Origin of the sequence: Petrotoga sp. 9PW.55.5.1 (assembly GCF_003265365.1) — a bacterium.
In the GTDB taxonomy this organism is placed as follows: Bacteria; Thermotogota; Thermotogae; order Petrotogales; family Petrotogaceae; genus Petrotoga.
The window spans coordinates 57,672-115,342 of sequence record NZ_AUPM01000010.1; the positions used below are offsets into that span (position 1 = coordinate 57,672).

Below are 57,671 nucleotides of genomic sequence, written 5' to 3' on the forward strand. Positions count from 1 at the left end.
ATTTTTATACACTCCTAAAATAAGAAATGAGTATAATTATATCTTTGCTTCAACATGTTGAGTATGTTTTCTGCAATGAGGACAGTATTTCTTCAATTCAATTTTTTCTTTGTAATTCCTGTTTTTCTTCTTGTAATAATTTCTATTATTACATTCAGTGCATTTTAAAGAGAAAATTATGGTCTGCGTTTTAGTTGCCATTTTTACCACCTCTTTGAAATATGAATAAAATAAATGGTGGTGAGGGAAGGATTCGAACCTTCGAAGGCAGTCTGCCAGCGGATTTACAGTCCGCCCCCTTTGGCCACTCGGGCACCTCACCAATAAGCTAAGATAAGAAAAATACTTGGAGCCGATGAAGGGACTTGAACCCCCAACCTGCTGATTACAAGTCAGCCGCTCTGCCAATTGAGCTACATCGGCAACATCATTACAATAACCGAAGTTGATTATATCAAACCATCTTAACCTTGTCAATGGCTTTTTAGTTAAAAATATATTAAATCGTTTATCGAATTTCAAAATATCCTCCAAAAAACAAATAACAAAGAATTTATCTTTATATATTTTGTTTTTAACAAAGTTCATGATACAATAATAGTGAGATAAAGGTTTTAGAAAACAATATCAAGAAAAATATAATTAATCGACGGAACGCTTAATAAAAATGTTTGAGTTTTGTGTGTTTCTTAGTTAGAAGGAGGAGAAGGACATGTTTGATAATTTTACAGAAAGAGCAGCAAAAGTATTTATAGAAGCTCAGAATGAGGCAAAACAGATGGGTCATCCTTATGTGGGTACAGAGCACATCCTGTTAGGCCTTCTGAAAGTTGGTGGAAAGCAATTAGAAGTAATATTTGAAGAATTCCATCTTTACTATAATTCCATAAAAATGGAAATTACGAATGTTGTAGGAACAAATTCTACTCAAGGAATAATTGGATCACCTCAACCAACTCCGAGAGCTAAACGTATATTAGAATTAGCATATGATGAAGCTGAATTGATGGGGTTTGGAAAGATTGATGCAGAGCATTTACTTCTGGGGATATGTAGAGAAGCAGAAGGTATAGCTTCCCATATATTAAAGAGATCTGGAATAAATTTAACCTTGATGAGAAGAGAACTAACAGATATGATGATTAAAGGAAAGTCTTCGAGCAGAGGTGAAATTGCCAAAACGGAAGAGCAAGAAGAGAGAAAAAGACAAAAACAGAATGCGCTTAAGCAGCTAGAAGACTATGGAACTGATTTAACAACTCTAGCTGAAAATAATAAGTTAGATCCTATAATAGGCAGAGAAATAGAGATTAACAGAGTTATGGAAATATTAGCGAGAAGAAAGAAAAATAACCCCGTTCTTATAGGAGAGGCCGGAGTTGGGAAAAGTGCCGTAGTTGAAGGTTTAGCTCAACGAATAGCTCAAGGGAAAGTTCCAGAAATTCTTAAAAACAAAACAATCTTTTCTCTCGATATAACTTCAATAGTGGCAGGCACAAAATATCGTGGAGAATTCGAAAAAAGAATGAAAAAACTAATGCAAATACTACAAAAGACCGAAGACATAATACTATTCATAGACGAATTACATATGATTGTCGAAGCTGGCGCAGCCGAAGGGTCTTCAATGGATGCTGCGAATGTATTAAAGCCAGCATTAGCAAATGGAGAAATAACTGTGATCGGTTCTACAACGTCTAGTGAATATAGGAAATTTATAGAAAAAGATCCCGCCCTTGAAAGAAGATTCCAGAAAATATACGTAACTGAGCCAACAATTGAAGAAGCAATTAATATCTTATCAGGTATTAAATTCAAATATGAAGAACATCATAAGGTATTATACAAAAATGAGGCCATCAACGCTGCAGTACACCTTTCCGCTAGATATATCACAGACAGACATTTACCAGATAAGGCTATAGATGTAATAGATGAAGCAGGAGCGAAAGTTAGGTTGCAAGCTTTAACATTACCGGACAAATTGAAATTAGAATCTCAAAAATTAGAAGATTTTGAGTTAAAAAACAAGAAGAATGATTATGAAAAAAGTTCCGAGGAAATTGAAAAACAAATACAAAAAATGAAAGAAAAATATGATAAATCTTATTCAGAGTGGAGAAATAAGGCTGAAAATCAAATAATTGAAATAAATGAAGAAAATATAGCTGAAATTATATCAAACTGGACAGGAGTACCACTTAAACAGCTTAGAGCTGAAGAAATGGAGAAATTATTAAATTTAGAAGCTGTTTTGCACGAGAGAGTTGTTGGACAGGATGAAGCGATCAAATCTATATCTAAAGCTATAAGACGTGCAAGGAGTGGTTTAAAAGACCCAAGAAGGCCGACAGGCGTTTTTATGTTCTTAGGTCCAACTGGTGTAGGAAAAACAGAGTTAGCTAAAACATTAGCATCTTATCTATTTGGCGATGAAACTCATCTAGTAAGAATAGATATGAGTGAATATATGGAAAAATTCAGTGTATCAAGATTGGTAGGGGCTCCCCCAGGATACGTTGGATATGATGAAGGTGGCCAACTAACCGAAGTGGTAAGAAGAAGACCCTACTCTGTAATACTATTAGACGAGATTGAAAAGGCTCATACCGACGTTTACAATATACTCTTACAGATAATGGATGAAGGACGGCTAACTGATTCACAAGGAAGGACAGTTGATTTTAGAAATACAATAATTATTATGACTTCGAATTTAGGTTCTGAGCAAATCAACAAAACTAAAAGAAGCCTAGGGTTTGTAGAAGAAGATACACTGGAAAATGAATACAAAGAAATAAAAAATGAAGTAATGTCGGCAGTAAAAAAGAATTTTAAACCTGAATTTATAAATAGATTAGATGATGTTATAGTTTTCCATCCGTTGACAAAGCACCAACTAAAAAATATTATCAACATTCAATTGAGTGATTTGAAGAGTAGGTTAGAGGAGAAGAATTTAAAACTATCTGTTAAAGAAAGCGCGATTGATTTCTTATTAGATAAAGGTTACGATCCGATTTTTGGTGCAAGGCCTTTAAAGAGAGCTATTCAAAGATATGTGGAAGACCCCCTTTCTGAAGAGATTCTCAAAGGTAAATTTGAAGAAGGTAGTCGCATCTTAGTAACTTACCGAAAAACAGATGAAAAACTTGTATTTAGAAAAGGGCCAAAAGCTAAGAAAAAAATAGAAAAGAAAGTGGTCAACAGTTGAAAAAGTCTGAAAAATACTATGTTTGCAACAATTGTGGTTATGAATCAGATAAATGGTTTGCTAAATGTCCCATGTGTAATGAATTGGAATCCGCGGTAGAGTATACCGCGGATCTTAATTTAAAAGGGGAACATATAGAAACACCGAATATTATTTTTCTTGATCAAAAAGTTGATCCGCCTAAAAAGATACCTACAAATTTCAAAGAAGTTGATCAGGTTCTTAATGGTGGGTTGGTAAAAGGAGCTGTATATTTATTAAGTGGGGAACCAGGTATTGGAAAAAGTACGCTTTTGTCACAAATGGCGAAATTTATTGAAGATACAAATGGTTCTATAATATACGTTTCTGGAGAAGAATCAACTGAACAAGTAATTCAAAGGTTTTATAGGTTAGGAATTAATAATAAAAATATTGGTTTAGTATTTGAAAGTAATGTTGAATCTATTATTAAATCGTTTGAGAAAAATCATGTAAAACCTTTTGTTGTATTTATTGATTCCATTCAGACTTTAAAAAGTGAAAATGTAGATTCTTCCCCAGGAAGTATAATTCAAGTAAGAGAAAGTGCACGAAAAATGGTTGAATTTGCGAAAACAAGAAATGTAACGATAATATTGGTTGGTCATGTAACAAAAGAAGGTTCTATTGCTGGGCCAAAAATTTTAGAGCACATGGTTGACTGTGTTTTACAAATGGATATAGAAGGAAGTTCTGGTTTAAGGTTGCTTAAAGTAACGAAAAATCGTTTTGGACCTACAGATGAAGTAGTTTTATTTGAAATTTCACAAAAAGGTTTAAAACCAATAGAGAATATTACCAGTTTCTTACTTTCTGATTATTCAAATGAACCAGGGAATACACTTTCAATAGTTAAGGTAGGTCAAAAACTATTACCAATTGAAATTCAAGCTTTAGTTAGTAATCCAGTATACGGTTCTCCAAGAAGAGTTACTTCTGGGATACCATTAGATAGACTTTTAATGATTATTGCGGTTCTTTCTAAAAAATTAAAGTTGCCTTTAGAAAGCAAAGATATCTTTGTTAATACTGCCGGTGGTTTAAGGATAACAGACAGTTCTATGGACGTTGCAATTGCTTTATCGTTAATTTCTTCTTATTTAGATTTGCCCCTTTCATTTTTTCTAATTGCTTTCGGAGAAATTGGTTTAGATGGAAGAATCAGAGGAATATCCCTTTTGGAAAAAAGAATCGAACTTGCGAAAAAAATAGGTGCAGAGAATATTATTTCTCCAAAAAAATTTTCTGACAAGAAAATTAAAATAAATGTTGTAGAAAACATAAAAGATTTGATAAAATTATTTAAAAAAGGGGAAAATTAAAATGGACGAAAAATTGGGAAAGATTTTTAAACTGATGGCTCCGGGAAAACCAATAAGGAAAGGGATAGATAGGATAATGGAGGCAAATTTAGGGTCTTTGTTATTCTTTTGTTCTCGTCCGGAAGAGTATCTTAAAGATGGACTTATACAACCCGGATTCAAACTTGAATCTGATTTTTTGCCTGAGAAAATATATGAATTATCAAAAATGGATGGTGCAATTGTTCTAAACGAGAGTGGAACAAAAATTTTAGCCGCGAATGCTCAATTAAACCCTGATAAAAACATCTCAAGTTCCGAAACTGGGATGAGACATAAAACTGCGGAAAAGGTTTCTATACAAACAGGAGATTTAACAGTTGCAGTTTCTAAGAGGCGTAATATTGTTTCAGTTTATTATAATAAAATGAAATATGAATTATTACCTGAGAATGTTCTATTTGCTAGGCTTAATCATGAGATTACTATTGCTCAAAGATATCGTCAAAGCTTTATGAATCTTTTGGATAATCTTAATATAGAAGAAATGAAAGAGGAGGTTACCCTATTAGATATTGTAGAGATTATTTCTAAGGGGCAACTAACTTTAAAAATTACACAAAAAGCTGAGAAATATCTTTTAGAATTAGGTGAAATAGCTGGAAGCGCTAAGCTTGAATATGAAGAAATTCTACGCACCATTCCTCGCCTTTTAGGGGCAGTGATTATGGATTATGCCTCAAAGGATCTTGAATGCCAAAAACCTGACGAAGCAATTGATATATTTGAAAATTTAGATGTTGATGATTTGGTTGATCCTTTTAAAATAGCAAAAACATTGGGTTATGAAAATGTATCTTCTGAAGATGATTTAGAAGAAACATTCTTAACTTCGCGTGGTTACAGAATACTTTATTCAACTAAATTACCTGCAAGTGCAGTTAGGAATGTTGTAGAAAGCTTTAAGAATCTATCGGAGTTGATGAAAGCAACTTTTGAGGAATTAACAAACGTTTCGGGAATCGGAAAGCGCCGAGCGGAAATTATTATAGGTGCATTAAATAAGAAAAAGAAAGAAAAAGAAGAAATTTCATTAGATTTATCAAACAACATTGAAAGCAACAATATCCAAGAAGAGGTGAACTGATATAAAAATTTTAGCTAAAAACAAAAAAGCTAAACATGATTATGAAATTATTGAAACTATAGAGGCTGGAATTTCTTTAAAAGGAACTGAAGTAAAATCTGCAAAAGATAGTAAGATTAATTTCAAAGATAGTTTTTGTAAGATAGAAAAAGGTGAAATAATCTTGTACAATATTCATATAAGTCCTTATTCCGGAGCATCAATATTTAATCATGATCCTGAAAGGCCAAGAAGATTATTACTAAGAAAAAAAGAAATAAGAAGACTTCAATCAAAGGTTCAACAAGAGGGATTTACTATAATACCGTTGGAGTTCTATGTTAACGAAAAAGGGTTGGTTAAGGTAGAAATAGCTCTTGCAAAGGGTTTAAAAAAATATGATAAAAGAGAGAAGATTGCAGAAAAAGACTATGAAAGGAGAATTAGAAAACAACAAAAATATGAAAACATATGAAAAAGTAACAGAAGCTATATCAATTGAAGGTTTAACAAAGAAATTTGGTAAGACTGTCGCTGTTGATAATGTTGATTTGAAAATAAATACTGGAGAAATTTTTGGATTAATTGGTCCTAATGGAGCTGGAAAATCTACTATTATGAAAACTATTTCTACTCTTTTATCCCCAACATCAGGGAAGGTAGAAGTGTTTGGAGTGGAACTTTCTAGAAACAAACAACATGTAAGGAATATGATTTCTTTAGTTTCTGACTATTCGGTTTTAGAAAATGATTTGACTCCTGTTGAAAATTTAAAGCTTTTTGCTATTGCAGCAAAGGTTGAAAATGCTGAGACTAAAATAAAAACATTTATAAAAGATTTTGGTTTAGATAAATACAAGAATAAGCTTACAAAAAATCTTTCTTCTGGGAACAAGCAAAAGTTAAACATTGCTAGAGCACTTCTTAAATCACCAAAGATACTTTTATTAGATGAACCTACAAATGCCATAGATGTAGAATCTTCAAGGTTTATAAGAAGGTACATATTGAATGAAAATATTACTAATGGAACAACTATTGTCATTACTTCTCATTATTTATGGGAAGTGGAGCAATTAGCTAACAGTGTAGGTTTGATTGTAGATGGCAAATTGGTCATCAAAGATAACATAGAAAATGTTTATAAAAGGTTTGATTCGATAATTAATATTTACGAGTTAACGTTTAATGAAGAACAACACGATAAAGTTATGAATTCTCTTAAAACCAATAAAGATGTCATCGCCATTAAACCAGTATCAAAAGAAAAAGTTATAATTGATTCAAAAAATAGTACTTTTACTTTGAATGGGATCGATGTTTCAGTAAGGAAATTGCGACCTACTTTGGAGGATATTTATTCATATATACTAACTCAACCTGAAAAATAATTAATTCTTTTATTGCAAGGGTGATTCTTTTTGTTGTTAAGACTTGAGAACGTTTCACATAATTTTGGCGAATTTGATTTATTTTACGATGTGGAATTATCTATTAATGAACAAGACAAGATTGCACTTATAGGGAAAAATGGTTCTGGAAAAACCACGCTTCTTAATATAATATACGGCTCTATAGAACCTATTGAAGGTAAAGTGATAAGAAAAAATAATTTGGAAATATCTTTACTAAAACAATACAGAATAAATTTAAATGATAAAGTTCCTTCTATATATGATTTCCTAAAAGAAAGTGTGAAGAAAAGTTTTTCTGATTATCTTGTTGATAAAACGGTGAGAAGTGTCTTAGTTGGGCTAGGCTTTGAAGAAAATCAATGGGATAGGAAGATCTCAACTTTAAGTGGTGGAGAATTGACCCGATTATCTCTTGGCAAAACTCTTTCAGAAAAAAGTGATTTATTACTTCTTGATGAACCTACTAACCATCTAGATCTTTTTTCTATAGAATGGCTCATCAACTATTTAAAAGGATATAAAGGAGCAATGGTTATAGTTTCTCATGATAGAAAATTTTTAAGCGAATTATGCGATAAATATTGGGAGATTAACAATTCTAAGATTTGGGATTTTAAAGGTAGTTACGAGGAGTATATGCAAACTAGGAAAATTTATATAAATTCTATAACTGCTAGAAAAGAAAATTTAGAAAAAGAAATAGATAGATTGGAAATAATGGTGGAACGTTATAGAAAGTGGGCAACTGAAAAGATGATGAGACAGGCAATCATTAGAGAAAGAAAAATTAAGCAACTAAAAGAAGAACTAGAAGGAATAAAAAGTATAGAAGATGAGACCCCTAATAAAATAAAAATTCCTGATCCTATAAAAACGGGTTTTAAAGTTATAAAGGTTAACTCTCTTTCCTTTTCTTATAACGGAGAACCTCTTCTGAAAAATATCTCTTTTGAATTATTTGAAGAGGAAAAAATAGCCATTTTAGGAAAGAATGGGTGTGGCAAAAGTACATTATTAAGATTATTAACTAAAGAACTAGAAAATTACAAAGGGAAGATTGAATGGGGGCATAATATTAAAGTAGGATATTTAGATCAGGTTATATCAAATCTCTCTCAAGAGTCCGATGTTTTAAGTGAAACTTGGAAACTTGTTAAAGATTGGAAAGATTTTGAAGTTAGGAAGTATTTAGGAAGGTTTGGATTTTATGGATCTGAAGTTTTTAAAAAAATAACCGATCTTTCAGGTGGAGAACTAACAAGATTAGCTCTCGCAAAAATATTGCTTGAAAAACCGAACGTTTTAATATTGGACGAACCAACGAATCATCTGGATATTCTTACGATACAAACGATAGAAGACGCTTTAAAAGATTATAAGGGAGCTATGATTTTTGTATCCCACGATGAATCTTTTATAGAAAATATTGCCGATAAATTTTTGTTAATTGATCGAGGTAGGTCAATTATTTTGGATGATTTAAAAACTGTTTTAAATACTATAAAAAATTCTTCTTTTAAAATAAAAAAAGGTAAAAGTGAAAATGTTGATTATGAAAAAAGCAAAAAGATTAAAAACCGGATCAAAACAGTAAATGAAAAAATTAGTACTATCAGAATGAGATCTGAGTCTTTATTTGAAAAATTAGATATTATTGAAGCTAAACTTTTTGATTTTGGCGACGATTATATAAAGGTATCTAAATTAATGAAAGAAAAAAATGAATTGGAAAAAGAACTTTTAAACCTACAAAAGTTGGAAAGTCAATACATTGATGAACTGAAACTATTGGAAAAAGAAAGTAACAGTTTATAATTTGTATAATGAAATAATAAATGGAGGCAATTATGAAAGGCATATATTCAGATCAAACTAAAAACTTTCTTTTCCCTGAAGAGCCAAGCGTTGGGGATTTAGTAACTGTAAGACTAAGGATTCCAAAATATATAGGCAAAAGTTTGGGAAACGTTAAATTCGCTCCTGCAAAGAATTCAAAAAGTTATCAACATAAAAAAATGGTTTTCTTCAAAGAGACAGAGTACTTTTACTACTACCAAAGCACTTTCGAAATGCCTGATAGGTTGGTTAAATACCATTTTGAAATTAAATTACTTGAAAAAAACAAAGACATTTTGTACGATAGTATGGGTATTGTTGAAAACAGACCTGTAAACGATTTTAGGCTTATTGCCTCTTTTAAAACTCCTAAGTGGTCCCACGGTTCTATTTATTATCAAATATTTGTTGACAGGTTCAACAATGCAGACAAATCAAATGATCCGGTGAATCATGAATATCAATACGATGGAGAAGAAGTTGTAAAAAAAGAATGGGATGAATTACCAGATCCAAAAAATGGGCACAGAGAATTCTATGGAGGAGATTTAAATGGTGTTTTGGAAAAAATAGATTATTTGAAAGATTTAGGTGTGGAAACGATTTACTTCAATCCGATATTTGTATCACCAAGCCCACATAAATATGATACTCAGGATTATGAACACGTGGATCCTCATTATGGAGTCATAGAAGAAGATTCCGAAGATTTAAATGATAAATACAAGGTAAGAACAACATCAAAGATAAATCTTGAGAAAAGTGACCAACTGCTAAAAAAATTAATTGAGGAAGCTCACAAAAAAAATATGAGAGTCGTGCTTGATGGGGTTTTTAATCATTGCGGTTCTTTTCATAAATGGATTGATGAAATGAATTTGTATGATAATGAAGGTGTAGCTCATAATATAAACTCTCCATATAAAAGATATTTTTATTGGGGTTCAGAGAAAAAGTATGAAGGCTGGTGGGGCTTTTCTACTCTTCCCAAATTAAACTATGGAAATATTACTTTATGGAAATATATAAGCGATATTGGGAAAAAATGGGTCAGTGAACCTTTTAATATTGATGGATGGAGACTTGATGTAGCAGATGATCTGGGAAAATCTTTTGAAATGAATTCATCATTCTGGAGATTTTTTTACAAAATTGTAAAAAAGGCTAACCCAGAATCTGTCATATTTGCAGAAATATACAAATCTCCTTTAGCTTGGTTAGAAAAAATATGTTGGGATTCCATAATGAACTATATTACCTGTATGGACCCTGTCAGTTATTTCTTAACGGGGACTGAGAAACATAACGAAGATTACAAACCAGATTATCTTAAGAATTCAAATTATTTTGTAAATTCAGTAAGATGGGCATTATCTCAACTACCTATGAATAGTAAATTTATTGCTCTCAATCAATTAAGTAATCACGACCATTCACGATGGATGACGAGAACTACTCAACAAATTGGTAGGCTTGGTCAAAAATCACATGATGAGGCTTCAAAAGGAAAGGATATAGATGTCTTTAAAATGGGGATGGTTATGATGTTTACTTTACCAGGATCTCCAGGTTTGTTCTATGGAGATGAAATAGGATTAGAAGGATGGACGGACCCTGATAATCGTAGGCCCTTCCCATGGGGGAAAGAATCTCAAGAAAACAAAGAGATATTTAATTTCACAAAAGAATTAATTAAATTATATAAAAAACATCCTGTTATGAGAAAAGGTTCATTTGATTTTCTCGATTGGAAAGATGGATATATTTCTTATGGATTATGGGATGAAGATGAAAGTTTAATTATCTTGATCAATAGGGAAGATGAAGATATTGAAATTAAATTACCTTTATGGATCTTAGATAAAGAAAATGGAAGATTAGAAGTTTTATTTTCTACAAAAAAAATTGATCTGAGAAATGACAAATTTGAAAAAGGAGAAAAAATTTTAACAATTCCTTCCAAAATTGCTTCGATAATAAAAATAGAGTAAATTCATAACACTAGTTTTTTAGCATTGAAAAGAGGAAGAGTGTTTTCCAGTTGTTCTAATTGAAGATTTTCCAAGATATTATATTTAACGATCCCTTTTGAAGGAAAAGATATATAAAGATTATTATTTTTATATTCTAAACCTAATATAGGTAATTCTAAATCGATCGTTTTATATACATTGAAGTTTTTACTTTTTATTATATTTAATTTTGAACCGTAGGAATAAAATATGTATTCTTCAGTTATTATGATGTTATCAGGAACGTATTGGTATCCATAATAATCAAATGGATCAAAATTATAATCTAGTCTTAAAATCCCTTTATCAGTTAAAAGAAAAAAATCATTATCAATATAGTATATATTATTAATATGATCCTTTGAATAAAACTTATAGTTCATCTCTTTTGTTAATAGATTAACCTGTATTATTTTGTCGGGTTGGGTAACATATACATAATTTTTTAAACTCGTTATATCTGTAAAACCTCCTTCAAGTATTTTTGTTCCTTTTTCAAATGAATAAATACCATCTATACCTATTACAAAAACACTCTCGCTTGTCTCTTTTATATTTTCAATCATAGCAGGAAAAACTTTTTTTGTTGCCTCATTCACAGTGTGAAAAATTACTCTTTTATCCTGTATTTCATAAAATCCTTCTTTTCCTTTGACGAGTTGACCAATATATTCTTTTTCCCATATTTTGTCTTTGTTATTATCTATAAAGATTATCTTTCCACCTTCATCAATCAATACTCCTTCTTCCAAAATAACAAAATTGTTTATATTATTTACCAAATTTATGTGTTGAACCTGCTTCTTATCTTTTAAATCATAAATATATAAGCCATTTTGATTGTTTGAAATGTATAATAATTCTTCATCAATGGTTATATTTGAAAGAGATAGATTCTTATTTAGTATATTTTCTATTTCTAATGAATTTAAATTAATTTTTGATACTCCATTTTCTGTAGAAAATAATAGATAGGTATCTTCAAGATAAATAGAAAAAGACCTTATATCCAATATATTCGAGGGATTAAGATTTTTATTGAAAGGCTTTATTACCTCTTCCATGTCAAATACCAAAATCCCGTATAAATCATCATTTATTATCAAGTAATTATTATTAAAAGTCATCATCTTAGGAGATAACAATTTTTCATAATGGTTGATTTCCTTGAGTGCTTGATCTTCCTCTATAATAAATATTTTTAAACCTAATCCTGGTCCGAAGGCTATCAAGTATTTATTGTATATATCAACTCCAGCAACAATTCCAGGGAGTCGGATGTGTTCCTTTAATCTAATATAAATGTTGTCTCTTAACTCAAAACTAACTAAGCCATTTTCTCCATCGCCGACAAAAATCATTTCACCATTTGTTACTAAAGATAAAGAATCACCAAAAGTATTGTAGCTATTCAACAAAGAAGGCTTAGTGGGTTCAGAAAAATCAAAAATCTTTAAACCCTCTCTATCCACTACATAAAAATAATCTCCATATAACTGCCCGTCATTAACATATTTACCATAGTTTATGGCTGTGATTATCTCTCTAGTTAATTTGTCAAAAACATAAAATCCTTCATATCCGGCCAATAATACACCATATCTTTCTTCTTGATCCAAATGATTGACCACATCTTTGACTTCAACTTTTTTTTCTTCTATTGCGAAGAATTCAATGTCTTCTTCATATAAATTTGATTTGCGAATATTAAAGAAATTAGCAAGAACGAATATTAAAAAAACGATTACTAATAATAATATTATCAAAAATCCTAAAACGTGAAAATTTTTTCTTTCTATATTCATATGCCTTCTCCATATTTATTTTATCTTTAAATTTCTTTCGATGAAATTATAGCATATTATTATTTTACACTATAACGGATAATTAAGGTGTTTTTATCTTTAGAACATAAATTTAACTTTTATTTTTGTTTAATTAATTTATTAGCATAATAAAGTGTTATAATTATTTATTGGTTAAAACAAATAGAAAAGTGTGGAGTGAAAAGTATGATTAACAAATTTTTAAATATGGTGTACAATGAAGATGATGAGAATATTTTAAGATCAACTTTTCAAGAATTATCTTTGCATTTAAAAGAAAAATTTGGAAAAGACAATATTGTTTTTATTTACCAATCAAGCAGAGAAGTACTAAAATCTCTTGCTTCTACTACTACTATTGGAACTAAGGATGGAGTAAAAATATATTTACGAGGGAATGAAAAATTAAAATCAAAAATTTTCTCTCAAGAGATAGTGCCTTTTAATTTAAATAATAACCAAACAATTTATTTATATCCCTTTTCCTCCGCAAATTCTATAATGGGGGCAGTGGGTTTTTTAGATTGTGAAATTGAAAAAGAATATTTCGATCAAGAGTTTCATAGTTATTTGATATTAATCGATCTAATATTAGAAAAATTAAAAAGTAAAGAGCTGGAAAGCAAAGTTATTTTAATGGAACAGTTGACAGATATTATTGAGGAAATAACAGAAGAAAATATTATTATTAACAACGTAATAGAAATACTAAAAGAATCATTACATGCTGAATGTATAGCTTTTTGGGAATATCATGGTGATTATTTAGAATTAAAGTATTATAGAGGAATTGATGATGACTTAATAAAAAATGCTAAAATTGATTTACAAAATACTCTTGAAGGAAAGGCTATACTGGGGAAGAATAGTTTCATGGTGGTTGGAAGAGAAAATTTTGAAAATTATGATAATCCATTTAATATTGATTTGAAATCCTCCATTTATTCTCTTATACAACAAAACGAAGAACTTTATGGTGTTTTAAGCGTATATAATAGAGAAGAAGGTTATGAAAATAGAACCTACAAAAATTTTGATGAAACTGACTTTCATGTATTTTCAGATACAGCTAAAAGGTTAGCGTTTTCTCTCCATAGAATTAAATTGTACAAAAAGTTAGAAGATGAGGTTACAAAATTAACTGATCTAAAGAAAAATTACGAGCAGTTAATTGAAACACAAAAAGAGCATTTAGATATGATGAATGCTATAGATAAGATATCTCAGGCTGTTAGGACTGTTTATGATAAAAATCTCGCTATTAAGATCATGCTTTTAGGCATGACTTCAGGAAGGGGTTTAAAATTTAATAGGGCGTTGTATTTAGAAAAAGATAAAATAAGAGGATTTTTAGTTCCGAAAATTTGGGTAGGGCCCGATACTGAAGAAGAAGCTAATGAAATATGGAAGGAAGCAAATATGGTAGCTTTAAAATATGGAAGTATTGTACAATATCTTAAAGAAGAAGCTGGTAAACTTCCTACGAATAATAAACTTATTCAAAGTTTACAAAATAAGGTTTTGGCATACAAAGGCCATCCAATTTTAGAAAGAGTGGTTGAAAAGAAGCAAGTAGTTCATATTGTTCCGCAAATGTTAGAAATAAAATGGGAAGATTTAGAAGATATTTATGATATAGTTAAAACTGAGGAGTTTCTTATTTTTCCTGTTGCTGGGATGACTGAAACAAAGGGAGTTGTGATAATAGATAATAAGATTAATAAAAAGACAATTACAAATATAGAAATCGAGATAGTAAGATTGTTCAAAGATAATATGGGACTAGCTTTGGAAATGATAGAAAACTACCAGGAATTGAAACAAAAAACTCAGCATTTAGAAGAGCAAAAAGATTTGATGGATTATTATAGAAGATTCAAAAATAATATATTACAAAATTTGGCTGTGGCTATATTAGTTGTAAATAGAAACGGTAAAATAATCGAGTGGAACAGACAAGCAGAAAAACTCTTTTCTAGGCCAAGAGAAAACATGCTTGGCACCTCTATTCACGAAATAAAAGATATTGTAGGAGAAGAAATTATAGATAAAATTTTAGATATTTATGAAAGCAGGCATCACTTAAAAATAAAGAATTACAAGGTAGAAAATTCCGAAAAGGCAAAAGTTTTTGATGTTCAATTATCTCCATTGCGAAATGAAGATTTAGGAGTAATTGAAGGAGTAATAATTGTTTTTGACGATGTAACAGAGTTATATAACCTTCAAAAAGAGATGGAAAAAAGAGAGAGACTCGCTGAAATGGGGGAAATGACTGCGAAGATTGCCCATGAAGTTAGAAATCCCATTACAATAATCGGAGGATTTTTAAATAGAATATCGAAAATAAGTGAAAGCAAAGATATTGATAATTATACTAAGATTATTGAAGAAGAGCTTTCTCGTTTGGAAAAGATCGTCAATGAGATTTTGCAGTATTCTAGGGGTTCAAAATTATCAGAAATCGAAGAGGTAAACATTATTGAACTCATTCGAGAGACACTGTTATTATATGAAGATTTTATACAGCAAAAGGGGGTTATGGTTAATACTGATTGGTTAAAAGATGAAATTTTAATCAGGTTAGATAAGGATAAGATAAAACAAGTTTTGATGAATTTGATAAAAAACGCCGTCGAATCGGTTAATAATAACGGGAAAATATTTATCAAAGTTGGAATTACTGAAGAGAACAATATCTTTTTTGAAATTACAAACGATGGCCCTCAAATACCTAAAGAAATTCAAGAAAATCTATTTTTGCCATTCTTTACTACAAAAAACAAAGGCACTGGTCTAGGTTTGGCAATTTGTAAAAAAATAATAGAAGAAGAACATAAAGGTAAGATTTATTTGGTAAAATCTGATGAAGAAGGCACTACCTTCAGATTTGAAATTCCCAATAATTGAGTTATTTCAAATAAGAATAATAATCTGTCATGGGAGGGTTTAAATTGGCCAAAATACTTATAGTTGATGATGAAGAAAACATAAGAATGTTAATGAAAGAAGAACTTGAAGAAGCTGGTTTTGAAGTACTAACTGTAGCCAATGCTAAAAGTGCATTAGAAAAGTTGAGTAGTGAACCAGACATTGATATTGTTTGCACAGATATAGAAATGCCTGATGTGAATGGATTGGCACTAGCTAGTGAAATTAGGAAGAAATATCCTAATAAAAAGATAATCTTTTTAACAGCTTATTCACATTATAAAAGTGAAATGGCTTCTTGGGCTGGAGATGCCTATGTTGTTAAGTCTATGGACTTAACTGAGATCAAAGACACAATAGAAAATCTTTTAAAAATACAATAATATACCCTCGGAGGTGCTAGTTTTGGATTACAAAGATACTATAAATCTACCTAAAACCTCTTTTAAGATGAAAGCTAACTTAAAAGAAAAAGAACCTGAAATCTTAAAAAAATGGGAAGATTTAAAGATTGCTGAATATATTAGTGAAAACAGAATAGGTGCTCCAAAATATATTTTACACGATGGTCCTCCATATGCAAATGGGGATATACATATGGGAACTGCCTTAAATAAAATTTTGAAGGATATAGTTTTGAAGTATCAGACATTAAAAGGGTACGATGCTCCCTATGTTCCTGGTTGGGACACTCATGGCCTTCCTATTGAACATAGTGTAACCACTAAGTTTAGGGATAAAACAAAAAATATGAACAAAATAGAGATAAGAAAACTTTGTGAAGAGTATGCCTTAAATTTCGTTGACAAGCAAAGAGAAAGTTTTAAAAGGTTAGGAGTTATAGGTTTTTGGGATGACCCGTATTTAACTCTAAATCCAAATTATGAAGCTAAAGTTCTTGAAGTTTTAAAATCTTTAGTTGATTCTGATAACATATATAGGGGTAGAAAACCTATTTATTGGTGTACAGAATGCCAAACCGCTTTGGCCGAAGCGGAAGTTGAATACCATGATCACAAGTCAGATTCGATATATGTAAAATTTCCTTTGGTTGGGCATGACAGTACTTATGTAATAATCTGGACCACTACTCCTTGGACGTTACCTGCTAACGTTGCTATAGCTTTTCACCCGTCCTTTGAATATGTTAAAGTCGAAGTTAATAATGAATATTGGATATTGGCAAAAGAATTGGTAGAAAAAACCATGAATGAAGCTAAAATTGATAATTATAAAATTGTAAAAACCTTTAAAGGGCAAGACTTAGAAGGAATGAAGGCAAAACATCCTTTTATAGAAAGAGAAAGTGAGTTAGTGCTCGCAGACTACGTAACTTTAGAAGAAGGAACTGGTTGTGTTCATACGGCTCCTGGTCACGGTGCAGAAGATTATATAACTGGGAAAAAATACGATCTTCCAGTTCTTTCACCTGTTGATAGTAGAGGTTACTTTACCGATGAAGCAGGTAAATATGCTGGTCTAAAGATATGGCAAGCTAATGAAGTAATTATAAACGATTTGAAAGAAAGTGGTCATCTTATCTCTTCAGGAAAAATTACTCATACGTATCCTCATTGCTGGAGATGTAAAAATCCTGTCATTTTTAGAGCCACATATCAATGGTTTATAGATTTAGAAAAAAACAATTATAGAGAAAGAGTTCTTGAAGAAATAAAAAAGGTAAATTGGATTCCAAAATGGGGAGAAAATAGGATATCATCAATGGTTAAAGAAAGACCAGACTGGGTTATTTCTAGGCAACGGGCATGGGGTATACCTATTCCCGCAGTAAGATGTGATGATTGTGGAGAGGTGTTTTTAAACTCAAAAATCGTGGACCATGTTATTGATATTGTAAGAAAAGAAGGAACTAACGCATGGTTTGAAAAAGAGACCAAGGATCTTCTTCCTGAAGAGTTTAAGTGTCCTAATTGTGGAGGAACGAATCTAACGAAAGAAGAAGATATATTGGATGTTTGGATAGATTCAGGATCATCTTTTGAAGCTGTTGTAAATGCTAGAGAAAAGTTGAACAAATTTCCTGTTGATTTGTATTTGGAAGGTAGTGATCAACACAGAGGATGGTTCCAGAGTTCTATATTTTTGTCCGTCGCAAAACACAATAAAGCTCCTTATAATGCTGTTTTAACCCATGGGTTTATAAAAGATGAAGAAGGCAAAAAGATGTCGAAATCTTTAGGAAATGTGGTTAACCCACAACAAGTTATTGACAAATATGGGGCCGATATCTTAAGATTGTGGGTTGCTTCCGCAGATTATAGAATGGATATAAGAATTTCACACAATATTCTCCAACAGCAGGTTGAAACTTATAGAAAATTAAGAAATACCTTCAGATTTTTGCTTGGGAATATAAATGATTTCAATCCAGATGAAGATCGGGTAAGTTATGAAGATATGCTTGAAATCGATAAATGGGCGATGATGAAGTTACATAGTTTGATTAAGGCTGTTACACAAGCTTATAACAATTATGAATTTTACAAAGTTCATTATTTACTAAATAACTTTTGTACTATTGATATGAGTTCAATTTATCTAGATATAATAAAAGATAGACTCTATGTGGAAGGTAAAAAGTCATTTTTGAGAAGATCTGCCCAAACGGTACTATATGAAACATTGTTAAACTTAAATATTATGATTTCTCCAATTTTGTCTTTTACCTCAGAGGAAGTTTATGAACACTTAAATTATTCTAATAAATATAAAACTATATTTGCGGAATATTGGCCTAAATACGAAGAAAAATATATTGATAAGAGCTTGGAAGAAAAGTGGGAAAAGATGCTTGAATTTAGAGAAGAAGTTTTAAAAGCTCTTGAGGAAAAGAGAAAAGAAAAATTATTTGGAAATTCTCTAGAGGCAAAGGTTATTGTGGAATTTTCTGAAGATTCTATTAAGAACTATATTAACTTGTACGATGATGATTTCATAGCAGACCTATTAATAGTGTCTCAGTTCGAAATTGGAAAAGTAGAAGATGGTTTTGAAGGAAAATATGGTAGAATTAAAGTAGTAAGAGCTGAAGGTGAGAAATGCGAAAGATGTTGGAAAGTAGATCCAAATACTGGAAAAAGTGAAGAATTTCCAAATGTTTGTCCCAGATGTGAAGACGTTTTAAGAAATGAAAAAGAGGTGTAAAATGAAACTTTTTTTTGGGAAAAAAGAAGAAAAAGTAATAAAATTATTCACAAAACACCTTGAAAAAGTTGAGGAAGGTATTTCTTTGCTCAACAATCTTGTAGAATCATACTTAGAAACAGATATGAAAAAATCGGAAGAAATTTTGGAAAGAATATCAAAAACTGAGAGTGAAGCAGATGATCTTAGAAGGAAAACTGAAAGCGAAATGTATGGTGGTGCCTTTTTACCTAATTTTCGCGGGGAACTTCTAGAATTGGTTGAATCTGTTGACAAAGTAATGAATAAAATACAGTCAGTAGCAGAAATAATAGTTTTTCAAAAACCTAAAATACCGGATGAATTTAAAGAAAGTTTTTTAAAGCAAATCCAAATGGTAAGGAAAACTTATAAATATTTAAAAAAATCGATCGAATCAGTTTTTGAAAACATAGAAGAAAGCGGAGGGTTTATTCAAAAAGTAGAAGAAATGGAACATAAAGAAGATATTATCGAAAAAGAGATTTTGAAATCATTATTTACTATGAAAAATCTTAATCTAGCTGATAAATTACAATTGAAAGAACTTTTTATGCAAATAGGAGATATTGCTGATCGAGCTGAAGACGCATCAGATAAGGTAGAAATAATCATTTTAAAAAGAAGTATCAAATAAAAAATGCAGGGATTTTACCCTGCATTTTTTTGATATTTTTATTATAAAAGATTCATTATTGCAAAAGAAATAGCTCCAGAAATTACTACTGAAATTATTATATCTAGGAAGTTTATTCCGCCCCCTTGACCTGCTTCTTCTGCTACGGTTTTTACATTCTGAACTTCCGTGGATAGTTTATCAACACTAGTCTGTATCTGTTCTAATCCAGTAGTTAAATCAGAAATACTTTGAGAATTGTTATTTATTACTGTACTTAAATCTCTTGTTGTATTTTCTAATGCGGCGAAATCGGTTAAATCAACCTTAGAATTGAGCTTTGAATTTAAATTAGCTGTTGCTGCACTTAATCTTTCTATTTCTTGGTTTGCCCTAATAATATTATCTTGCAAATCGATGCTTGAAGATTCAAGATTGGCTATATTTCCTTGCAAGTTTGAAACTGTCACTGATAGATTTTGATAATTGGTGCTCAAACTTCTCAAACTACTTTCCAAATTAGTTACTCTTGAGTTTAAAGTGTTAATATCGCTTTGAGAGACTGCAGGAACAGTAATACTATTGATCTTCCTTTCAAGTTCGTCTATTTTTGTGGTTGTATAACCAAGTAATTCATAGGAATTCTGTAACTCTCTAACAGAATTGTCTAATCTTGTAACAGAAGTTTGCACACTTGAAAGGTTCGTTGCCAAAGTATTCAACCTATTTTGAACCTCTCTCAACTCTTCTGTTGAAACTCCCGCTTGAGGAACAGATAAATTGCTTACTGTTCTTTGTAAATTAGCTACATCCCGTGCTAATGGTCCTAACATACTTTGTTCAACATAATCAATCGTTCTGGAAAGGGCTACTGTGAGTTGATACCTATTCATATTTTCCAGTCCTTTAAAAGTACCATCGGGGTACCCTTCAATTATGCCTATGCTAGAAAGTCGTTCAACAGCCTCAAATGCCCAATGATTTATAGGAACATCTTTAAAAGACTGGGAAAAAACCGGCAAAGATAAAACTAATAAAACTAAAAAAACACCAACCTTTTTCACTAAAATACACCTCCAACTTTTATAATTTTTTAAACTAAAATCGTTTTTTACTTACTTTCGATTTTATTTTATCACAAAAAATGGTAAAATTAAATGAAAAAAATGATGGAGGTGTTATTTTTGTTTCAAAAAAGAACACACACATGTGGCCAAATAAATAAGAACGATGTAGATAAATTTGTTATTTTAAATGGTTGGATAGATAGAGTTAGAGATTTAGGTGGGGTCATTTTTGTTCTAATTAGGGATAGATATGGTAAAACCCAAGTGGTTTTTGATTCAAATGAGAATAAAGAACTTTATCAAAAAGCACTCAAAATTAAAAATGAATATGTCGTTTCAATAGAGGGTAAAGTTAGATTAAGGCCAGAGAAAGATATAAATCCAAATATGTCAACGGGTGAAATTGAGGTTTTGGCACGGGATTTAAAAATTATTTCCGAATCAGAAACCCCTCCCATTTATGTAAATAAGGAAGAAGATATATCCGATAATTTAAGATTAAAGTATAGGTATTTAGATTTAAGAAAAGAAAGAATGCAAAGAAATCTAATAGTGAGACATCATGTAATGAAGGCTACAAGAGATTATCTAAGCTCTCAAGGATTTTTAGAAATAGAAACACCTTATCTTACAAAATCTACGCCAGAAGGTGCCAGAGATTTCCTAGTACCTTCTAGGCTAAAACCTGGTAATTTTTACGCTTTACCTCAATCTCCTCAATTATTTAAACAGCTACTTATGGTATCAGGTTTTGATAAATACTTTCAAATAGCTCGTTGTTTTAGAGACGAAGATTTTAGAGCAGATAGACAACCAGAATTCACCCAGATAGATTTAGAAGCCTCTTTTGTTGAAAAAGAAGATATATTTGAAATTACTGAGAATTTGATTAAAGACGTTTTTGAAAAATCGATTGATTATGGAAAGTTAGATATTCCCTTTAAAAAATATACTTATGAAGAAGTAATGGAGAAGTATGGTTCTGACAAACCGGATCTTCGCTACGAAATGGAATTCATTGACTTGACGGAATATTTTCAAAAAACCGAAGTAAATTTCATAAAAGAGGCTATTGAATCTGGTAATATTTTAAAAGGTTTTATTGTACCTGAAAAGGCGAATGTTTTTTCAAGGAAAAAGTTTGATGAATTAACAAAAACTGCTAAAGAACTTGGTAGTAATGGGTTGATTTATATTGCTAATGGAGAAGAAATTAGATCAAATATCAAAAAAGTTGCTGGAAAAGAGATTAATATACTGAAAGAACATGGTATAATAAAAAAAGGAGATGTACTATTCCTTCTTTTAGGTGAGAGAAATAAGATAAATAAAATACTTGGCCAACTAAGAGTTAAATTGATAAAAGAAGAGCATGAAATAAAAGAAGGAGTAAGTATTTTGTGGGTGACAGATTTTCCGATGTTTTCATGGGATGAGGAAGAGCAAAAGGTAGTAGCAGAACACCACCCTTTTACTATGCCTAATATTGAGGATCTTGAAAAATATGGTGAAATTGATCCTTTAAAAATAAGATCAGAATCATACGACTTGGTAATAAATGGCTTTGAAATGGCTAGTGGAAGTATTAGAATTCACAAAAAAGAAATTCAGGAGAAAATTTTTAAAATTTTGGGTTTTAGTAGTGAAGAGGCTAATGATAAATTTGGTTTTTTGCTAGAAGCTTTCAAATACGGAGCTCCTCCCCATGGAGGAATAGCAATAGGGATGGATAGATTAGTAAGTATATTAGTTGGAGAAGAATCAATAAAAGAGGTAATCGCTTTCCCTAAAACGGCGTCTGGGACAGACCCAATGACTGGGGCTCCTTCGTCAGTTGATGAAAAACAATTAGAGGAACTAAAACTTCTATTAAAAAATAAACAATAATTAATAAATGGGGTAAAGAATGAGTGAAGAAGATAAAATCATAAGAATAGCCATTGATGGTCCTGCTGGCTCAGGAAAATCAACGATAGCTCAAAATTTAGCAGAGATATTGCAGATAAATTATTTGAACAGTGGGGCCTTATATAGAATAATTGGTTATTACTTGGATCTGAAAGGAATAAACCCTAAAGATTTAAAAAGTGTTGAAAGAAGGCTCGAAGAAATTAACATCAATATAAGAAATAATCAATATTTTTTAAACAGAGAAGATGTTACAGATCTTATAAAAGATTCACGAATTGGTGATTTGGCTTCAATGTATTCTCAAATTAGTTTGGTAAGAAATAAAGTGAACAAAATAATTAAAAATATTTCTAAAGACACCAGTATCGTAGTAGATGGTAGAGATATTGGAACCGTTGTTTTACCAGATAGTGATATAAAAATTTTTCTTACAGCATCCATAGAAGAAAGAGCAAAAAGAAGATGGGAAGAAGAAAAAGAAAGGAATAAAAATAGCTCATACCAACAAATATTAGCAGAAATTAAAAGGCGAGATTCTAATGACTCTAATCGCTCGTTAGCCCCATTAAAACCTGCAAAAGATGCTTTTATTATTGATACAACTTCTCTTTCCATAGATCAAGTCCTCAATAAAATTTTAAATTTACTTAAGGAGAAAAAGATTTATGGAGATTAAAGTTGCTGAAAGAAAAGGATTTTGTAGTGGCGTTTTAAACGCATACAAAGTCGTAAATAAAATCCTTAAAAATAACGGTAAGGTTTACATATACGGTGATTTGGTACACAACCAAGAAGTGATCAATGAATTAAATGAAAAAGGAGCCATAACGATAAGAGGAATCAAAGAAATACCAAAAAATTCTAGTAATGAAACCATAATAATTAGGGCCCACGGTATTCCCCAAAAAGAAAAAGAATTGTTAGAAAAGAGTTTTTTGAAAGTTATAGACATGACTTGTCCAATAGTTAATAACTTAGTAAAATATGCCAGAGAAAAACAAAAAGAAGGGTATTTTGTAGTTGCATTTGGAAAACCTGAACATCCTGAGATGATTGGATTAAAGGGAAATGTGGATGAAAATAAATTATTAATTACTTTACAACCTCAAAAAATAAAGCAAAAAAAGATTTTGATTGTTTCTCAAACAACGATGGAAGAAAAAAAATTCAAAGAATTTTTTGTAGAAATTATTAATAAAAACGAATTTTTTGAAGTATTAATAAAGAAAACTATCTGTTATGAAACGATTTTAAGAGAAAGGGAAACAAATGAATTATCAAGACAATGCTCTGTGATGTTTGTTATAGGAGGAGAGAGAAGTTCGAATACTAAAAAGTTATATCATATTTCAAAACAAAATTGTGACAAAACTTTTTTCATTAGTTCTTTTGAAAAACTAAAAGAAGTAGATATACATCCATCTGATAAAATAGGGATTGTTACAGGTTCTTCGACTCCAGAATCAGAATTATACAATATTATAGATTACTTAACTCAAAAGGAGGAACTTTTATGATGGAGGAACAAACTTTTGAAAAACTTTTAAATGAACATGAAATAAACGAGGTTAAAAGAGGGAAAATCTTTGAAGGGAATGTTTTTGAAATAAATAGTGATGGTTTGTGGGTAGCATTGAAAGAGGCTACGGGAGATGTTTTTGTTGATCAAAAAGAGCTTTTAAAACCAATTAATGAATATAATATTGGTGACATAGTTTTCGTTGAAATTACAAAGACAAACGACGAAGAAGGTTTGAATTTTGCTTCTGAAAAGAAAGCTTATTGGAAAAAAGTAATCGAAAAAATAAAAGAAGGAGAAAATTATAAAGCTGTCTTTAGAAGTAGGTTAAAAAAAGGTTATAATGTTTTAATAGAAGATGTTGTTAGTGCATTTTTACCAGGATCTTTGTCTCTTTTAAGGCCTAAAGATGAACTTCCAAAAAATGAACAGATGGTTAAAGTAATCTCCAAAAATCGAAGAAATATAGTGGTTTCCAGGAAAGATTACGTAGAGGAAAAAATAGCTGAAACATTTGAGAAGTATGAGGAAGGTATGATAATTGAAGGTATCGTAGAAGATATCAAACCTTTTGGAGCTTTTATTCGATTAAATGAAGAAGTTACAGGTCTTATTCCTGTGAGTGAAGTAGGTTGGGAAGATAATGTTCACATAGAAGATTACTTAAAAAAAGGTCAAAAAGTAAAAACTGTAATAATAAATTTGGACAAAGATAATAAAAGAATTTCTTTATCTTTAAAAAAATTGAGAGAAAACCCTTGGGAAACCATTGAAGAGAAATTTCCTGTAGGAAGTATAGTTTATGGAACGGTTAAAAAAATAATGCCCTTTGGTTTTATTGTAAAATTAACTGATGGGTTAGAAGGTTTGGTGCACGAATCTGAAATATTTTGGGGAAGAAAAGGAAATATAAAGAATATTGTAAATTTAGAAGATAAGGTACAAGTTAAAATCATAGATATCGACAAAGAGAAGAAAAAGATAAACCTGAGTTATAAACAAGTTTTAGGAGATCCTTGGGAAAATATAGAAGAAAAATATAACGAAGGAAATATTGTCAGTGGAGTTGTTGAAAAAATATTGAATAATGGAGCTATTATTAAGATCGATGAAGGAGTAACTGGGTTTTTACATGTTTCAGAATTTTCTTGGGATTTTTTGGAAAATATTTCTGATGTATTAAAAGAAAAAGATAAAATTAAAGTAAAAATAATCAGCATAGATAAGAAAAATAGAAAAATGCGACTTTCAGTAAGAAAAATAAAAGAGAATCCATGGATTAAAGCAGTAAAAGAAATAAAATGTGGAGACGTAGTTAAAGGGAAGATTATAAGGTTTGTTGATAAAGGCGCCATTGTTCAAATAAATGGGTATAATATAGAAGCATATCTCCCTTCAAGCAAAGCTTCAGCTGATTCAAAAAGTGTGGAAGAAAGATTTGATGTTGGTCAAGAGATCGAGGCAAAGGTTTTAGAATTAGGTTTGGAAAATGAAATGAAAAGGGGAAATATGATAATAAGTGCGGCACATTTAGAAAAAGAGAAAGAAAGAGAAGAAGCTATGAAAATCATAAACGAGATGAATGAGGATTAAATAGAGGTGAAACATATTGGAAAGACCTATAGTATTAATAGTTGGCAAACCTAATGTTGGCAAGTCAACATTATTTAATAGAATCATTGGAGAAAGGAAGTCAATTGTTCATGATATGCCGGGGGTAACAAGAGATAATATATATGGAATTAGTGAATGGGACAATGTAAAATTTACGTTGATTGACACTTGTGGTATATTTGAAAGACCTGAAGATACAATCGAAGAAAGACAGAAAAAAATAATTTTTGAGAGTTTAGAAAATGTTGCTTTGGTATTGTTTGTAATCGATGGTAGAAATGGTCTTACATCAGAAGATTATTATATTGCTGATTATTTAAGGAAAGCTAATTCAAAAATTTTATTAGTGATAAACAAGGCGGAGAATTTTGAAAGGTTTGAGTTTGAAGTAAAACCTGATATTTATTCTCTTGGATTTGGTGAAGGAATCCCGGTTTCAGCTGAACATAACAGGAATATGCATTCTTTAAAAGATGAAATAGTTAAAGCACTAAAAAATGATTTTCTAAAAAACAAAGAGTTTTACGAAGAAAGTCAGGAAAGCGAAGATGAAGTAAAAGTAGTAATAATCGGGCGTCCTAATGTTGGAAAATCCTCAATTTTTAACGATATAGTTGGTTTAGATAGAACGATTGTATCAGAAATACCAGGAACCACTAGGGATGCAGTTGATCATCAAGTAAAAATAGATGAGAAAAATTTTAGATTTATCGATACTGCTGGGATGAGAAAGAAAAGTACCGTACAATATGGTAGTATAGAAATGTTTTCTATAACAAGAACTATCAAAGCGATAGAAAAATCAGATGTTGTAATATTGGTGGTTGATGCAACAGAAGGTATAACTCATCAGGATAAGAGTATTATTGGTGTTGCAGAAAATAAAGGGAAGGGAATAATTGTTGTCTTCAATAAGTGGGATCTATTAAGGCACAATCAAAAAAGAAAGGAAGAATTTTTTAAATATTTTGATAAAGAATTGTATTTCGTAAAATATAGTCCTTTGATATTTACTTCTGCCGTAAAAAAATGGGGAATTGAAGAACTTTTAGCGGCAATAGACGAGGTAGAAAAATCAAGAAACAAAAGAATTCCGACTAGTGCTCTTAATGCGGCTCTGGAAAAATATACTTTGGTAACTCCTCCACCTATCAAGAGAGGTAAAAGGATAAAATTTTACTATGCAACCCAGGTTGGTACTAAACCACCCGTATTTGTCTTTTACACTAATTTACCTAATGATATCCCTAAATTTTATCAACAGGGATTAAGAAATATGATAAGGAATTATATAGATCCTTTTATTGGTTCTCCGATATTTTTGAAGTTTGAGGAAAGAAGTAATCAAAAGTCGAAAAAGCAAAAAATTATATAAAAATTAATTTTAGACTAGTTCTTGCTTAAGGGGGAAAACCAATGATTATTACTGTTTTGGTAATTTGTTATTTATTTGGTTCTATTCCATTTAGTTTTTTGATACCTTGGAGTAAAGGCATAGATATTAGAAAAAAAGGAAGTGGAAATGTTGGAGGCACAAATGTTTTAAGGACTCTTGGACCCAAATGGGGTGCTTTATCGATAGCTTTAGATTTTCTAAAAGCTTTTGTTCCTGTTTTAATAACTAGATCATTATTTGGCGTTGATTTATGGGTTCCACTCCTTGCTGTTTTATTAGTAGTTTTAGGCCACGATTATTCTATTTTTTTAAAATTTAAAGGGGGGAAAGGAGTAGCTTCAACATTAGGGGGATTCTTTGCTTTAACGCCGATATTGGGTTTAATATTTCTATTAATATGGTTTCCGATTGAACTAACTACAAAATACGTTTCTTTAGCGTCCCTTTCTGGATTATTTTTTGTAGCTATTTTCAGCTATTTTGTAGATCCTAAAATTGGTTTTATTTATTCTATCTTGTTTTTGATGAGTTTATTTAAACATAGATCAAACGTAAAAAGATTATTATCAAAAACCGAAAACAAAACAGATATTGTTGCTATGTTAAAAAGGTGGAAAGAAATTAAATGAGAAATTTTTTTTTGCTCGTTCTTATATTTCTTCTAATAATTAATACGGGGTTATTTTCTCAAGAACTATCCCAAAGTGAATTGGATTCAAGAAGATTTTTTGGTGAGAGTCTAAGATTGTTATTTGATGGAGAAAAATACGAAGCTAGAGCCATGTTGAATCAAGCTATGACTGGAGAAATCTATATTACAGATATTCCAATATTTTGGTATTATGCGGCAAAGCTGGATCTTCAACTGGGGATGATAGATAGAGCGATAATAGCTTTGGATAATGCTCTACTTTTTTCTACTGTCAATGAAGAAGCTAATACTTTATTGAATTTTATTGATAATATGAAAACTTTTTCTATATCAAGACCTTCCACTATTAATTTTGTTCAGTTGGAAAAGGTATCTGGGGTAGACAATTCATTTGAGAGGTTTTTTTCACCGGTAGATTTTGAGATAATTAACTCCAATCTATACATATTAGATTCTAAAAATCATTTAGTTTTCAAAACGGATACACAGTACGAAAAATGGCTTAAATTAGACGAAAATAAATCTTTTTATTCTATTGCTTCTGATAAAAATTTAAACAGATTGTATTTATCAGCAAATGATGGAATTTATTATTTTGATAGTTATTCATCTAATGTGAAAAAAGAAATAAAAGTCAATGACACCTTTACAGCTACAAATTTAGATAGGAATATAGAAAACGAATTGAACGTTTTAATAGAAGGATTTCCTTTTGTAATTTATGGCGTAGATAATGCAGGTAGATTAGTTGGATACGATCCATATAATAATCAAATAGATCTTATTGGATACAACGGTGAAATTCTTCAACGAAAAACTTTTGATCATGACTATACGTTTATGGATGGCGCACTTTGGTTGAATAGCCTATATCTTTTAGAGTATGAAAGTTCATCTATTATTAATTTTAATATATTAAAAAATGAAATTGTAGAGATAATTAAGCTTCCTAAGAAAACTTATTTCTCATTAGAAGTTTTGCCTAATGGAAGGATTTTAATTTCTTCTGTTGAAGATGGAATAGAAATTCTAGATGAAGAAAATAATTTACATCTTCTTAGTGAAGTTATCGGCTCTTTTGATAATGACAATTTTAGAGGAAGAATAAAGGTAGAAAATGGCATGTTTATTATTTCTGATTTAAAAAATAATGAGATCTACCTTCAAAGACTTGAAGCAGATTCACATAATAATCTTTATATCTTGAATCTTTATGGTTTAAACTATGATAAAAACAAAAGAAAAGTGACTTTGAAAGTTAAAATTAGTGATGTTATTGGTCAGAAAATGGAATTTTTAACAAAAAATATTTATGTAATGGATTCTGGTGGAAGAGTTCCGTTTAACTACTATAGGCAATACTCTGTAACAGAAAATTATGAATATGATATAAACGATCTTTTTCAAATTCATGTTCCTCAAATAAACACTGATTCTAATATAATTACACATGGGGAATTGAATGTTGAATTAAGTCCTGAAAAAACTATTCCTTTTATTTTATCAAGCAGCTCTCTTTTCCACTTAGTAGAAGGAAAAGAAGTTAATGAAGATTTAAGTTATTTAGCTTTCATGAGTGGTGGTTCTATTATAGATATAAGTCAAGAAAAATATTTAAAAGATTATCTTGATAACGCTTACAAACCTATTGATTATCTAGAATATGATTTATTTCCTCCAATAATACCCGCCATAAACCCAGTGAGTGTTGTTCTATTATTGCAAGAAAATACTTTGGTAGATACACTTTTTTATTACACGGAAGGTGATTCAAACGAATAAAGATATTGCTTATTATTACAACCAAAAAGCGAACGAAATGCTTGTATCAGGTAATTATATTGATGCTACTGAATATTACAAAAAAGCATTATCTCATATGCCTGAAGAAGTCATTTTTTATCATAATATTGGAGTTGGCTACATGTTGAGAGAAGATTATTTAAAAGCACTTACATTTTTTGAAATAGCTGTAGAGAAAGGGTTAGAATTAGATGAAATAAAACTTTATATAGCTCTTTCACTTTATAAAACTCACCAGTATGCAAAAATTTTAGAATTATTAGAACCAGAAGAGAATAAAAATAAAATAGATTTTCTAATTATAAAATCAAAAGCAGCCTTAAAAGTTGGTAATGTTCAAGTTGCAAGGGAAGCGGTAAACCAACTAAAAATAAATGGTTTTGATTCACAGGAATTAGAATTAATAGAAAAAATGATCAAAATTTAATAATTTATATTAAAAATAAAGTGGGGAGGATTAAAATGAAAAAAAGCAGATTTTATAGTATTGTGTTTTTGTTTTTATTACTACCTCTTATTTCTTTGTCATATAGTGTTAGAATAGGAGATGTTTTGGGAGTTTGGGTTTTAGGATACCCTGAATATTCTGTAACGAATTTAATTGTTGGACCAAACGGGAACATAACAGTTCCTCCAATAGGAAGGATAAAAGCGGAAGGAAGAACCTTGGATGATCTTGAAAGCGAGATATCTTTAAAGATGGAAAATTATTTAAAAACGAATAAAGTAACGGTAGGTATTCTCAATTATGCTCCTTTCTCAGTAACAGTCTTAGGAAATACCAACGTTAACGGGGTAATTGATATAAAAACAGAACAAATTAAACTTTCTGATTTAATAGGTTTGGCGGGCGGAATAAGGGATATAACAAAATCTTCTTATGCGATTATAAAATCCCCGGATGGTGTGGAACAAAAAGTAAGTATAGAATGGTTAAAAAGCGGTGAAAAATCTGAAGATCCCATAATTTATGAAGATTATTTTGTGCTTTTTCCGTATGATTACACAAATAAAATAACCGTTTTTTCGAATTTTGGTACAGCTTCTATGGATTATCATGAAGGGCTTACTTTGAAATCTGTGATATCATCCATGAATATTCCTACTAACAAAATTGATAAAGAAATTGTAGTAATTAGAGATTCAAAAATTGAAGAAATCCCTTTTGAAACAGTTTTAAAAGAACAGGATTATTACTTAAAATCTGGAGACACAATTATAATACCTCAAAGCTATACAAATCAGGTACTAGTATTCTCAGATTTTGGTTCTACTTCTTTAGACTATTATGAAGGTTTAACTTTAAAAACCTTAATTTCTTCTCTCAACGTTCAAATAAACAAAATAGATGATATTATATCTGTAATAAGAAACGGGAAAACATATACTGTATCAATAGATAATATTTCAAAAGGAGAGGAATTTCTACTTAACTCAGGAGACACAGTAGTTATTAATGAATATCAAAATTATGTATATATTAATTCACAAGAAGTATCTAAAAGGGTTGACTTTGAAAAAGATGAAAAAATGGATGTTAGAACGTTATTAACAAAAGTTGGAATTAGTCAGGATAATATCGATGAAATAAGAGTAAATAATAAATTGTATACATTAAATTCACAGCTTTCAAAAGGTGATTTTGTGGAAGTATCTCTAAAAAGAAACTATGTATACACATCTGGTGCTTTCAATACTAGTGGAAAAATTGGATTCTTACCCACCGAAAAGATTACAATGGATAAACTCATAGGAATGGTGAAAGGATTCAGTCAAGATTTTTCAGGAAATTTAATAATTATTAACGATACTGGTTTAAGTAAAACCATAAAAGTTGATACAAATAATTTAAGTAGTTTAAAAGATATTGAAGTATCACCTGGTTCAACAATAATTGCTGATACTGAAATAAGAATGGCATACGTTTTTGGAGAGTTTCCAGATTTATTAGAATACACACAAGGTCAAAATTTATACGAGTTATTATTGCCATATAATCTTGATGAATCTTACGAAGTTAGATATCAAATCTCAAATAAAAATGGTAAAGTTAATGCTATGGAATCAGAAACTTTAAAAAACATACCTTTAGAAGGCAAAGTTTTTATAGAAATCTCAAAAGTATCTCCCAACCAAGTAATAGTATATAAAGCTGGAAATACTCAAACAATTCAACAAAGAAATGTCAGGCTCATCGATGTATATTCTACAGTTGGTGGCTTTTCTCCTGTTGACAAAGGAACAATTGCAATTTACAAGGACAATGAAAAGTTAAAAACTATTACTTCCGATGAATTATTGGACAATATGATGTTGGAGATACCAAAAGGTTCGTATGTTGTTGTTCAGCCAGAAGCTAGTGGATCTTTCATAGCGGTTCTGGGAAATATAAGTTCACCAAAAAGTATCAAAGCTGAAATCCCCTTGAACTTGGTCGAAATTCTCTCTCAAGCTCAAATTGATTGGAAACACCAGCAAAGTATCTTTATATACAATCAGGCAAACGAAGAAAAAAAGGTTGATATTAAAAACATAGACTCATTGAGAAATGTATTAGTCGAGCCTGGATCCATTGTATATATTCCACCTTTGGAAGAACAGGTCGTATATGTTTTTGGAGAAGTTGTAAGACCAGGATTAGTTGAATACAATTCCGGAATGACTGTCTTAGATGCGATACTTAAAGCCGGGAATGCCTCAAACTCAGCACAACTATCGACGGTATATCTTTTTAAGGAAGGGCCAGAGAATCCTCCTATCACCCTTGATCTATCTGGCATAATAAAGGCTTCTCCCGTAAAAACAGGGATGAATCCAGAAGTTAAACCAAAAGACATAATATATGTGCCAAAAAACGCTCTAAAAAGCATTGTTGAAGTTATGAGCACAGTTAAAATATTTATGGATTTTGTAAATTCAGGATTGAATACTTATAATAATGTTTCTGGATTGTTTTAATTTTTTGATGGAGCGGAATTTTATTGAAAACATCTGAATGGCTCAAAAAATACGATATAAAATTAAAAAAAAGTTTAGGTCAAAATTTCTTAAATAACTCTAGGATAGCATCAGAAATAGCAAAAAGAGCTCAAATTACCAAAGACGATACTATAATTGAGATTGGTACTGGGAATGGGGTTTTAACAGAAGAAATTGCAAAGAGATCAAAAAGAGTTATATCTTATGAAATAGACGAAAGACTAAGGCCTCTTTTAGAAGAAAGATTTATGAACTTTGAAAATGTGGAAATATATTTCGAAGATTTTTTAGGAAGTGACCTATCAAAGTATAAAAATATTGAAAAGTTAAAGTACGTAGCCAATATACCCTATTATATATCGTCCAAAATATTAGAAAAAATATTTCAAGAATCGCCTAAATTTGATTTTGCAATCTTTATGTTCCAAAAAGAATATGCTGAGAGATTAATGGCAACATCAAAAAAAGATTATAGTCCGTTAAGTGTCTTCGTTCAAATTTATTGTAAGGTAGAAAAAATAATGGATGTTTCAAAAAGCAATTTCATCCCCATACCGCAAGTTGATTCAGTTGTTTTAAAGTTTATTGCCACTGAAAGGTATATAAATGAAATTGAACCAAAAAGTTTTATGAAATTTGTGCATCAGTGTTTCTCAAGTAGAAGGAAAACAATAAAAAACAATCTAAAATCAGTAATAAGTGATCCGGATTGCCTTTTAAAGGAATTGAGTATTGAACCAACCACTAGACCAGAGGCTATATCTATAGCAAAGTATATTGAAATGTATAAAAAAATTTTCTCATATGATCCTAATATATTTTAAAAGAAACATATTATGGAGGGTTAAAAATGGCTGATCAGAAGGATCAAGAAAATAAAAATAACAACACGATAGAATATGAAAGTTTAATAAACAATCAAGAACAAAAATCACCACAAAATCGAGAAAGAATGATCATGATATTCACTATCGCAGCAATAATTATATTAGGGATAGTAATCTTATTTTCTGTTTTGTTCTTTAATCAAAAATATAATTTATTGATAAACTATGAAATTATTGAAACAGAAGATGTAAAAGAACCATACAACCAGATCAAGGTTCAATTAGTAGGAGAAAACACCTATGAAGCAACTTTCCCATTGGGTGAAAAAATAGAGTTAAACTCTATTGAAGAAGGAAGTTATCAGTTAAATATATCTGCAATCGATAACTCTGGTAACGCATATTATTATTACAGTCAACCCGAATTATTTATGAATGAGGATAAAACACTTGACAATGTTAAATTATCAAAAACTCCTTTAGAATATAAGGTAAGTTACCGTTGGGAAAATAATGATTTATATATAACTCTTCCAAGCGAATACGACCAATATTTAATCTATAGAAAAAATAATTCTGGCATTTATGAACCATTTGAAACATATACTCAAAATGTAATTATTTTAAGTTCAATTCCAGTAGAAGGGATAGACTTAAAGTTTGCACTTGTAAAAGAGAAAAAAGTTTATGATTTTTCGGGTTCTTATTATTTTCAAAAAAACACCCCACCAAACAAACCGGTAATTTTATCGCCAATTAAAAATCAGGAAATTACCGAAAACAAGATATATTTTGTTTGGCAAACAGAAGATCCTGACGGAGATTCCTTGTTATTTGATCTATACCTTGTAGATGAATCAGATCAAGAACAACTTATTGCAGAAAATCTTCAAACATATTTCTATGAATATAATAACTTAATAATGGATAAAAATTACACATTAAGAATCGTTGCCAAAGATCAAAAAGGAGGTAGTTCTTACTCTGAAATTAATTTTTCAACCGGGCCATTATCTCAAGAAAAGGTATACCTTTACTCTCCTAGTGGTCAGATGGGAGTAACAATTTACGAAGTAACCGATCCAAGTAACCCAAAAGAGATTTCAACAATAGAAATTACAGGTAATGTAACAGACGTAATTAAGCACGATAATTACTTATACATTTTAAACTATCAGAAAAGTCTTGATATAGCAGACATAAGTAATCTTTCTTCGCCAAGAATTTTGAGAAATCTTGATTTACCAGGAATAAACGGTATAAAAATTGCCAATGGTTATCTTTATGTAAGATTTGAAAATGGCGAAGTAGATGTATACTCAATAAAAAATAATCCCAGTAACCCCGATTTTCTAGGTAAAACTGAAATAAAGTTTTATGGTGCGTTAGAACCAGAAATTAGATATATAGAAACTGAATCTCCCGTAGAACTAAAAGTAGAAATCATAAAAGGAGCGTATCCTGTTAGGATAAATTTGAATAATCGAGTAATTGTTTCTGAATTTTCATTAACTGTTGCAAACTCCCAAATGAAAGAGCGAGTAGAAAATTCTTTTTCAAGGGTATTTGACACTTTTAGGCTTATATTATCTACTTATAAAATAGAAGATTTTACGAAAAATGGAATAACTGAAGAAATTGAAGGAAAGTTAGTCACAGCATTAAACGAATTGTTTGGTACAAATACGAGTAATGGAGTAAAATCTGTAAATGTTGAAATATTACGAGTTGAATAAATATAACTAACTAACATCAGCGGCTTTTTTAAAAGAGCCGCTTTTTTAATATTTTTTTATTTTTTTCTTAATAAAAAGAGTTTATAATAATAGTACCCTCCCTATGTGGGGTGGTTATAATTTCGGAAATTTTTAGGAGGTGCATTGTATACATGAAACATGAAAAAACATTGAGAAAGTTGAAAACTGCCAGAGGACAAATCGATGCAGCAATAAAAATGATAGAAAATGAAAGATACTGTATAGATATTTCCAAACAAATCTTGGCAACAATTTCACTTTTGAAAAATGCTCACTCTGAATTATTAAAAAAACATCTAGAAACTTGTGTAAAAGACGCAACAACTTCCAAAGATCAAAATGAAATAAATCAAAAATTGGAAGAATTGGAAGAAATATTCGACTATCTGAAAAAAACTTAAGACAGCGAGGTGAACTTAATTTGAGCAAGAAAAATGAAAACACACTAACTTTAGATAAAAATATTTCAGAAGAAAATAAAGAAAACAAAATTACTTTCAGTGTTCAAGGGATGACATGTGCCACATGTGTAAAAAACGTAGAAAGAGCCTTAAATAAATTAGATGGTATAAAATACGTATCCGTTAATTTGGCAACGGAAAAAGCGATTGTAATATCCGATGAAAAAATCCCTATGAGTAAAATTAAGGAAGCTGTAGAAAACGTTGGCTACAAAGTATCAGAAGAAATGCCTACAGAAGATCTTATAGAAAAGAGATTTGAAGAAGCAAGAAAAGACATGTATCTTTCACTTGTTATCACTATTCCACTAATGGTTTTAATGATTATAAATATGAGTGGAATCGCAGTCCCTTTTATGCATTTTATAGAATTAATAGGTTCTGCTTTAGTAATATTTATTCCAGGCAGAAAAACGTTAAAAAGTGCGTGGATAGCTTTATCTCATCTCCACACCAATATGGATACTCTTGTCAGTCTCGGGGCATTATCAGCCTGGGCTACCACAATCTTAGCTATTATAGGTTTAGATATATTATCCTTTGGTACTATAGCAGCAATGCTAATAACATTAAACCTAATAGGCAGATATATAGAATCTAGAATGAAGCACAATGCCTCCAAAGAAATAAAACTTTTACTTTCGATGAAAGTAGAAAAAGCAAATGTAATTACAGATGGAGGTATTGTAGAATTACCAATAGAAACTGTTAAGCAGGGAAACATGGTCCTAGTAAGACCGGGTGAAAAGATACCTTTAGATGGTACTATTGTAGAAGGGGAAGGGTCTATAAACGAATCAATGATAAGTGGAGAACCTGTTCCAAGACATAAAAGTTCGGGAGAAGAAGTAGTTAGTGGAAGTATATTAGAATCAGGCCTAATAAAAGTTAAAGTAGAAAAAGTAGGAGAAGATACTTTTATAAACCAGATGATAAAATTAGTAGAAGAAGCACAATCCTCTAAAGTCCCTATACAGCACTTGCCGATAGAATAACTTTGGTTTTTATACCCATAGTATTTTCTTTGGCGGTTCTAAGCGGGCTATTATGGTATTTTAATTACGAAAATTTTCAACCATTTTTGATGAATGCTTCAAATATATTACCCTGGGTATTAACCAATGTTAGTCCCTTATCAATGGCAATATTCTCTTTTGTTGCAACGTTAGTAATAGCATGTCCATGTGCTTTAGGGCTTGCAACACCAATGGCGCTAGTTGCAGCTAGTTCAGTATCAGCAAAAAAAGGTCTTATAATAAAAAATGGAGAGGCCATTCAGATGGCGAAAGATATAAATGTAATACTTTTGGATAAAACAGGAACTATAACCAAAGGGAACCCCACCGTTGTTGACCATAATTTAGATGGAGAAATTATGACAATAGTTGCGGAAATTGAAAAAAACTCAACTCATCCCTTAGCAAAAGCAATAGTTGAGTACACAGAAAAAAATTCAAAAAAGCAAAATATAGAAATTCAAGATATAGAAGAAATAACCGGAATGGGGATAAAAGGAACATTCAAAAAAGATGAATATTATATAGGAAAAACGGAAAATAAAAAAGAATACGGGCAATTTATGTTAAATGGTGAAACAGTCGTTGAAATTTTAAAAAATAAACAGGTTATAGGATATATTAGAATTACTGATGAAATAAAACAAGATTCTTTTGAAGCCATTAACAAATTAAAAGAAATGAAAATAGAGCCTGTAATGGTTACTGGAGATAACGAAAATACGGCGAAAACTGTCGCAAAAAACGTTGGAATAGATAAAATTTATGCGAATATAACACCTCAAGAAAAAGTGAATATAGTAAGAAAATATCAAATTGAAGGAAAAAAAGTGTGTATGATAGGAGATGGAATAAATGACGCTGCAGCATTAAAATCTTCAGAAATGGGAATAGCAATAGGAACAGGAACTGACTTAGCAATTGAATCTGCTGACGTTATAATAACCGAAGGAGAAATTTCAAAAGTGATAGATGCGATAAATATTTCGAAAATAACTTTTAGTAAAATAAAACAAAATTTATTCTGGGCTTTCTTTTATAACGTTGTTGCTATCCCGTTAGCTATGACAGGTCTGCTTCATCCAGCAATTGCAGAAATAGCTATGTTATTTAGTTCCATAAATGTAATTTACAACTCAAGTAGAATAACTAAAAAATATTCTTAACAAATTCAAAATGGAGGTGAGAAAATGAAATATATTTTCGATGTGCCAGATATGTCTTGTAACCATTGTAAGATGAATATAGAAAAACAACTAAAATTTTCAGGGAGTGTAAGTAATTTCAAAGTTAACTTGGAAAATAAGACAGTTGAGGTTGAAACAAATGAATCGCCAGAAAAAATACAAAACTTACTAGAAGAAATAGGATATCCTCCAAAATTATTAAGCCAAGAGTAATAGAAAAGAATTCCCCTCTTGAGAGATTTTTGGTTTTAATTCCCCTTCTAAGAAGGGGAATTAGAGTGACTACCCCGTCTGCAGCATAAAACGCTGCATCCACCCCTTCGAGGAAGGGGAATTAGAGTGACTACCCCGTCTGTAGCACAAAACGCTGCATCCACCCCTTCAAGGGGAATTGAACCGCAGAAAAAACTTGGATGCTTGGCTCCTGTTGAGTTCAGAAACCAAGCATCCAAGTGTATATAGTTTTTTATTAATTTTTGTGTCTACTTGACATGGTGCAATTCAAAAAAACGGGTTTTTATTATTAGGAACCTATTATTCAGTTAATGCCTTCAAATTAGCCGCTAAATTGTCGATAGCTCTCTTTGGTTCCAAACTTCCTACTAGAACTTGATGTACAGTGGAATAAATTTGATAAGAAATTTCACTGTAAATTGGAGAAGCTGGTCTTGGTTCAGCATTTAAGAAAACATCTAAAATATCAGCATAAAAGTCGTTTGCTTCTATAGTTCTAGGGTCTTGGTATGCCTCAACTCTTGTGGGCGTTTGACCGGCATGTACAGCTTTGTAAACTTGTTGTTCATGACTTGTTAAGAATTTAATTAACCTCTTAGATGCTTCTATTTCAGCTGGTGATGAGTTAGCGTTTATGCCAAGATTCCACCCACCCAATGTAGCTGAATTCCTTCCATCAGGTCCAGGACCTTTTGGTAAAACGGTTATTCCAACTTTACCCTTTATAGGAGAATTTTCAGCGTTTGCTAAAGGCCATGCATAAGGCCAATTTCTCATAAATACAGCATCACCATTTTGGAAGATTCTTCTTGCTTCTTCTTCCATATATGTTGTTACTCCTCTTGGTGTTACGCCTTCTTCAATCAATTTGTCCATATAAGTCAATGCAGCAATATTCTTTTCATAATATTTAGGATCATCAACAACAACTTTTCCATCTTCCATAATTTCTCCACCAAAACTATGAACAAATTCCATAAAGTTGCATGTTAAACCTTCATATTGGGCACCTTGCCATACAAAACCATTAATTCCTTCCATTTCAGAAATATCTTTTGCTGCTGTGAACAAATCATCCCATGTTTCAGGAACTTCATAACCGTATTTTTCTAATAGGTCTTTTCTATAATACAATATACCAGCATCAGTAAACCATGGAACTGCAACTAATTGACCTTGATAGGTATTTGTATCAACTGTACCTGGGAAGAATTCATCAAGTTCAAAGTAATCATAATCATCTGTTAGATCAACTAAGAATGGAGCAAATTCTGCAGGCCAAATAACGTCTAACTGTAAAACATCGGGGTCTGGAGTACCAGAAGCCAGATAAGTTACGTAAAGATCATGCCTGTCAGTTGCGCTGTTAGGCATTGGTAATATCTGTACTGTCACATCTGGGTTTTCTTCCATGAACATGTTAACTTGTTCTATCAGTGTTTGAAGTTCTGTACCAACTGCTCCAGCGGTCATAGTAATTGTAATGGAAAATACACTCAAAACTAAAGTTAAAACAAATACCAATGATAATACTTTTTTCATTTTTTTACACCTCCAACTTTTTATAGTAATTATGTAATTTAAAATAAAATATTTTAACAAAAAAGCCCGAAATAGTTATCCGTTCATATAAAGACCAATTACTTTCAGGCTTCTCTATTTATACTTCAGCCAATATTTTAATTTTACATGAAATTAAATTCTATGTTTATAATTTTACTATATTAATTTTAAAGAGTCAAACTTGATTATGAATGAATAGCGTCAATTATAGGGAAATAAAGTTGATTAAACCCGATTATCAAGTAATTCCTAAAAAAATATTTCATTAATTTATTTGAATAATAACTTATAATTTTACTAAAAATTTCTGTATATCACTATAATGAAAAAATCTTGAGCCCATATCATCAAAATATTTTTGATTTGAAGAATAGAAGTTATTATTATAAATTAATATTTTTTACCAAAAATACGAATATTTATAATTACTGAACATAAATTCCCTTAACTAGGAATAATTAATTGTAATCAGGTAATTTAAGCATTGACTTTTTGAATCAATAAGTTTATAAATAGATTAGTAAATAAACTATACTTATTAACTAATAATTAACTAGGAGTTGAATTTGAAAAATCAATACAAATCAATAAGAACCAATAATTCGATAAAAGTGCTAGATTTACTAATTAAGAAAAAAATGTCAAGAATGCAACTAAATTATCAAACTTATCAAATAGGAGGTGAATAGATTGAAGGCGTGGAAAAATGAATTAGAAAGAAGAAAAAATGCGAAACCATTAATTTCTAAATCTCAAGATTGGCAACAAATGGGAGAATTGAATATATTTCCAGAAGATTTATTATTGTCCTATTGGGATAGTAGAGTCCCGGGTTCTTCTGCTCCAGAATCTCTTATAGTAGGAGCTGTTCAGTCTGTTGAAAATATGGGTAAAGATGTTTCACAAGCAGAATTACTTTTGGAAAAAGGATTTGAATATTTAAGTAAGAAAGATTTTTCACAATTAAAGGCTATTACAAGTGAGATTTTCTCTTTGTTGTCTAAGGCTGAAAGTATAAAGGGTCATAGTTATACCAAATATGAAAGACCGTTAACCTGGGAAGAAATTTCCAAGAAATTTCCTAAAGAAAAGTATAGTTTGCGTGAGAATTTTGATATTATAAAAGATAAAATTTATGGTGGTTGGTTAGGGCAACTTGCAGGTGCATCCATGGGTACAAGGCTGGAAGGTTATACACACGATGCTTTAGAAAAAGCTTATGGAAATCAGTTAGGATATTACATAGGAGAAGTTTCTACTATAAACGATGATGTAAACTATGAACTAATTTTTTTAAAAACCTACGAGGAGAAAAAGCAAGAAATTGCCTCAAAGGATATTGCCAGGAATTGGATAGCATATATACCTTTTGGTTGGAGCGCTGAATTGATAGCTCTTGAAAATATAAAAAGAGGGATATTTCCTCCTGAATCAGGATATTTCAACAACCCTTTTCAAGAGTGGATAGGAGCTCAAATGCGGTGTATGGTTCATGGATTAGTGTGCCCTGGGAATCCTTATGAAGCTTCAAGGTTAGCTTTCATTGATTCCCAGGTTTCTCATAGTGGTAATGGTGTTTATGGGGGTATACACAGTGCAGTTATGACTTCTTTGGCATTTATTGAGAATGATCCTAAAAAAATTATTCAAAAATCTTTAGATTTCATACCAAACAACAGCGAATTCAAAAAAATTGTAGAAAATGTAGTAAAATATTGTCGGGAGAATAAAGAGTGGGTGTCTGTATTAAGGATAGTAGAAAAAGACTTTGAAAAATACAACTGGGTGCATTTATATCCAAATACCGCATCAGTTATTACTTCGTTATGGTATGGCGGCGGGAATTTTGATAAAACCATGAAGATAGTATCATCTTTTGGATACGATGTAGATTGTAACGCAGGTGAAATTGGAACAATTTTGGGGATTATTTATGGTAAAGAAAATATTCCGACGTATTGGTCTGAACCTCTAAAAGATACATTGAAAACATATTTACCGTTTTTCTCCACTATAAAGATAAGTGATTTAGTGGAATGGCAAATTAAAATTTCAAAGATTTAAAAATTCAGAATTAGTGAAGATTAGAAGAGGAGAGATATTTTTGAATAAATTTAAAAATACAATATTATATAAGAGGTGAAAAGTATGAAAAAGTATGTATTTATTTTTATCTTAGTTGTAATCCTTTCTTTCACGATTTTTGCAGCACCTAAAAAAGTAGCTTACGTAATAAACGGTTCGTTAGGTGACCAATCTTTCTATGATTCAGGATATGAAGGTATTCAGAATCTGAAAAATAATTATGGTGTAGAAACAAGGGTAATTGAATGTAACTTTGATCCTTCTTTGTATTATCCCAGCTTGATGAATGCGGCAAGATGGGCTGACGTTGTATTTGTTATTTCATATGGTTTTGAAGAAGAATTGAAAACTGTAGCCGAGATGTTTCCAAATAAGATTTTTATTAACATAGACACTGTGGTTGAAGACTCTAGAGGAATTATTTCAAATGTAGATTACATAGAGGAAGAAGGAGCATTTATGACTGGTGTGGTAGCTGGATTGGTAACAACTATGACAGAACTACCTGGAATAAATCCAGACAAATTGATAGGAGCTGTAGGCGGTGACGACGATATAGTAATTAGGTCTTTTGTATATGGATACGAGCAAGGAGCAAAATATGTTGATCCAGAAATTCAAGTCAAAACTATATATGTTGGTACTTGGGATGACCCAGTAAAAGGGAAACAAGCGGCTTTGCAACTCTACTCTCAAGGGGTAGATATTATATTTCAAATCGCAAGTTTAACAGGGGTTGGAGTTTTACAAGCTGCTCAAGAAGTAGGAAAATATGCCATTGGGGTTGATACTAATCAGAATTCTTTAGCTCCTGGACATGTTATCACCAGTGATTTAAAAGAAGTGGGGAAATCTATCGAAGTTGTTTTTAAAGATATAGTAGAAGAAAATTATAAACCTGGAACTTTATATAGATTTGGTTTAAAGGAAGGTGCTGTTGGATTAGCTATAGATGAATATACTTATCAAATACTTCCTGTAGAAACAGTGAATAAAATATTAGAAATTCAGCAGGGGGTAATAGAAGGAAAAATACAAGTTAAAGAGTATAGAGAATAATTAAAACTACAAGGAGCTCTTCTATGGCTTATATAGAAATGAAAGATATATATAAGATTTATCCTCCAGATGTTTTAGCTTTAGAAGGAGTGAATTTCTCTTTAGAAAAAGGAGAAATTCACTCTCTTATTGGTGAAAATGGTGCGGGGAAAAGTACTTTAATGAAGATTCTCTACGGAATGGTACCTCTTTCAAAAGGGAAAATTTTTATAAACGATGCAGAGCAAAAAATACATAATCCAAGTATAGCTATAGAGTTAGGTATTGGTATGGTTCATCAAGAGTTTATGTTAATACCTTCATTTAAAGTCTACGAAAATGTTATTTTAGGCAGTGAAGAAACAAAATCTTTCGGAATTATAGATAAGAATAAAGTTTTGAAAGATTTAGAAGATATAGAAAGAAGATATAATTTTGATGTAGATTTGTATGCTACTACATCCACACTATCCGTAGCCGCACAGCAGAAGGTAGAAATTTTAAAACTTTTATACAGGCAAGTAGATACCCTTATATTTGATGAACCCACTGCCGTTTTAACTCCACAAGAGACTGAGCAACTATTTGAAGAAATAAAAAATATGAAAAAAATGGGCAAAACTATAGTTTTTATAAGTCATAAATTGGAAGAAGTTTTAGAAATTTCAGACAGAATCACGGTTATGAGAAAGGGAAAAGTGATTGCAACTTTAGAAAACAAAAATTTGTCAAAAAATGAGTTAGCAAGAATGATGGTGGGAAAAGAGGTTCTTTTTAATTTAGAGAAGAAGTTCATAGAACCCAGAGATATAATCTTTAAAGCAGAAAATTTGACCACAGATTCAAAGAAACGGAATTCTTCTACTTTAAAAAACGTTAATATAGTTGTAAAATCGGCAGAAATTGTTGGAATTGCAGGAGTAGAAGGAAATGGACAATCAGAAATTATAAAATGTATAATAGGAGAAATACTACCAAAAAAAGGGAAAATTAAAATCAATGATCGCAACGTAACGACACTTAGTATAAGGGAAAGAAGGCTTTTAATAGGCTATATACCAGCTGATAGAAAAAATTATGGTTTAGCTTTAAACGCCAATTTAGTTGAAAACTTTTCTATGACTCACCATTTAGGGAATAAGATTTCGAGGAATAAATATACAATGAATTGGAAGAAAGCTAAAAAGTTTTCAAAAGATCTTATATCAAATTACAATATACTTGTAAGAGGTATAAATGATATACCAAGAAATCTTTCGGGAGGGAATCAACAAAAGGTAATTGTTGCAAGAGAATTTAGCTTGGAAGCTCCATTTTTACTTCTTGATCAACCAACAAGGGGATTAGATGTTGCTTCAATTGAATATGTACATAATATAATTTTGAAGATGAAAGAACAAGGAAGGGCTATTTTACTTATTTCTGCCGATTTAGATGAACTCTTGTCTTTAAGCGACAGATTGTATGTTATAAGAAATGGAGAAATAGTTGCACAATTAGATCCAAATGTAAATTCAAAAGAAGAAGTCGGAGAACATATGCTCGGAGGTAGGTAATGAAGGGCTTAAATAAAGTTATGACTGGATTAATCGGAATCGCTATTTCTTTCCTTATTGGAGCAATTTTAATAAAAATTCAAGGGAATTCTCCCTTGCTTGCGTATAAAGCTTTGTATGATTATGGTTTTGCTTCTTGGTTTTCGTTTTCTTCAACGTTGAACAATGCAACTCCTTTGATATTAACTGGTATGGCTGCAGCGATTGCTTTTAGTTCTAATGTAACAAATCTTGGTGAACCTGGTCAGTTAATTGTAGGAGCTTTGATTGCAGCTCTTTTAGGATATTATATTAATCTTCCTTCATGGTTGGGAATAATTGTTATTTTATTAGTATCTGGAATAGTTGGTGGGTTATACGGTGCTTTAGCGGGGGTACTCAAAAAGTATTACAAAATGGACGAATTCATAACTACTTTAATGTTAAATTTTATAGCGGATTATTTAACTTTGTATCTCGCTACTTATCCTTTTTTAGATAAAAAATCTTATGTTCCAGCCACTAACATGATAAAAAGAGAATACTTTTTACCGGTATTTTCAGGCTTAAATTCTTCTTTTTTTATTGCGATTATCATGGTCATTATTTCATTTTTTGTTGTTAAGTATTTAAAGATAGGTTATGAATGGAGAATGATGGGATATAACGCTAATTTTTCAAAAATTGGTGGTTGTAATAATGAAAAGAATGTAATTTGGGTGATGTTCTATACGGGTTTTTTATCTGGTTTGGCTGGAGCACTTTTAATATTGGGAGGAACTCAACATAGGTTTATAAAAGGTATAGGGGCTAATTATGGATGGGATGGAGTTATGTTAGCTATTGTAGGGGGAAATGGAGTGGTTGAAACTTCAATTTTTGCTGTTTTTTTTGGTTTTTTGAAAGCAGGTGGTGTGGGAATGGAGTTCGAAGTTTCTATTCCTTCAGAGTTTATAATGGTTTTACAAGCTATAATAGTGTTATTAGTTGTTTCTACAAGAAGTACTATATCTTATTATGGAGATAGAATTCGAGCATACAGTAAAACAAAAAGGATTGTGAGAGCTGATGAATAATATAATAATTTCATTGATAAGAGATAGCTTTAGTAGCGCCACTCCAATACTTCTTGCAGCTTTAGGAGGAACCTTTACTTTTTATGCTAATGTTTTTAATATAGCTATGGAAGGAATGATGTTAATTGGTGCATTTTTTGCAGTTTTGGGAAGTTATTTTTTTCAAAGTTGGTTAATTGGAGTATTATTTGCTCTAATTTCTGGTGCAATAACGGCTTTGATTTTTTCTTTGTTCGCATTGTATCTTAAAACAGACGAGTTTTTAACAGGAATAGGTATAAATATGCTTGCATTAGGTGGAACAACGTATCTTCTAAGGAACATTTTTAATGTCAAAGGGGCATTTATTTCACCGCAAATTCAATCTATGCCTAAATGGGATATTCCTGTTTTAAAAAGGATTCCGATTTTGAATGAAATTTTAAATAATCATCCGTTTATTGTTTATATCACTATAATTCTTGCTATTTTGATTGATCTGATAATATTTCATACAAAATTTGGTTTAAGACTTAGAGCAACTGGAGAAGATAAAGAAACTGCTCGATCTTTGGGGGTTAATCCTTACAAAATGAAATTTGTATCAATATTACTATCGGGAATCCTTTCATCAGCTGCAGGTACTTTTTTGTCGTTAGGATATGTCACACTTTTTAGTGAAAACATGTCTAATGGAAGAGGATGGATTTCACTAGCTATCATTGTTTTGGTGAAAGGTAGACCCTTGGGAATACTTTTGATATCTTTGATATTTGGTTTTTTTGAAAGTGTAGCTTTTAGCTTACAACACTATAATATTCCCTCACAAATAACTTCTATGATACCCTATATAATAACGTTAGTTGCTCTATTTATATATAGCTTCAACAAAACGAAAAAAGAATTTGCTGAACAATAATTTATGCATATTATAATTAAGATGGTTTTCTTTAAATTTAAGATTATAATAGGACTTTAGAAATGATAATTTTCTAAAAATAGGCATTTGATTTTATAGCAGGTTTAGGGCAGAGTCCTTCTTCGGTACAAGTACCGAAAAAGTTAAAAAGATTCAGAATTAGTGAAGATTAGAAGAGGGAAGGTATTTTTGAATAAATTTAAATCTGAAACATATATAAAATGTAGTTTTTTTAATTTCTAAAATGAGTAGTTAGAGAAGTAAAACCTGCAAAATTTATTGAACAAAGTTCACTTTATGGGGCAGCTTATCTTATATTTTAAACTTATTATTTGAAAAATAAGAATGGACTTCTTAAAAACAGTTAGGAGGTAAGAATGAGTTTGCAGAGTAGTTTTACTAAAAAGAAGATCCAAAATGGTTTGAGAGAGGTAAAAAAACTTTCAGTTAAAGAAAGCTTTGAAATAGATAATCTTGAGTTTTTTGAAGATGAGAAAAGAAGATTTAAACCTCATTTCAATGATGAACAATTCTCTTGGAAAACTATAAAAGTTGGAGAACGTTGGGGTGGGTATGACAAGATATATTGGTTCAGAAAAACCGTTCAATTATCTGATGATTTCAAAGGTGAAAAACTTTTTTTGAAAGTTAATTTGGAAAGAGATGGAGATTTAGATGTTGTTCCAAATTATCCGGAATCATTGTTGTTTGCTAATGGTAAATTTATCCAAGGAATAGATAAATATCATAAAGAAGCAATAATTTCCTCAGAAATTGTCGAAGATCGGAAATTAGAAATTTATATAAGATCTTGGACGGGTTTAAGAGGAGAAATGGATTATACGTTTTCAGGTTTAGAATTTCTTACTATAGATGAAAGTTCAAAAAAATATTATTTTTTAGCCAAAAATATTCTAAACACATTAGAAGAACTTGATGAAAACAATATAGTGAATATTAGATTGTTTGATATTCTGAACAATTCCTACAATAAGATCAATTTCATCAAACCACAATCTTATGAGTATTATAACTCAATAAAAGATAGTTACAATTACCTAAGAACAGAATTAGAGAAGTTAGATAATTTTAAATCAGAGACTCCAAAAGTGGTCTTAACAGGGCATTCGCATATTGATATGGCATGGCTCTGGAGAATAAAACATACGAGAGAAAAAGCACAGCGTACTTTTTCGACAGTGTTAAATTTAATGGAAGAATATCCAGAGTACACGTTCATGCATTCATCACCCGCACTGTATAAATTTTTGAAAAATGATTATCCAGAATTATATGAGAAGGCAAAAGAAAAGATAAAAGAAGGAAGATGGGAAGCAACAGGAGGTATGTGGGTAGAATCTGATTCTAATATATCACCTGGTGAATTTCTAATAAGGCAAATCCTATTTGGTAAAAGATTTTTAAAAGAAGAGTTTGGTATAGATTCTAAAGTAATTTGGTTACCAGACGCATTTGGATACACATACTCTCTACCACAGATAATAAAAAAATCTGGAATGAAGTATTTTGCAACAACAAAAATAAGTTGGAACGAAATTAACAGATTTCCCTACGATACATTTTGGTGGAAAGGGTTAGATGGAACAAAAATATTAGCTCATTTTATTACTACTCCCGATGAAAACAATTATTATTACACGTATAACGGTATGTTAGAATCCTTTACGGTAAAAGGTATATGGGATAATTACAAACAAAAAGATATAAACGAAGAATTACTTCTTGTATATGGTTGGGGAGATGGCGGTGGAGGTCCAACTTATGAGATGCTTGAAAACTACCGAGCTTTAAAAGATATACCAGCTCTTCCTACAGTAGAAATGGGGAAAGTGGAAGATTACTTTGACAGGTTGGAAAAAAGAATAATAAATAAAAATGTTCCAATCTGGGACAACGAACTATACTTTGAATTACACCGAGGTACGTACACTTCTCAAGCTTTTATAAAGAAGGAAAACAGAAAATCCGAAGTAACTTATCACAACGCAGAGTTTTTAAATTCACTAGCTAAATCTTTACTCAGGGATTTTGAGTATCCACAAAAGTCTTTAAACGAAGGGTGGGAGTTGTTACTTTTAAACCAGTTTCATGATATACTTCCAGGTTCATCAATCAGGGAAGTGTATGAAGATGCTAGAAAAGATTACAAAAAGATAAAAGAAATAGCAAACAAGGAAATCGAAAAAGCTATTTCTATTGTTTTAAAAGCCATAAAAACCGATGAAGACAGTATTATTGTTTTTAACACTTTACCTTTTGAACGAAATGAGCTGATAGAAATAGAAGGAGGTCAAAATCTTTTAATAGAAGATATACCACCACTTGGGTACAAAACTGTTAAAAAATCAGAGCTAGATATAAACCAAGAAGAAAACATAATAATAAAAGAAAATTATATAGAAAACAAATATTATGTAATAGAATTCAATGAAGTTGGACAGATAAAAAGGTTATACGATAAAGAAAACGAAAGGGAAGTATTAGAGGACGGAAAGCTTGGAAATGTTCTTCAAATATTTGAAGACAAACCATATTTCTTTGATGCATGGGATATATCGCCCTACTTCAAGGAAAAGATGAAGGAAGTTAGCGAATTACTTGAAGTTAAAATACTAGAAAGTTCTTCATTAAAAGGTGTTTTGAAATTCACATGGCGATTTTATGATTCAATCATAGAACAAAAAGTCATCGTATACAATCATTCAAGAAGAATAGATTTTAAAACTCATATAGAATGGAAAGAGAAACAGCTTTTACTAAAAGCAGCTTTTCCAGTAAATATCAGAAGTACAAAAGCAACTTACAACATACAGTTTGGTAACATAGAAAGAAGTACGACGAGCAACACAAGTTGGGATATAGCGCAATTTGAGGTTCCAGCTCAAAAATGGGCAGATCTTTCTGAAGGAAATTATGGAGTGTCTTTATTGAATGATTCTAAATACGGTTATGATATAAAAGACAATTTAATGAGAATAACTCTTTTAAGATCTCCGGTAGATCCTGATGAAACAGCTGATAGAGGGGAACACACATTTACTTATTCGCTTTTACCCCACTTTGGAACATGGAGAGAATCAGAAGTAATAAAAGAATCTTACCAACTTAATTATCCGATTATTGTTAAAAACTCACAAGAAAATTCAAAAAGGACACTACCTAATAGATTTTCTTTTGCAAGTATAAATGAGCCTTCTGTGATAATTGAAACTATTAAAAAGTCGGAAGACGATGATTCGATAGTTATAAGGGTATATGAAAGTGAAGGAAGCAGAAAAAGCGATGTTGAAATGACTTTTTTCAAAGAAATAAAAAAAGTATATGAAACTAACTTGATAGAAGAGGAGCCAAAAGAAATAAATATAAACGGGAATTCTTTTAAATTTAATATTACTCCATATGAAATAAAAACTTTTAAGGTATGGTTATAAAAAGGCGGATTTTTCCGCCTTTTTATTTTAGAGCCATTCTCTTTCTAAATATTTAGTATGCAACAAGTGGTGTGCCTTTTCACTACCTGGTTTTTCTAGATATTCGTTGTAAAGTCTTATTATTGATGGATTTTCATGAGATTTTCTTATTATCTTAGATTTATCAACAACGTTTAATGCTTCTATTCTCTTTTTTATAATACTAAAATCACCATGGTGATATGGTTGTCCACCACCACCAACACATCCACCAGGGCATGCCATAATCTCTATCAAATGTAGTTCAATCTTTCCATTTCTAACGTCTTCAAGTAATTTTCTGGCGTTACCCAATCCGTAAGCAACTCCAACTCTTATAGTCTTCCCATTTATTTCAACCTCTGCTATTCTAATAGACTCATAACCGTGAAGTTGTTCAAACTCCACGTGTTTCAATTCGTTTCCTGTTATCCATTCATAAGCGGTTCTTAGGGCGGCTTCAGCTACTCCTCCAGTTCTACCAAATATGGCTGCAGCACCTGTTGATTCACCCAAAGGACTGTCGTACGCTCTTTCTTGAACTGCCTTGAAATTAAATCCTGCTTCTTTTATCATCTTTGCTAATTCTCTTGTTGTTAAGACATAATCCACATCTTTGTATTCAGAAGAAGAATTTATTTCATCTCTTCCAGCTTCATATTTTTTAGCTAAACAAGGCATTATAGAAACAACGGTCATATCTTTTGGATCGATATTCTTTTTTTGAGCATAATAACTCTTTGCTATAGCCCCAAACATCTGTTGAGGAGATTTTGCAGAAGATGGCATCTCTAATAATTCAGGGAATTGGTGTTCTATAAACTTTACCCATCCTGGACAACAAGATGTTAACATAGGCATAAAACCACCAGTTTCTAACCTTTCTTTAAATTCAGTAGCTTCTTCCATTATCGTTAAATCTGCGCCAAAATTTGTATCAAATACCGCATCAAAGCCCATTAATTTTAAAACACCAACCAATTTACCCGTTGAAATGGTTCCCGGTTCATAACCAAATTCTTCAGCTAGAGCTACTCTTACAGCAGGAGCAGTTTGAACTACAACGTGTTTTTTCTCATCTTCGAGCTCTTTCCATACTTCGTCTATATAAGATCTTTCTACTAAAGCACCCGTAGGACATACGGCAACACATTGACCGCAGAAAGTACATGCAGTCTCTTCTAAAGGCAAATCAAAAGATGGCTTTACAACAGCATCGAAACCTCTTTCTATAGCAGATAAAACTCCTACAGTTTGAAAATCGTTGCACATAGTTTCGCATTTTCGACACATTATACATTTATTCGGGTCTCTAATAATAGCTGCTGAAATATCTTGTTTGTAATTGGAAGTTTTACCAAAGTAAGGATTTTTTACAATATTAAGTTCAGAAGCTATTCTTTGCAAATCACATTCACCATTTTTAGGACATTTCAAACAATCTTGTGGATGGTCTGATAAAAGCAACTGAACTGCTGTTCTTCTAGCTTCAACCGCCATTCTTGAGTGTGTTTTTATTTTCATTCCTTCAAATACCGGGGTAGTACAAGCGGGGGCTAATGTTCTTCTTCCTTCAATTTCAACCATACATACCCTACAAGAAGAAGGTTTATTTTGAATTCCTATATCTTCTAAGTTCATATAACAAAGTGTGGGAATATATCCACCAAACTTTTGTACGGCAGATAAAACGGTATCTTTTTCAGAAACTTCAAACTCATTTTCATTGATATATATTTTAGGCATTTATTATTTCCCTCCTAAGCGATAAGTTGTATAATTTATCAAACAATGTTTATAGCATTGAATCTACATGTAGCATAACAAGAACCGCATTTAATACACTTTTCTTGAACTATAGAATGAGGCTTTCGCAATTCACCTTCTATAGCCTCAGTTGGGCAAACTCTGGCACAAGCTGTACAACCAGTACATGTTTCGGGATCAATTTCATATCTAATAAGGTTTTTACAGATACCAGCCCTACAATTTCTATCAAGAATATGTTCCCTGTATTCATCTTCGAAATAGGTATAAGTAGATATTATAGGGTTAGGTGCCGTTTGTCCCAATCCACATAATGAACCATTCTTTACAACATTGGCTAAAGAAATCATATTATCGAGGTCTTCTAAAGTAGCGTTACCGTTAGTGATTTTTTCTAAAATTTCAAACAATCTAACGTTTCCAACGCGACAAGTCGTGCATTTTCCACATGATTCATCAACAGTAAACTGAAGATAAAATTTTGCAACATCCACCATACACGTATTTTCGTCCATAACTATCATTCCACCAGAACCCATCATTGATCCGATCTTTTGCAGGCTGTCATAATCTATAGGTATATCTAAATATTCTTCAGGAATACAACCTCCAGAAGGACCTCCTGTTTGAACCGCTTTAAACTTCTTACCTCCCTTAATTCCTCCGCCAATATCGAATATAATTTCTCGTAAGGTAGTTCCCATGGGAACTTCGACTAATCCAACTCGTTCGACATCTCCAGCTAGAGCAAAGACTTTTGTCCCTGGGGAGTTTTCAGTGCCGTATTGTTTGAACCAGTCTGCTCCATTAAGTATTATGGGAGCAACATTCGCAAGAGTTTCAACGTTGTTAATCAACGTCGGCTTCTTCCATAAACCGCTATTGGCAGGAAATGGGGGCTTGTTTGTTGGTTCACCTCTTAGACCTTCTATGGAATGGATCAAAGCAGTTTCTTCTCCACAAACGAATGCTCCAGCACCGAGTCTTATTTCTATATCAAAAGAAAAATCAGTTCCTAAAATATTATTCCCTAACAAACCATATTCTTTTGCTTGAGAAATGGCATTCTTTAGTCTAGCTACAGCTAATGGATATTCTGCCCTTATGTAAATTATCCCTTTCTGAGCACCAATGGCATATCCAGCAATTGTCATTCCTTCTAAAACTGAGTGAGGATCTCCTTCCAAAATCGATCTATCCATAAAAGCTCCAGGATCACCTTCATCCGCGTTACAGATGACATACTTTATATCTCCTTTAGCTTGCATAGCAAACTTCCATTTCAAACCTGTTGGAAATCCTCCCCCACCTCTACCTCTTAAGTTGGAATCTAACAATGTTTGAGCAATATCTTCTCTTTTTGAATTAAGAGCCTTGGCAAGTGCCATGTAACCATCATTTTTTAAATAATCTTCTATTTTTTCTGGGTCGATATTTCCTGCGTTTCTTAAGACGATTCTAACTTGTTCAGGCATTGATTTTCCTCCCTCATATTGCTTTTTTGTGAGTTTCTTCTATCAACAGATCTTCTTTAATTTTTCCATTAATAAAATGTTCATCGATAAGATCTTTTACTTTTGATTTTGTGACGTTTCCATATAAAATAGGGTCTTTCCCTGGTTCATTGACTTCTATTGTAGGTTCTGCATAGCAGTATCCTAAACATCCTGTTTTGATAACTTCCACATTGTTTAATTTTTCTTCATTTAAAACTTTTGTTAATTCCTCGTAAGTTTCATCTGCCCCAGATGAAATACCACAAGTTCCCATAGCAATCTTTAAAAGAGTTTTATTCTTGTTTTCTTTCTCTTTGATCTCTTTTATCAAAGATTCTAATTCTTTGGAATTCTCTAATTTAGACATATTACACTCCTCCTAAAAATAATAGGTTAATATAATGAGGTTTAACCATTTTTTTCCATGCTCTTATACTCTCTTATGATTTTTCTTACATCCTGTATTTTAACTCTTCCATGGACCTTTTCACCGATTTTAACAACAGGAGCTAGACCACATGCGCCTAAACATCTAACTGGATGAATAGAAAACAAACCGTCATCAGTAACTTCTTCATTTTCAATATTCAAAATCTTTTTAAATTCGTCCAATATCTCATTTGCCCCCCCTACGTAGCAAGCGGTTCCTAAACATATACTGATAGGATACTTCCCTTTTGGTTTAGTCGAGAAAAAATTATAAAAAGTTACAACACCGAATACTTGAGATGACGGGATTCTCAATTTTTCTGCAACCCATTTTTGAGCATCAATAGGTATATATCCCAACTTTTCTTGAACTTTATGCAAAACTTCTATTAGGATACTTCTTCTTTCTAATTCTGTTTTAACTGTTAAGTCTAATGAACTTATGTGGTTATCAAGCTCTTTTAATTTGCTGTCAAGAAGTTCTTCCATTATATAACCTCCCAAAATAAATTGGCTAAAAATAATAAATATTATGTTATATATTTCACATTATATGGCATCAATTTATTATAACATTTTTAAACCATTTGTTATTTAAAAATATATAAAACGCTTATTACTTTTTTCACAAATTAAAACCAAAAATGTCGAAAATTAAAAAGAGAGACAAACTTTTTTGTCTCTCTTAAGTTCAATTAGTATTTTATCCAAGTAGAGCCTTTGTTTGAACTTTCAACGCATTTTTCTATAAATCTCATTCCATCAATTCCATCATCTATAGTTGGGAAATCAAGATCCTTTTGTTCTAAAATCTCTCCTTTTTTCTTTTTAATAATGGCATTAATGAATTTATCATAAACTCTGGCAAACGCTTCAACATATCCTTCTTGATGTCCACCTGGAGTTACATATTCTTCTTTAATAAAGTCATCAACCTCTTTACTACCACGAGATAGGGTAACAAATGGATGATCAATCTTCGAAACTTTTAAATAGTTAGCTTTTTCCTGTGACCATTCTATAGAACCCTTTGTGCCATATATTCCAAAATCTAAGGAATTTTCATGTCCGATTGAAATCTGGGAACTCCAGTATATCCCTTTGGCACCGTTGTCGAAATTTATAAGTATTGAAGCATTATCATCAAGTTTATCAGGTTCAACAAATTTATCCATTCTAGCGCATAATGATTTTATCTTTAATCCCGTTACAAAAGAAACAACATTTTGTATATGAACACCTATATCAGCAACACAGTTGGAAATTCCTGAAAACTTAGGATCAGATCTCCACTCATGCCTCGAATTTTTTCCTTCAAATGGTACCTTTGCCATCCATTCACTAATATATCTGGAATTAACAAACCTTACATGCCCAATCTCTCCTCTTCTAACTATCTCTCTTGCATATCTTAACATTGAATAACCCGTGTAAGAGTATGCAACGGCGAACAACAAGTGGTTTTTCCTGGCTATTTCTTTCAATTCTTCCGCCTCTTTTAAGGTGATTGTTAACGGTTTTTCGCACATAACATTTATTCTACTTTCTAAGAATTTCTTTGCAGTTTCAAAATGAGAGCTGTTCGGTGTAACAATAGAAACAAAATCTATCGTATCAGCTCTTTTGGACTCTTCTTCAGCCATCTCTTCGTAATTTTTATACAGCCGTTTTTCATCGATCTTCAATTCTCTCCCCGTTGCTAAGGTGTTTTTGAAATTTCTAGAAAAAGTCCCTGAGACTAATTCTGCCTTTGAATGTAGATTTATGGCTTTTCTGTGAACTATTCCTATTTGAGATCCTTTACTGCCACCTACCATCCCATATGTAAGTTTTTTGCCCATAATTAGTTTTCCCCTCCTTTTTGAAATTTAACGATATGTATTTTTAAAAATCAACCCACCTGGAAGCATTTTTTGAACTTTCGACACATTTTTCTATAAACTTCATTCCTCTAAGGCCAGCGTTCACACTTTGAAAACTACAGTTTTCATTATTAATCTCTTCACCATTTTTCTTGCGAATTAAATCAGAAATAAAATTATTGTAAGTTTTTATAAATCCAATATTTGTACCTGATACTTCATCTTCGTCTAAAAAAATCTCTTCTGTATAATTTTCGTATAATATGTTCAATTTATTTGATTCTTTAAGATACCATTTTAAAGTTCCTTCAGAACCAAATATAGAAAAATTAAAGTTATTATTTTCTCCAATGGCTATTTGTGACATCAATAAAAGTCCCTTAGAGCCATCTTTGAAATTTATCATAACAGTAGAATTATCTTCTAACTTTCTTGATTTGCCAAAGGTATCTAACCTAGCGCATATTGAATCATAATCTTTTCCTGTTAGATACCAAACCATATTCTCAACATGGCTTCCGATATCTGCTGTAGTATTGGCTAACCCTGTTTGATTGGGGTCTAATCTCCATTGAGCTTGCTTATTTTCTTTTTCTATTTCTTTAGCGAGCCACCCTTGAATATATTGAACGTTAACAAATTTGATATCTCCAATCTTTCCACTATCAATTATTTCCTTTGCTTTTGAAATAGCTGGATACCCTATATATGAGTAAGTTACACAAAAAAGAAGTCCTTTTTCGTCAGCTAACTTTTTAAGTTCCTCTGCCTCCGCTACTGTTGTAGTTAGAGGTTTATCGCAAACTACATTAATCCCTTTTTCCAAAAAAGCTTTTGATATTTCATAATGTGAAGAGTTTGGAGTAGCTATAACAACAAAATCAATTTTTTTCTTTTTCTTGCCTTCTTCTTCTGCCATACTTAAATAATCTTTGTATAACCTCTCTTTTTTAATGCCCCATTTTTTGGCAGTTTTTAATGTCTTGTCAAAGCTTCTGGAAAAACAACCCGTTACTAATTTTGTTCTTCCATCAAAAGAAATAGCGTTTCTATGAGCTTCTCCTATCATTGAATCAAGAGCTCCTCCAACCATACCGTAAGTTAGTTTTTTAGACATAAAAATTCTCCTTTTTTTTATAATTAGAAATATTATACAATTTTTTAAAAAATAATCAAAAATAGTTAGTTTATTCAAATGTAATATAATAAAAAATAAAATGTATTTATGTTAATCATAAAGTTATGAAAAAATTTTCTTTTTTGTGGTATAATTAATTCTGATAAAGAAAGTTTCAATAAAATAATCAAATACTAAAAAATTTATATCACGATAGGTTGAGGAGGTATCATTTTATGGAAGGAAGATTAAAAGGGAAAGTTGCTATTGTAACTGGTGCTGCAAAAGGTATGGGAAAGGCAGAAGCTGAATTATTTGCAAAAGAGGGGGCAAAAGTTGTAGTTGCTGATGTTTTAGAAGATGAAGCAAAACAGGTTGCAGATAATTTAAATAAGAACGGGTACGAAGCAATGGCTTGTAAGTTAGATGTTTCAAAATCAGAGGAATGGAAAAAAGTTGTTGATACGGTAGTAGAAAAATGGGGTAAGGTAGACGTTCTAGTAAACAATGCAGGCATATTAAGCATGGCAGGTGTGGAAGATACATCAGAAGAAGAATGGGATAGAGTTATGAATATCAATGCGAAAAGTCAATTCTTAGGAATGAAATATGTAATACCAGCTATGAAAAAAGCTGGAAAAGGTTCTATAATAAACATTTCTTCAATATATGGAATTATTGGTACTGGAGCTGCTGCAGCATATCATGCTTCAAAAGGTGCTTCGAGATTACTTACAAAAACAGCTGCTGCTGAATTTGCAAAATACAACATCAGAGTTAATTCCATACACCCAGGTGTTATAAGAACGCCAATGACAGATGACTTATTAAAAGATGAAAATGCGGCTAAAGGACTATTAGGGACAACTGTATTAGGAAGACCAGCTGAACCAGAAGAAGTTGCCAACGGTGCTTTATTCCTAGCTTCCGATGAATCTTCTTTCATGACTGGTTCAGAACTGGTTATAGATGGTGGTTACACAGCTTTATAAAAAAGAGATACCAATCAAAAACATCCGCTTCAAGGCGGATGTTTTTTTATGTTATCTTTTTGATCCTTTTTTTAAAGATAAAGAAATTAACTAAAAATAATTGTAAATCTATTTAACAAAATATCTAATAATTTCAACTACAAAATTTCTGTTTGAATTTCCCTAGTTTAACTAATTATTTTTATCAATTAACTCTTTGGTTTCTCTTGCTATCATCAACTCTTCATTTGTGGGTACAACTATAACCGTAACTTTTGAATCAGGCGTACTAATGATTCTTTCTAAACCCTTGAAATCATTCTTTTCTTTGTCTATCTTAATACCTAGATAAGATAAATAATTTTCACATATTTCTTCTCTAGTTACAGGAGAGTTTTCTCCAACTCCTGCAGTGAAAACCAAAACATCAACACCGTTCATCGCAGCAGCATACGCTCCT

Annotated in this window: 41 protein-coding genes, 2 tRNA genes and 2 pseudogenes (2 of these 45 cut by a window edge); 32 read left to right on the plus strand and 13 right to left on the minus strand. The window is 31.2% G+C overall.

What is annotated here, in order from left to right; genetic code table 11:
- From secE to PW5551_RS01610, 4 genes are all read right to left on the minus strand, one after another.
- Positions 1 to 2, minus strand: a 2-nt sliver of a protein-coding gene (gene secE, locus PW5551_RS01595) for a preprotein translocase subunit SecE (protein ID WP_113073887.1). It extends 217 nt beyond the left edge of the window; only 2 of the gene's 219 nt are visible here; only part of the start codon is in view: it crosses the left edge, with 2 bases visible at positions 1 to 2; its stop codon lies beyond the left edge, outside the window.
- Between the two features lie 34 nt (positions 3 to 36).
- Positions 37 to 201 carry a 50S ribosomal protein L33 gene (gene rpmG, locus PW5551_RS01600; protein ID WP_113073889.1) on the minus strand — a complete coding sequence of 55 codons (165 nt, stop codon included), beginning with the start codon at positions 199 to 201 and terminating at the stop codon, positions 37 to 39.
- 34 nt (positions 202 to 235) lie between these two features.
- Positions 236 to 322, minus strand: a tRNA-Tyr gene (locus PW5551_RS01605).
- A 25-nt stretch (positions 323 to 347) separates the two neighbouring features.
- A tRNA-Thr gene (locus tag PW5551_RS01610) sits at positions 348 to 423 on the minus strand.
- A gap of 289 nt (positions 424 to 712) precedes the next feature.
- Here PW5551_RS01610 and PW5551_RS01615 point away from each other — a divergent pair.
- Genes PW5551_RS01615 through PW5551_RS01645 form a run of 7 tightly spaced genes read left to right on the plus strand, consistent with a single transcriptional unit; the run spans position 713 to position 10,904 of the window.
- A complete protein-coding gene (locus tag PW5551_RS01615; protein WP_113073891.1) occupies positions 713 to 3,214 on the plus strand; it encodes an ATP-dependent Clp protease ATP-binding subunit in 2,502 nt (833 codons plus the stop codon).
- Positions 3,211 to 4,557, plus strand: coding sequence for a DNA repair protein RadA (gene radA, locus PW5551_RS01620; RefSeq protein ID WP_113073893.1), 1,347 nt, complete (start codon positions 3,211 to 3,213; stop codon positions 4,555 to 4,557). Before PW5551_RS01615 ends, radA begins: the two co-directional genes overlap by 4 nt.
- A 1-nt stretch (position 4,558) precedes the next feature.
- A complete protein-coding gene (gene disA / locus PW5551_RS01625; RefSeq protein ID WP_113073895.1) occupies positions 4,559 to 5,683 on the plus strand; it encodes a DNA integrity scanning diadenylate cyclase DisA in 1,125 nt (374 codons plus the stop codon).
- 1 nt (position 5,684) lies between these two features.
- A complete protein-coding gene (gene smpB / locus PW5551_RS01630; RefSeq protein ID WP_113073897.1) occupies positions 5,685 to 6,137 on the plus strand; it encodes an SsrA-binding protein SmpB in 453 nt (150 codons plus the stop codon).
- Positions 6,094 to 7,053: an ABC transporter ATP-binding protein gene (locus tag PW5551_RS01635; protein ID WP_233488394.1), complete on the plus strand. Its 960-nt coding sequence runs from the start codon at positions 6,094 to 6,096 to the stop codon at positions 7,051 to 7,053. The genes smpB and PW5551_RS01635 overlap by 44 nt, the downstream gene beginning before the upstream one ends.
- A 30-nt stretch (positions 7,054 to 7,083) precedes the next feature.
- Positions 7,084 to 8,892, plus strand: coding sequence for a ribosomal protection-like ABC-F family protein (abc-f, locus tag PW5551_RS01640; RefSeq protein WP_113073899.1), 1,809 nt, complete (start codon positions 7,084 to 7,086; stop codon positions 8,890 to 8,892).
- A gap of 32 nt (positions 8,893 to 8,924) precedes the next feature.
- Entirely contained in the window at positions 8,925 to 10,904 is a 1,980-nt protein-coding gene (locus tag PW5551_RS01645) for a glycoside hydrolase family 13 protein (protein ID WP_113073901.1), read from the plus strand.
- A gap of 2 nt (positions 10,905 to 10,906) precedes the next feature.
- Here PW5551_RS01645 and PW5551_RS01650 read toward each other — a convergent pair whose 3' ends face one another.
- Positions 10,907 to 12,730: a hypothetical protein gene (locus PW5551_RS01650; RefSeq protein WP_113073903.1), complete on the minus strand. Its 1,824-nt coding sequence runs from the start codon at positions 12,728 to 12,730 to the stop codon at positions 10,907 to 10,909.
- Positions 12,731 to 12,937: 207 nt separating this feature from the next.
- Between PW5551_RS01650 and PW5551_RS01655 the strand changes: the two genes are divergently transcribed.
- From PW5551_RS01655 to PW5551_RS01670, 4 genes are read left to right on the plus strand one after another with little or no spacing between them, the layout of a single operon-like run.
- Complete coding sequence (locus PW5551_RS01655; RefSeq protein ID WP_113073905.1) at positions 12,938 to 15,661, plus strand: ATP-binding protein; 2,724 nt, start codon at positions 12,938 to 12,940, stop codon at positions 15,659 to 15,661.
- Positions 15,662 to 15,705: 44 nt separating this feature from the next.
- Positions 15,706 to 16,065, plus strand: coding sequence for a response regulator (locus tag PW5551_RS01660; RefSeq protein ID WP_113073907.1), 360 nt, complete (start codon positions 15,706 to 15,708; stop codon positions 16,063 to 16,065).
- Positions 16,066 to 16,087: 22 nt separating this feature from the next.
- Positions 16,088 to 18,847 carry an isoleucine--tRNA ligase gene (ileS, locus tag PW5551_RS01665; RefSeq protein WP_113073909.1) on the plus strand — a complete coding sequence of 920 codons (2,760 nt, stop codon included), beginning with the start codon at positions 16,088 to 16,090 and terminating at the stop codon, positions 18,845 to 18,847.
- 1 nt (position 18,848) lies between these two features.
- Positions 18,849 to 19,502, plus strand: a complete 654-nt coding sequence (locus PW5551_RS01670; RefSeq protein ID WP_113073911.1) for a TIGR00153 family protein — start codon at positions 18,849 to 18,851, stop codon at positions 19,500 to 19,502.
- 41 nt (positions 19,503 to 19,543) lie between these two features.
- Here the strand turns inward: PW5551_RS01670 and PW5551_RS01675 are convergent, their stop codons facing one another.
- Positions 19,544 to 20,545: an S-layer homology domain-containing protein gene (locus PW5551_RS01675; RefSeq protein ID WP_158526110.1), complete on the minus strand. Its 1,002-nt coding sequence runs from the start codon at positions 20,543 to 20,545 to the stop codon at positions 19,544 to 19,546.
- A gap of 120 nt (positions 20,546 to 20,665) precedes the next feature.
- Here PW5551_RS01675 and aspS point away from each other — a divergent pair, with 120 nt between their 5' ends.
- The 14 genes and pseudogenes from aspS to PW5551_RS01745 all read left to right on the plus strand — a co-directional run bounded on the left by aspS (position 20,666) and on the right by PW5551_RS01745 (position 37,883).
- Positions 20,666 to 22,435, plus strand: a complete 1,770-nt coding sequence (aspS, locus tag PW5551_RS01680) for an aspartate--tRNA ligase (protein WP_113073914.1) — start codon at positions 20,666 to 20,668, stop codon at positions 22,433 to 22,435.
- Positions 22,436 to 22,454: 19 nt separating this feature from the next.
- A complete protein-coding gene (gene cmk, locus PW5551_RS01685) occupies positions 22,455 to 23,135 on the plus strand; it encodes a (d)CMP kinase (protein WP_113073916.1) in 681 nt (226 codons plus the stop codon).
- A complete protein-coding gene (gene ispH, locus PW5551_RS01690) occupies positions 23,125 to 23,976 on the plus strand; it encodes a 4-hydroxy-3-methylbut-2-enyl diphosphate reductase (RefSeq protein WP_113073918.1) in 852 nt (283 codons plus the stop codon). Before cmk ends, ispH begins: the two co-directional genes overlap by 11 nt.
- A complete protein-coding gene (locus PW5551_RS01695) occupies positions 23,973 to 25,571 on the plus strand; it encodes a S1 RNA-binding domain-containing protein (protein WP_113073920.1) in 1,599 nt (532 codons plus the stop codon). Before ispH ends, PW5551_RS01695 begins: the two co-directional genes overlap by 4 nt.
- A gap of 16 nt (positions 25,572 to 25,587) precedes the next feature.
- Positions 25,588 to 26,967, plus strand: a complete 1,380-nt coding sequence (gene der / locus PW5551_RS01700; protein WP_113073922.1) for a ribosome biogenesis GTPase Der — start codon at positions 25,588 to 25,590, stop codon at positions 26,965 to 26,967.
- Positions 26,968 to 27,008: 41 nt separating this feature from the next.
- Positions 27,009 to 27,617 carry a glycerol-3-phosphate 1-O-acyltransferase PlsY gene (gene plsY / locus PW5551_RS01705; protein ID WP_113073924.1) on the plus strand — a complete coding sequence of 203 codons (609 nt, stop codon included), beginning with the start codon at positions 27,009 to 27,011 and terminating at the stop codon, positions 27,615 to 27,617.
- A complete protein-coding gene (locus PW5551_RS01710; protein ID WP_113073926.1) occupies positions 27,614 to 29,422 on the plus strand; it encodes a hypothetical protein in 1,809 nt (602 codons plus the stop codon). Before plsY ends, PW5551_RS01710 begins: the two co-directional genes overlap by 4 nt.
- Complete coding sequence (locus tag PW5551_RS01715; RefSeq protein ID WP_113073928.1) at positions 29,406 to 29,870, plus strand: hypothetical protein; 465 nt, start codon at positions 29,406 to 29,408, stop codon at positions 29,868 to 29,870. Before PW5551_RS01710 ends, PW5551_RS01715 begins: the two co-directional genes overlap by 17 nt.
- Positions 29,871 to 29,905: 35 nt before the next feature.
- The gene (locus PW5551_RS01720) at positions 29,906 to 32,401 is read left to right on the plus strand and encodes a polysaccharide biosynthesis/export family protein (protein ID WP_113073930.1); all 2,496 of its coding nucleotides are present in this window, start codon (positions 29,906 to 29,908) and stop codon (positions 32,399 to 32,401) included.
- 23 nt (positions 32,402 to 32,424) lie between these two features.
- The gene (rsmA, locus tag PW5551_RS01725) at positions 32,425 to 33,246 is read left to right on the plus strand and encodes a 16S rRNA (adenine(1518)-N(6)/adenine(1519)-N(6))-dimethyltransferase RsmA (protein ID WP_113073933.1); all 822 of its coding nucleotides are present in this window, start codon (positions 32,425 to 32,427) and stop codon (positions 33,244 to 33,246) included.
- 26 nt (positions 33,247 to 33,272) lie between these two features.
- Positions 33,273 to 34,985 (plus strand): beta-propeller domain-containing protein, encoded by a 1,713-nt coding sequence (locus tag PW5551_RS01730; protein ID WP_113073936.1) that lies wholly within the window; start codon positions 33,273 to 33,275, stop codon positions 34,983 to 34,985.
- Positions 34,986 to 35,137: 152 nt separating this feature from the next.
- Positions 35,138 to 35,407, plus strand: coding sequence for a metal-sensing transcriptional repressor (locus PW5551_RS01735; RefSeq protein WP_113073939.1), 270 nt, complete (start codon positions 35,138 to 35,140; stop codon positions 35,405 to 35,407).
- Positions 35,408 to 35,517: 110 nt separating this feature from the next.
- Positions 35,518 to 37,649, plus strand: a pseudogene (locus tag PW5551_RS01740) (heavy metal translocating P-type ATPase).
- Positions 37,650 to 37,673: 24 nt separating this feature from the next.
- The gene (locus tag PW5551_RS01745; protein WP_113073941.1) at positions 37,674 to 37,883 is read left to right on the plus strand and encodes a heavy-metal-associated domain-containing protein; all 210 of its coding nucleotides are present in this window, start codon (positions 37,674 to 37,676) and stop codon (positions 37,881 to 37,883) included.
- Between the two features lie 321 nt (positions 37,884 to 38,204).
- On the opposite strand, the gene PW5551_RS01750 is transcribed toward PW5551_RS01745, so the two are convergent.
- Positions 38,205 to 39,446 (minus strand): ABC transporter substrate-binding protein, encoded by a 1,242-nt coding sequence (locus PW5551_RS01750; protein ID WP_113073943.1) that lies wholly within the window; start codon positions 39,444 to 39,446, stop codon positions 38,205 to 38,207.
- Between the two features lie 711 nt (positions 39,447 to 40,157).
- Here PW5551_RS01750 and PW5551_RS01755 point away from each other — a divergent pair.
- The 6 genes from PW5551_RS01755 to PW5551_RS01780 all read left to right on the plus strand — a co-directional run bounded on the left by PW5551_RS01755 (position 40,158) and on the right by PW5551_RS01780 (position 49,551).
- A complete protein-coding gene (locus PW5551_RS01755; protein ID WP_113073945.1) occupies positions 40,158 to 41,531 on the plus strand; it encodes an ADP-ribosylglycohydrolase family protein in 1,374 nt (457 codons plus the stop codon).
- An 84-nt stretch (positions 41,532 to 41,615) separates the two neighbouring features.
- Positions 41,616 to 42,611, plus strand: a complete 996-nt coding sequence (locus tag PW5551_RS01760) for a BMP family ABC transporter substrate-binding protein (RefSeq protein WP_113073947.1) — start codon at positions 41,616 to 41,618, stop codon at positions 42,609 to 42,611.
- Between the two features lie 23 nt (positions 42,612 to 42,634).
- Positions 42,635 to 44,146, plus strand: a complete 1,512-nt coding sequence (locus PW5551_RS01765; protein WP_113073949.1) for an ABC transporter ATP-binding protein — start codon at positions 42,635 to 42,637, stop codon at positions 44,144 to 44,146.
- Positions 44,146 to 45,201 (plus strand): ABC transporter permease, encoded by a 1,056-nt coding sequence (locus PW5551_RS01770; RefSeq protein ID WP_113073951.1) that lies wholly within the window; start codon positions 44,146 to 44,148, stop codon positions 45,199 to 45,201. The genes PW5551_RS01765 and PW5551_RS01770 overlap by 1 nt, the downstream gene beginning before the upstream one ends.
- The gene (locus PW5551_RS01775) at positions 45,194 to 46,099 is read left to right on the plus strand and encodes an ABC transporter permease (protein WP_113073953.1); all 906 of its coding nucleotides are present in this window, start codon (positions 45,194 to 45,196) and stop codon (positions 46,097 to 46,099) included. Before PW5551_RS01770 ends, PW5551_RS01775 begins: the two co-directional genes overlap by 8 nt.
- Positions 46,100 to 46,476: 377 nt before the next feature.
- Entirely contained in the window at positions 46,477 to 49,551 is a 3,075-nt protein-coding gene (locus tag PW5551_RS01780; protein WP_113073955.1) for an alpha-mannosidase, read from the plus strand.
- 27 nt (positions 49,552 to 49,578) lie between these two features.
- Here PW5551_RS01780 and PW5551_RS01785 read toward each other — a convergent pair whose 3' ends face one another.
- The 5 genes and pseudogenes from PW5551_RS01785 to PW5551_RS01810 form a co-directional block, all read right to left on the minus strand.
- Positions 49,579 to 51,315, minus strand: a complete 1,737-nt coding sequence (locus tag PW5551_RS01785) for an NADH-dependent [FeFe] hydrogenase, group A6 (protein WP_113073956.1) — start codon at positions 51,313 to 51,315, stop codon at positions 49,579 to 49,581.
- A gap of 38 nt (positions 51,316 to 51,353) precedes the next feature.
- Positions 51,354 to 53,106, minus strand: a pseudogene (locus PW5551_RS01790) (NADH-ubiquinone oxidoreductase-F iron-sulfur binding region domain-containing protein).
- Between the two features lie 134 nt (positions 53,107 to 53,240).
- Complete coding sequence (locus PW5551_RS01800) at positions 53,241 to 53,750, minus strand: NAD(P)H-dependent oxidoreductase subunit E (protein ID WP_113073962.1); 510 nt, start codon at positions 53,748 to 53,750, stop codon at positions 53,241 to 53,243.
- Positions 53,751 to 53,956: 206 nt separating this feature from the next.
- On the minus strand, positions 53,957 to 55,102 hold the full coding sequence (locus PW5551_RS01805) for a Gfo/Idh/MocA family protein (protein WP_113073964.1): 1,146 nt from the start codon (positions 55,100 to 55,102) through the stop codon (positions 53,957 to 53,959).
- Between the two features lie 43 nt (positions 55,103 to 55,145).
- Positions 55,146 to 56,240 (minus strand): Gfo/Idh/MocA family protein, encoded by a 1,095-nt coding sequence (locus tag PW5551_RS01810; protein WP_113073966.1) that lies wholly within the window; start codon positions 56,238 to 56,240, stop codon positions 55,146 to 55,148.
- Positions 56,241 to 56,476: 236 nt separating this feature from the next.
- Between PW5551_RS01810 and PW5551_RS01815 the strand changes: the two genes are divergently transcribed.
- Entirely contained in the window at positions 56,477 to 57,232 is a 756-nt protein-coding gene (locus PW5551_RS01815; RefSeq protein ID WP_113073968.1) for a glucose 1-dehydrogenase, read from the plus strand.
- A 171-nt stretch (positions 57,233 to 57,403) separates the two neighbouring features.
- On the opposite strand, the gene ackA is transcribed toward PW5551_RS01815, so the two are convergent.
- Positions 57,404 to 57,671: the end of an acetate kinase gene (ackA, locus tag PW5551_RS01820; protein WP_113073970.1), read on the minus strand. The gene runs 938 nt beyond the window's last position; 268 of the gene's 1,206 nt are visible here — the last part of the coding sequence; its start codon lies beyond the right edge, outside the window; the stop codon is at positions 57,404 to 57,406.

Coding starts and splice junctions, on each gene's coding strand:
- rpmG (WP_113073889.1), bottom strand. CDS start 201: ATGGCAACTAAAACGCAGACCATAATTTTCTCTTTAAAATGCACTGAA.
- PW5551_RS01800 (WP_113073962.1), bottom strand. CDS start 53,750: ATGGAAGAACTTCTTGACAGCAAATTAAAAGAGCTTGATAACCACATA.
- PW5551_RS01710 (WP_113073926.1), top strand. CDS start 27,614: ATGAGAAATTTTTTTTTGCTCGTTCTTATATTTCTTCTAATAATTAAT.
- PW5551_RS01810 (WP_113073966.1), bottom strand. CDS start 56,240: ATGTCTAAAAAACTAACTTACGGTATGGTTGGAGGAGCTCTTGATTCA.
- PW5551_RS01735 (WP_113073939.1), top strand. CDS start 35,138: ATGAAACATGAAAAAACATTGAGAAAGTTGAAAACTGCCAGAGGACAA.
- PW5551_RS01650 (WP_113073903.1), bottom strand. CDS start 12,730: ATGAATATAGAAAGAAAAAATTTTCACGTTTTAGGATTTTTGATAATA.
- PW5551_RS01745 (WP_113073941.1), top strand. CDS start 37,674: ATGAAATATATTTTCGATGTGCCAGATATGTCTTGTAACCATTGTAAG.
- ispH (WP_113073918.1), top strand. CDS start 23,125: ATGGAGATTAAAGTTGCTGAAAGAAAAGGATTTTGTAGTGGCGTTTTA.
- PW5551_RS01775 (WP_113073953.1), top strand. CDS start 45,194: ATGAATAATATAATAATTTCATTGATAAGAGATAGCTTTAGTAGCGCC.
- PW5551_RS01645 (WP_113073901.1), top strand. CDS start 8,925: ATGAAAGGCATATATTCAGATCAAACTAAAAACTTTCTTTTCCCTGAA.
- PW5551_RS01730 (WP_113073936.1), top strand. CDS start 33,273: ATGGCTGATCAGAAGGATCAAGAAAATAAAAATAACAACACGATAGAA.
- PW5551_RS01695 (WP_113073920.1), top strand. CDS start 23,973: ATGATGGAGGAACAAACTTTTGAAAAACTTTTAAATGAACATGAAATA.
- PW5551_RS01635 (WP_233488394.1), top strand. CDS start 6,094: ATGAAAGGAGAATTAGAAAACAACAAAAATATGAAAACATATGAAAAA.
- PW5551_RS01720 (WP_113073930.1), top strand. CDS start 29,906: ATGAAAAAAAGCAGATTTTATAGTATTGTGTTTTTGTTTTTATTACTA.
- PW5551_RS01815 (WP_113073968.1), top strand. CDS start 56,477: ATGGAAGGAAGATTAAAAGGGAAAGTTGCTATTGTAACTGGTGCTGCA.
- plsY (WP_113073924.1), top strand. CDS start 27,009: ATGATTATTACTGTTTTGGTAATTTGTTATTTATTTGGTTCTATTCCA.
- PW5551_RS01785 (WP_113073956.1), bottom strand. CDS start 51,315: ATGCCTAAAATATATATCAATGAAAATGAGTTTGAAGTTTCTGAAAAA.
- PW5551_RS01760 (WP_113073947.1), top strand. CDS start 41,616: ATGAAAAAGTATGTATTTATTTTTATCTTAGTTGTAATCCTTTCTTTC.
- PW5551_RS01750 (WP_113073943.1), bottom strand. CDS start 39,446: ATGAAAAAAGTATTATCATTGGTATTTGTTTTAACTTTAGTTTTGAGT.
- PW5551_RS01655 (WP_113073905.1), top strand. CDS start 12,938: ATGATTAACAAATTTTTAAATATGGTGTACAATGAAGATGATGAGAAT.
- PW5551_RS01615 (WP_113073891.1), top strand. CDS start 713: ATGTTTGATAATTTTACAGAAAGAGCAGCAAAAGTATTTATAGAAGCT.
- PW5551_RS01780 (WP_113073955.1), top strand. CDS start 46,477: ATGAGTTTGCAGAGTAGTTTTACTAAAAAGAAGATCCAAAATGGTTTG.
- PW5551_RS01670 (WP_113073911.1), top strand. CDS start 18,849: ATGAAACTTTTTTTTGGGAAAAAAGAAGAAAAAGTAATAAAATTATTC.
- PW5551_RS01765 (WP_113073949.1), top strand. CDS start 42,635: ATGGCTTATATAGAAATGAAAGATATATATAAGATTTATCCTCCAGAT.
- cmk (WP_113073916.1), top strand. CDS start 22,455: ATGAGTGAAGAAGATAAAATCATAAGAATAGCCATTGATGGTCCTGCT.
- PW5551_RS01770 (WP_113073951.1), top strand. CDS start 44,146: ATGAAGGGCTTAAATAAAGTTATGACTGGATTAATCGGAATCGCTATT.
- PW5551_RS01805 (WP_113073964.1), bottom strand. CDS start 55,102: ATGGGCAAAAAACTTACATATGGGATGGTAGGTGGCAGTAAAGGATCT.
- disA (WP_113073895.1), top strand. CDS start 4,559: ATGGACGAAAAATTGGGAAAGATTTTTAAACTGATGGCTCCGGGAAAA.